Origin of the sequence: Janthinobacterium sp. TND4EL3, from assembly GCF_900156175.1 — a bacterium.
Taxonomy (GTDB): domain Bacteria; phylum Pseudomonadota; class Gammaproteobacteria; order Burkholderiales; family Burkholderiaceae_D; genus Janthinobacterium.
In genome coordinates this window covers 739,694-797,364 of record NZ_FTMV01000001.1, presented here as the reverse complement: position 1 = coordinate 797,364, position 57,671 = coordinate 739,694, and the positions used below count along the sequence as shown (strand labels likewise).

The following is a 57,671-nucleotide window of genomic DNA, read 5'->3' as shown; positions in this document are numbered from 1 at the left end:
AGCTTCGAACTGATGGCCATCTTCGGCCACGCAGAAGTATTCGCCATGCATCGAGCCTTGCGGCGTGCCCAGCATGGTGCCGCTCGTGTATTCGAACTGTTCGCCCGGCTGCAGCAGCGGCTGGTGGCCGACGGCGCCCAGGCCGCGCACCTCTTCCACCTTGTTGTTCGCATCCGTGATGACCCAGTGGCGCGAAATCAGTTGCGCGCCAGCCGTGCCGGTGTTGACGACGCGGATCGTGTAGCTGAACACGTGCCGCCCCTGGTCCGGTGCCGATTGTTCCGGCAGATATTGCGTCTTGACCGTTACCGTAAATTCATAAGTCGCCATCATTATTCCTATTTAAACATTGCCAGTCGCATATTGCGTCGCGTGTACCGTATTGGCCACCGCGCGCCATGTATTCTGTGTTTCATTAAGGCATGGTAACGGCGCCAAGCGTAAAATAGCGCATCTTCGCATTTTCTACTTTGAGCCTTTAGCCACCATGACAACATTCCGTATCGCTCCCAGCATCCTGTCCGCCGACTTTGCCCGCCTGGGCGAGGAAGTGCGCAACGTCGTTACCGCCGGCGCCGACATCATCCACTTCGACGTGATGGATAACCATTACGTGCCGAACCTGACCATCGGCCCGCTGGTGTGCGAAGCGATCCGTCCGCACGTGCAAGTACCGATCGACGTGCATCTGATGGTCAAGCCTGTCGATCGCATTATCCCGGATTTCGCCAAGGCTGGCGCGAACATCATCACCTTTCACCCGGAAGCGTCGGATCACGTCGACCGTTCCTTGCAGCTGATCCGCGACAATGGCTGCAAATCGGGTCTGGTCTTCAACCCGGGCACGCCGCTGCACTACCTGGAGCACGTGATGGACAAGATCGACATCATCCTGATCATGTCCGTCAACCCGGGCTTCGGCGGCCAGTCCTTCATCCCGCAAGCGCTGAAGAAAATCGCCGAAGCGCGCCGCATGATCGATGAATCGGGCCGTGACATCATGCTGGAAGTCGATGGCGGCATCAAGATCGACAACATCGCCGCCGCCGCCGCCGCCGGCGCCGACACCTTCGTCGCCGGCTCGGCCATCTTCGGCAAGCCCGACTACAAGGCCGTCATCGACGCCATGCGCGCCGAGCTGGCAACAGTAAAAGGCGCCTGATGCAAGCGGGCACGGTGAAAGACCACATACTGGCCGGCGTGCGCGCCGCCATCATCGACCTCGATGGCACGATGCTCGACACCGTGCCCGATTTTCATGTCGCCATCAACGGCATGCGCGGCGAACTGGACCTGGCGCCCATCAGCGCCGAGGCCATCAAGCTGATGGTGGGCAAGGGCTCGGAAAACCTGATCCGCACAGTGCTGGCGCTCGACTTCGATGCGGCCGGCGTGGAACAGCGTTTCGAGCAGGCGATGGAGAGTTACCAGCGCCACTACCTGGCCATCAATGGCCAGTTCAGCACCCTGTATCCGGACGTGGAAGCGGGGCTGGCGGCAATGCAGGCGGCGGGCTTGCGCCTGGCCTGCGTCACCAACAAGCCGATCGCCTTCGCCCTGCCCCTGCTGAAGCAGAAAAAACTCGACGGATATTTCGAGGTCGTCTACGGCGGCGATTCGCTGCCGAAGAAAAAACCGCACCCCATGCCGCTGCTGCAAGTGTGTGCGGACTTCGACCTGGCGCCGGCCAAAGTGGTGGCCATTGGCGACTCCTCGAATGACGCGCAAGCGGCACGGGCTGCGGCTTGCCCCGTGTTGACGGTACCGTATGGCTACAACCACGGACACTCTATACACGAGACCGATTCCGATGGTATAGTAAATACGCTGCTCGAAGCGGCGCATTTTATTAGCATGCACAACAGACCAGCATACTGACCAACCCCAACACCATATCGTGAACACGTTTCTCATCAAAAAACACAATGTCACCCAAACCGGCTCGATTGAGGCCTGGCTTTGGCGACGCTGGCAATCCTGGCAGGCCTGAGGGCCGAGCCGTGTAAGATTGCTGTCGGCTGCACGCGCACCGGCAGGTTTTTTGATAACCCACCGCAGGGTTTGTGCATCGCGCACACTTGTACCCTGACGGCATGGAGAGACACATGACCGAACTCGAATTCAAATCGCTGGCCCAGCAAGGCTACAACCGCATCCCCCTGATCGCGGAAGCCTTCGCCGACCTGGAAACGCCGCTCACCCTGTATTTGAAACTGGCGCAGACCCAGCAAGGCGGCAAGAACACCTTTTTGCTCGAATCCGTCGTCGGCGGCGAGCGCTTCGGCCGCTACTCGTTCATCGGCTTGCCCGCCACGACCGTCTTGCGCAGCCACGGCAGCCGCACGGAAATCGTCAGGAACGGCGCCGTGATCGAAGAGCACGAAGGCAATCCGCTCGACTTCATCGAACAGTACCAATCGCGCTTCAAGGTGGCCCTGCGCCCCGGCATGCCGCGCTTCTGCGGCGGCCTGGCCGGCTACTTCGGCTACGACACCGTGCGCCACATCGAGAAAAAGCTGGCCGGCGGCGCGCCGAAAGACGACCTGAACCTGCCCGACATCCAGTTGATGGTGACGGAGGAACTGGCCGTCATCGACAACCTGTCCGGCAAGCTGTACCTGATCGTCTACGCCGACACCACGCAGCCCGAGTCATTCAGCAAGGCGCGCCAGCGCCTGAAAGACTTGCGCATGATGCTGCGCCGCGGCGTCGACGCGCCCGTGACCAGCGCCTCGGTACGCACGGAAACCATCCGCGACTTTTCCAAGGAAGACTACCTGAAGGCGGTCGCCAAGGCGCACGAGTACGTGATGGCCGGCGACCTGATGCAGGTGCAGATCGGCCAGCGCATCCGCAAGCCTTATGTCGATTCGCCGCTGACCCTGTACCGGGCCTTGCGTTCACTCAATCCGTCACCGTATATGTACTTCTATAATTTCGGTGACATGCAGATCATCGGTGCTTCGCCCGAGATTTTGGTGCGCAACGAAACGACGGCGGACGGCGGCAAGAAGGTCACGCTGCGCCCCATCGCCGGCACCCGTCCGCGCGGCGCCACGCCAGAGCGCGACGCCGAACTGTCGGCCGAACTGCTGGCTGACCCGAAAGAGATCGCCGAGCACGTGATGCTGATCGACCTGGCGCGCAACGACATCGGCCGCATTGCGGAGACGGGCAGCGTCAACGTCACCGACCGCATGGTCATCGAGAAATACTCGCACGTGCAGCACATCGTCTCGAACGTGGAAGGCACCTTGAAGGATGGCCTGTCGAACCTGGACGTGCTGCGCGCCACCTTCCCCGCCGGCACCCTGACGGGCGCGCCGAAAGTGCGCGCCATGGAAGTGATCGACGAACTGGAAATCACCAAGCGCGGCATCTATGGCGGCGCCTGCGGCTATCTGTCGTTTGGCGGCGAAATGGACGTGGCGATCGCCATCCGCACGGGCGTGATCAAGGACGGCATGCTGTACGTGCAGGCCGCGGCCGGCATCGTCGCCGACTCGGTCCCCGAAATGGAATGGCAGGAAACCGAAAACAAGGCGCGCGCCGTGCTGCGCGCCGCCGAACAAGTGCAAGATGGCCTGGATGGGGAGTTTTAAGATGCTGCTAATGATCGACAACTATGACTCCTTCACCTACAACATCGTGCAGTATTTCGGCGAGTTGGGCGAAGACGTACGGGTCTACCGCAACGACGAAATCACGATCGAACAAATCGAGGCGCTGAATCCGGACCGCATCTGCATCTCGCCCGGCCCGAAAGCGCCGGCACAGGCGGGCATTTCGGTGGAAGTGCTCAAGCACTTCGCCGGCAAGAAGCCGATACTGGGCGTGTGCCTGGGCCACCAGGCCATCGGCGAGGCGTTTGGCGGAAAAGTCATCCGCGCCAAGCAGGTCATGCATGGCAAGACTTCCCTCATCGCGCATACGGGCGTGGGCGTCTTCAAGGACATCCCCAGCCCCTTCACAGTGATCCGCTACCACTCTTTGGCGATCGAACGCGCCTCGCTGCCTTCCTGCCTGGAAGTGACGGCGTGGACGGACGACGGCGAAATCATGGGCGTGCGCCACCGGGAATACGATATCGAGGGCGTGCAATTCCACCCCGAATCGATCCTCTCGGAGCACGGCCACGCCCTGCTGAAGAATTTCCTCGAGCGCTGATCCCATGCGCACGCCCCGGCGTGCCATCAGTGTCCTCCTGCGCCATCATTGAAGAAGGAAGCATCATGCCGATCACCCCACAAGAAGCCCTGCTGCGCTGCATCGAACACCGCGAGATCTTTCACGACGAAATGCTGTACCTGTTCCGCCAGATCATGTCCGGGGAAATGTCGCCCACCATGATCGCGGCGCTGACCATGGGCTTGCGCGTGAAAAAGGAAACCATCGGCGAAATCGCCGCCGCCGCGCAAGTGATGCGCGAGTTTTCCACCAAGGTGCCCATGGCCGACACCACCAACCTGCTCGACATCGTCGGCACGGGCGGCGACGGCGCGCACACCTTCAATATTTCCACCGCCTCGATGTTCGTGGCGGCGGCAGCGGGCGCCCGCGTGGCCAAGCATGGCGGGCGCAGCGTGTCGTCCTCGTCCGGCAGCGCCGACGTGCTCGATTCCCTCGGCGTCAACATCAATCTGCAGCCCGAGCAGATCGCCCAGTCCATCGCGCAAACGGGCATCGGCTTCATGTACGCACCGAACCACCATGCAGCCATGAAGCATGCCGCGCCTGTGCGCAAGGAACTCGGTGTGCGCACGATTTTCAATATCCTCGGTCCGCTGACCAATCCCGCCGGTGCGCCGAACATCCTGATGGGCGTATTCCACGCCGACCTGGTCGGCATCCAGGTGCGCGTGCTGCAGCGCCTGGGCGCACAGCATGCGATCGTCGTGTATGGCCGCGACAATATGGATGAAGTGTCGCTGGGTGCCGCCACCATGGTGGGTGAACTGATCAACGGCGAAATCCGCGAATATGAAATCCATCCCGAAGATTTCGGCATGTCGATGATCGCCAGCCGCAACCTGAAGGTGGCCGACTCCGTCGAATCGAAGGCGAAGATGATGGAAGCACTGCGCGGCGAACCCGGCGCAGCCAGCGACATCGTGGCCCTGAACGCAGGCACGGCGCTGTACGCGGCCGGCGTGGCCAGCTCGATCGAAGACGGCCTGGCGCGCGCGCGCAGCGCCGTCAGTTCGGGCGCCGCGCTGGCGAAACTCGACCAGTTCGTGCGCGTGACGCAGCAACTGGGCGCCCCGGCGCAAGCGTAAGCCATCCGCCCTCCCTTATAGAATAGCGACCATCATGTCCGACATACTCGATAAAATCCTGGCCGTGAAGGCCGATGAAGTGGCCAAGGCCAAAGCCCATCGCAGCCTGGCCAGCCTGCGCGGCGACGTGGAAAGCGACGGCGCCCTGCGCGCCGGCCTGCGCGGCTTTGAAGCCAGCCTGCGCCAGCACATCGCCGCCGGCAAGCCCGGCATCATCGCCGAAGTGAAAAAAGCGTCGCCGTCGAAAGGCGTGATCCGCGCCGACTTCCGCCCGGCGGACATCGCCGCCAGCTATGCGGCGCATGGCGCGGCCTGCCTGTCCGTGCTGACGGACGAGCAGTTCTTCCAGGGATCCGTGGATTATCTGCAGCAAGCGCGCGCCGCCTGCGCCATTCCCGTGCTGCGCAAGGATTTCATGGTCGACATGTACCAGATCTATGAAGCGCGCGCCATGGGCGCCGACTGCATCCTGCTGATCGTCGCTGCGCTCGACCATGGCCTGATGGCGGAGATGGAAGCCTGTGCCCACGAACTGGGCATGGGCGTGCTGATCGAAAGCCACGACGGCAAGGAACTGACGGCGGCCCTCAAGCTCAAGAGCGCGTTGATCGGCATCAACAACCGCAACCTGCGCACCTTCGATACCTCGCTCGACACCACCATCGGCCTGCTGCCGCGCATACCGCAAGACAGATTGATCATCACGGAATCGGGCATCCTCAATACGGCGCACGTGAAACGCATGCGCGACGCCAACGTGCACGCCTTCCTGGTAGGTGAGGCGTTCATGCGCGCGCCAGACCCGGGCGTGGAGCTGGAACACCTGTTCAGCTAAACCATGGTAGGCTGGCAGCCATGAGACACGCAATTTTCATCGTTGCCGCCGCCAGCCTGCTGACAGCCTGCCAGATTGCGCCACCGCCAGTGGGCCGCACGCCCTCGCCAGTGGAGCGCACGCCCCCTGGCACGCCGGCAGCGATACAGCTCGCCGCCAGCATCGATGACTACAAATCCCTGGTAGCGCAGCAGATCATGGCCGCCAACGCAGAATACACGTTCACTGGGCGCCTGCCGCCCATGCTGCCGGCCATCGTGGTGATTGACCTGAGCGTGGGTCCCGACGGCGAGCTGAAAAGCGTGCGCGTGCACCGTTCGCGCGACAGCGAAGCATCTGCCGCGGCGCTGGCCGCCGTGCGGCGCGTGCAGGTCCTCTTTCCGCCGGCGGCACACCTGATGCGCAGCCACGCCAAAACTTTTGATTTTTCCGAAACCTTCCTGTTCAACGAGCAGTACCGGTTCCAGCTGCGGACCTTGTCCGGTCCTCAGTAAAGCCGGTGGTATCGAATTCAATACGGTCGCGTCCCCGCTCCTTGGCCAGGTACAGGGCCGCATCCGCGCGCGACAGCAGCTGCTCCAATCCTTCCAGCACCGATGCCTGGCAAGCGACGCCGATGCTGACCGTACACGATGGCAGTCCCGCGTGGTTAGGCTCACGCAGCAAGGCGCGAATGCGTTCAGCAACACCCAAAGCGTTATGCGGATGCATGTCCGGCATCAGCACGACGAATTCCTCGCCACCGAAGCGCGCCACACAATCCGATTCGCGCAGGGCGCCGCCAATGATGGTGGCCACATGCGCCAGCACCTGGTCGCCCACCGCGTGACCGTAACGGTCATTGATCGATTTGAAGTAATCGAGGTCGATGCTAAGTAAGGTCAACGGCTGACGGCGCCGGTGCAGATTGCCTATCTCGCGCGCGTAGGCGTCGCCGAAGCCGCGCCGGTTCAGCACCTGCGTCAGCGGATCGTGGGTCGAGCGGCGCTCCAGTATCTGCTGCAGGCGCCGCGTCGCCACCGTCATGAAGCCCACCGTCAGCAGCAGCGCCATGAAATTGGCGACTGCCAGATAGATGCCGGCTGGCGTGCCGGTTACCGTCAGGTTCACGCTGGCGCCGCCATGCAGCACAGCCGACACGCCGCGCGCCAGCACCACGATGGCTTGCAGCAGCATCAGCGCACCAAAGAAAAAACTCGAAAAATGGCGCTCGCCATGGTGCCACACCAGCTGCACCTGGCGCGCATAAAACAGGAAAACCAGCAGCGAGAAGACGGCCACGCGGGCCGAGAAATCGGGGTGCACCAGCAGCCACCAACTACTGCCGGCGATGGACAGGACAAGTATCAGAAAATAGGCGCGGCGGCTGGGCGCCAGGCCATAGAATTTCTCAGTGCCCAGCATCGACAGACCGATGCCGGCCACCAGCACGGCATTGGCCGCGATCAGGGACAAGGCGGGCGGCAGCACTTCGCGGGTGCCGAACAGCAGGGACGAACACACCAGCAACAGCAAGCCGGCCGCCCAATGTCCCAGGCCATGCACCTCGCGCCGAAAACTGCGATATACCGAAAACATGACGACGCTCATCGCCCCGCACATCAGGGTCGTCATCAACATAATCGTTCGAGGATCGAGGGTTTGCACGTTGGGCGCGATCTAAAATAAGCAGTTCGGCAATTTTAGTTTAGTTAGAGAACAATTAGTTCATTTGCGGTAAATATGATGGTACTGCGCCAATATCAGCGGTTGAGTTGCATTTGAGAAATTGCACATTGAAATGAAAAACCGGCCATCAAGGCCGGCTTTCTGTCTTACTGCATGACAAACAGCATCATGCCGCGCTAGGACGCTTCGGTCCCGTGGCTTTCTTTGGTGCCGGCAGCAGGGTCAAGCTGACGCCCGGCACGCGGTCGCCCTGCAGCACGGCCGTAAACGTCATCAACTCGTCGCGGCGGAAGGCGTGGATGGCTACCCTGGCGCCGACGGCGTAGCGGCCCAGCAAGGTATCCAGATTGGCCGGGTTGCCCGTCACGCGCAAGCCATCAATGGCCACCAGCACGTCGCCCGCCGACAGGCCGGCCACGTGGGCGCCGCCGCCCTGGTGCACCTGCGCCAGTTTGGCGTCGTTGCCGTCGCGGCCCAGATTGACGTCCAGGCTGGCTTTTTCCGCCTTGCGCGCGTCGCTGTACTTCACGCCGAACGGTGCCAGCAAGCGCGCCAGCGGTACGTCGTCCGTGCCGCGGATGTAGCGCTCGAAGAACGGTTTCATGCGGGTGCCGGAGACCTCATCGAACAGGGCTTCGACTTCGGCCGGCGTCACGCCGCGCGCCTTGCCCTTGTAGAAATCGCGGCCATAGCGCTGCCACAGCGCCTGCATCACGTCGTCCAGCGATTGCTCGCCATGCGTCTTGCTGCGGATCGTCAGGTCGAAAGCCAGCGCGATCAGCGAACCCTTGGTGTAGTAGCTGACGATGGCGTTCGGCGCATTTTCATCCTGGCGGTAGTACTTGCCCCAGGCGTCGAAACTGGAATCGGCCACGCTCTGCTTGGTGCGGCCGCTGCCGCGCAGGACGCTGTTGACGGTTTTCCCGAGCAGCTTGAAATAGGCCGCTTCGTCGATCAGGCCCGCGCGCACGAGCATCAGGTCGTCGTAGTAGCTGGTGAAGCCTTCGAAGAGCCACAGCAGCGGCGAATAGCTTTCCGCCTGCAGGTTGTACGGCGCAAAAGCGGCAGGCTTGATGCGCTTGACGTTCCAAGTGTGGAAGTACTCGTGGCTGCACAGGCCCAGGAATTTCAGGTAGCCGTCGCCGATTTCCGTACTGGTCGACGCCGTCGTCGGCAGGTCGGCGCGCGCGCAGATCAGCGCCGTCGAGGCACGGTGTTCGAGGCCGCCGTAACCGTCGCCGACGGCCATGGTCATGAACACATAGCGGTGCATCGGCGCTTTTTTTGTCTTCGGCTCGAAGAAGGCGATCTGCGTTTCGCAGATGGCTTTCAGGTCGCGGCACAGACGATCCAGGTCCAGGTTCGGCACCTTGCCCGTGACGACGATATCGTGCGGCACGCCATGCGCCTTGAAGGTAGCCAGCGCGAAGTCGCCCATTTCCACGGGGTGGTCGATCAGCTCATCGTAGTTGGCCGCCTGGTAGCTGCCGAAGCCATAACGTTTCGCTTTCAATTCCGGCAGGGTGGTGGCCACGCGCCAGGTCTTGCAGGCCGCATCCTTGGGCTGCACGATATGCACTTCATGGGCGTCGGATTCCTGGCCCAGCACGCGCAGGAATACGCTGGTGCCGTTGAAGAAGCCGTGATTCTGGTCCAGGTGGGCGGCGCGCACCGACAGGTCCCAGGCGTAGACGTCGTATTCGACCGTCAACGGCCCCTTGCATGGGGCGGCTTGCCATGAATGCTTGTCCAGCTTGGCCAGCGCCACGGCCTTGCCCTCGGACTCGGCGCGGATGCTGACGATGTTGCGCGAAAATTCACGGATCATGTAACTGCCCGGTATCCAGGCCGGCAAGGCCAATACCTGGCCGATGGCGGCCGGCGACTTGACCGTCAAGGTCACCTTGAACATGTGGCCGGCCAGATCAGCGGCGGCGATGCTGTAGATGATGCCGGCGGCGGGAGCTGTCTTCGGTGCTGCGGCTTTGCTTGTGGCCTTGCCGGCGGCTTTTGCGGTGATTTTTTTAATCGGTGCTTTCTTCATGTTTTCCTCGTGTTGGGCATGTCTTCCCGGGAGCGCCACTGCCCCGCCTTACAAATCGTCAGGTGTATCAATATCGCGCAAGATGCCGCCGTCGTCCACTGTCACTTCGCACACGGCATGGCTGTTGACGATGCTGCGCGCGCCCTGGTCGCCAGCGAGCGCCAGCAGCAGCGGCAAGTGAAAGGCGCTGAACGCGACAGGATTGCCGCGCCGTCCCTGGAACACGGGCACGGCGATGTGCGCGCCATCGCCGACGGCTTGCGACAAGGCGGCGATTGTAGCCGCTTCCACGAAAGGCATGTCGCCCAGGGCGATCAGCCAGCCCGGCGCGCCACGCACATAATCGATGGCGCAGGTGAGCGAGGCGGCCATGCCCGTGTCGGCGTCATGGCAGACGCGCACCTCGCAGCCCAGCGCGCCGAGCACGCGCGCCACCTGCGTGTCGTCGGCGCGCACCACGGCCAGCACGCGCGGCAAGGCCGCCAGCATGGCTTTTGCTGCCGCCGTTACCACCGCCAAGCCCGCATGCGGGCCTTCGGCCAGCGGCTGCAATAATTTATTCTGTACGCCGGAAGGGTCGAACCTGCGCCCTCTTCCGGCTGCCAGCAAGATGCCGACCGTACTCAAAAAGCCGCTGCCGTCATGCCGCCGCCAAATCAAACGGCAGCTTGCGCAGACGCTTGCCCGTCAGGGCGAACAGCGCGTTGGCGAAAGCGGGCGCCAGCGGCGGCACGCCCGGTTCACCCATGCCCGTCGGCGCGTCGCCCGACGGCACCAGGTGCACCTCGATCACCGGCATGTCGGGCATGCGCGGCACCGTGTAGTCGCCGAAGTTCTGCTGCTCCACCACGCCATCCTTGAGCGTGATGGCCGCGCCAGGGATGGTCATGCCCAGCGCCATCAGCGCGGCACCCTGCACTTGCGCCTCGATCGTCAATGGATTGACGGCCAGGTTGCAATGCACGCCCGCCCATACCTGGTGCAGCTTGGGCGCGCCGTCCACCACCGAGGCCGTCACCACGTAGGCGACCACGGAATTGAACGATTCATGCATGGCCACGCCCCAGGCCTGCCCTTTCGGCAGCTTCTTCCTGCCGTAGCCCGACTTGGCCACGGCCAGGTCCAGCGCGGCGATGTGGCGCGTGTGCTTGGCGTCGATCAGCTGCTTGCGGTAGGCGACGGGGTCCATCTTCGCCACGTGCGCCGCTTCGTCGATCAGGGTTTCCATGACGAAGGCCGTATGCGTCGAGCCGACGGAGCGCCACCACAGCACGGGCACGTTCGCCTTGGCCGTGTGCACGGACAGCTTCATCGGCAGGGTGTACGGCTCGCCCATGCCTTCGACCATGGTGCCGTCGACGCCATTTTTCACCATGAAGGCCTCAAAGGGCGTGCCGGCCATGATGGACTGGCCCACGATGGTGTGGTCCCAGGCGAGTATCTTGCCCTTGGCGTCGAGGCCGATCTGCGCGCGGTGCACGTGCGACGGCCGGTAATAGCCGCCCTTGATGTCATCCTCGCGGCTCCACATGAGCTTTAACGGACCGCTCTTGCCCGCCGCGCGGTATGCCTTGGCGACATTGACTGCTTCGACCACGTAGTCGGACGAGGGCACGGCGCGCCGGCCGAAGCCGCCGCCGGCCATCATCGTGTGCAGGGTCACCTGCTCCGCTTTCAGGCCGGAAGTAGCGGCAATCGCCGCCTGGTCGCCCGTCTGGAACTGCGAACCCACCCACATCGTGCATTTGTCGGCTTGCAGGTCGACCACGCAGTTGAGCGGCTCCATCGGCGCGTGCGCCAGGTAGGGGAACTCGTAGACGGCTTCGATTTTCTTCGGCGCCTTGGCCAGTGCGGCGACGTCGAATGCGCGCGCCACCGTGCCCGGCGTTTTCGCCAGCGCCTTGAAAGCCGCCAGCTGCTTGTCGCTGCTGACCTTTTCGACGGCGCTGCTGTCCCATTCGATCACCAAAGCGTCGCGCCCCTGCTTGGCCGGCCAGTAGCCGTCGGCGATGACGGCCACGCCGCTGCCGCCACGGTCGGTTTTGACTTCCAGTACTTCCAGCACGCCCTTGATGGCTTTCGCCTTGCTGGCGTCGAATTTCGCCACCTTGGCGCCAAACACGGGCGGGCGCGCCACCATCGCCACTTTCGCGCCGGGCGGCTTGAAGTCGATGCCGAACTGCTGTTTTCCCGTGGACTTGGCGGCCGCGTCCAGGCGTTTCACGGGCTTGCCGATGATGGAAAAATCGCGCGGGTCTTTCAGCTTGACGGTGGCGGGCACCGGTTGGCGCATGGCGGCGTCGGCAAACTCGCCATACGTCGCCTTTTGCCCGCCGGGACCATACAGCACGCCTTTCGCGGCGCGCACCTGGTCGGGATTGACTTTCCACTGCGCGGCGGCGGCGGCCACCAGCATGGCGCGCGCCTTGGCGCCGATTTCACGGTACTGCGTAAACGAATGGGCGATGCTGCCCGAGCCGCCCGTCATCTGCATGCCATAGGCCGCATCCTTGTACTGCTCGCCGGCTGGCGCCAGCGCGCCGTGCACCAGGCTCCAGTCGGCGTCGAGTTCCTCGGCGATCAGCATGGGCAAGCTCGTTTGCACGCCCTGGCCGAATTCCAGCCGGTTCACCTGCACCGTCACCGTGTTATCGGGGGCGATGTGCAAAAAGGCGTTCGGCGCATACACGGGCTTGGCGGGAGCGGCATCGGCCGCCTGCGCCAGCTTGCCCGCGCCGGGCAGGAAAAAGCCCAGCATCAGGCCGCCGCCCGCCGCCGCGCCGGCCTTCATGAAGCCGCGCCGCGACACGCCGCCCGCATCCGGCTCCGCCGACGATGCCAGCGCCGCGCCCAGGGTCACGCCGCCATGCTGCAATGCTTGCTGATTCAACCATTCGATACGCATGTCGTTCTCCTCAGGCCAGGGTCTTGGCCGCGTCCTTGATGGCCGCGCGGATACGTTGATAGGTGCCGCAGCGGCAGATATTGCCACTCATGGCGCCGTCGATGTCGGCATCGCTGGGCGCCTTGTTCGTGCGCAGCAGCGCCGTGGCGCTCATCACCTGGCCGCTTTGACAGTAGCCGCATTGCGGCACATCATGGCGCACCCATGCCGCCTGCACGGCCTTGCCCACCTGGTCGTTTTCCATCGCTTCGATGGTGCTGATCTTTTGCGCTCCGACCGAGGAAATCGGCGTGATGCACGAGCGGATGGGCTGGCCGTCGAGGTGCACCGTGCAGGCGCCGCACAGGGCCGCGCCGCAACCGAACTTGGTGCCGGTCATGTTCAGGTTGTCGCGCAGCGCCCACAGGATGGGCGTGGATGGATCGGCGTCGACCTGCGTGTCGTGCCCGTTGATATTCAATGTAATCATCTGCTGCTCCCCCTTTGAATTGTTATTGAGTCTACAAACAACACCTGATCATACGACAGCGGAAAAAAAAGCAAAAAAAAGCGCGCCTTGCGAGGGCGCGCCGTCCAGCCTTCCTGGCGACAGCCCGGATTATTTGATGGTCGAGAGTTTCTGTTCCAGGGTCTTCGTATCGATGGCGCCCGGAATGCGGCTGCCGTCGGCAAAGAAGATGGCGGGCGTGCCCGAAACGCGCAACTGCTGTCCCAGCGCGAGGATTTTTTCGTGCGGGTTGGCGCAATTGGCAGCGACCGTGGCGGGCACTTTACCGTTCAGCATCCAGTCATCCCAGGCCTTGTTGCGGTCTGGGGCGCACCAGACATTGCGCGACTTGACGATGGAATCGGGCGACAGGATGTTGTACATGAAGGTGTAAACGGTGACGTTGTCGATTTCCTTCAGCGCATTCTGGCGGAAGCGCTTGCAATAGCCGCAGTTCGGATCTTCGAACACGGCGATCACGCGCTTGCCGTTGCCCTTGACGGTTTTCATGGCCGAATCGAGCGGCAGGTCGGAGAACTTGATGCGGTTGACTTCGTCCAGGCGCACCTTGGTCAGGTCTTGCGAGGTCTTGGCGTCGAAGACGTGGCCGACGAACAGATATTGCGCATTCTTGTCCGTGTACAGGATGTCGCCGCCCGTGCGCACTTCATACAGGCCGCCATACGGCGTTTCCTTGACCGAGTCCACCTTGGCGCCTTCGCCCAGGCGCGGCTCGATCAGCTTTTTGATGCTCGCTTCCGTCGGCGTTTCCGCACCGGCGCACGACATCATCAGGCCCGAGGCCATCAGCAAGGCGATTTTGCTCATGCTTCTGTTCATTGTTATCACTATCACTTCTCCACTTGAAACGCCTGGCGAACTGGCACCTGGCCCGACGTCGTTATCTCTTTGACAAAACGATCGCCGCAGACCAGCTGCGGCGACCTTGAATTTCCACACCTGCCATTATCCGGCGCTATCTTAAGATTTACTGATGTCCCAATGCGTGCGCAATCATTTTCCGCTTCAGGGCAGGTAATTTGTCCAGCAAGTTTAATCCCAAATTGCGAACCACGCGCAACGGTTCCAGATCGGCGCCGAACAGCCGCGCCAGGCCATCGGTGGCCAGCTGCATCAGCAGCACGTCTTCCTTGCGCGCGCGCGCATAGCGGGCCAGCACGCGCTCGTCGCCGATGCCGCGGTGCGCTTCGCGTTCGCCGATCGTCTTGACCAGCTGCGCCACGTCGGCAAAGCCCAGGTTCATGCCGTGGCCCGCCATCGGGTGCACCACGTGTGCGGCGTCGCCGACCAAAGCCACGCGCGGCGCCACCATGGCGTGCGGACGCATCAGGGTCAGCGGGAACGCGCGCACCAGCTCCGGCTGCAGCGGCGTGAGCTTGCCCAGTTTATCGTGGCAATACGCTGCCAGGCGCGCGGCCAGGGCGTCGGCCGATTCGCTCATCAAGGTATCGGCCAGCGCATCGGGCGCCGACCAGACCAGCGAAACACGCTCGCCCGGCAGCGGCAGCAGCGCGACGATGCCTTCGCTGCCCGTAAACCACTGGTGGGCGGCGCCATGGTGCGGCTTTTCGCAGGCGAAGTTGCTGACCACGCCGCGCTGGCCGTACGAGCGGTAATCGAGGCCGATGTCGCATTGGCCCCGCACCCACGATTGGGCGCCGTCCGCGCCGACCACCAGCGCGCAGGTAATGGTGTCGCCGCCGTCGAGGTGCACGATGGCCGAGTCATTCGTCCATTCCATGCGGCTGGCGCGGCCCTGCACCACGCTGACGTTCTGCGCGAACTTCAGGGCCGCGTCCAGCGCCTGGCCCAGGTTGCGGTCTTCGATGATCCACGCCAAAGTACCCACATGGGCGCCGTAGGCGTCAAAACCAAGTCCGCCCGCCTGCGCGCCGTCGCCGTTGACAAGCATGGCGTCAACGGGCGCCACCCTGTCGCCCTCCAGCGCGCCCCATACCTTCAGCGACGACAGCAGCTGGTGCGCCGTGTGATTGAGCGCATACACGCGCACATCCCAGCTCGCTTCGACCGGCCTGGCGGCAGGTGCCGGAGGACTCGCCGGGGATAACAGGGTGACGCTTTGCCCTGCCTGGGCAAGCGCCAGCGCCGTGGTTTTCGCGATGGCGCCGTTGCCGACGATGCAAACGTCGCTGTGGCTATGCATGAAGCGCCGCATGGTGGGGGAAGTGGGACTATTCATGCGGTCATTATAGCGTTTGCCCCATGCTTTTCAGATAGTCCGGAAGTACAGTACGCATGCCCAAGATCAAGCACCGCCATCGCGCTCATGCAGCAGTCCTCTCGAGTCAGTAACGATGTCCAGACTATGCGCCCATGCGTTATTGAAATAAATAGTATTTATATCAAATAATTTTTGACTCACAGGCAAATAAAACGATGCTGATGCAGGAAATACGGGAAAAGATGCTGCCGGCTCTTGCATTCCCGTTTTGGTCTGCTATAATTCGCCACCTTGGCCTGGTAGCTCAGTCGGTAGAGCAGAGGATTGAAAATCCTTGTGTCGGTGGTTCGATTCCGCCCCGGGCCACCAAGAATTCGCAGTACTTTCAAAAACGCCACCTTCGGGTGGCGTTTTTGCGTTGGCGGCAAGCTTTGGCCTGCCGCCACATTGCTATTTTGCGCTCGCCATCAGCGCGCGGATCGCCGCTTCCGAAATGGGGCCATCGGGATTCTTGGCGGCAATAATGGTGGCCGCCGTTTCCAGCAGCGCCAGCGCCTGCACCCGCTGCCCCGAGTAGAGCGCCAGGCGGCCGCGCTGGTAAGCCAGCCGGCCGTCCCAGTCCAACAGCACTTGCGCATGTCCCAGCGTGTCTGCCTGCAAGCCTTGCAGCAAGGCCGCCACGCCATCGGTACGGCGCTGCTGCAGGCGGCAGTGGGCAAGCTGGTAGCGATTCCATTGCACCGACGCGCTGTCTTCCGCATTGTCAACGCGCACGTCGCGCAAGGTATCGATGAACAACTGCTCCGCCTCTCCATAGCGGCCCATGCCGACATACGCGAGCGCGGCGGAAGAACGCGCACCGATGGAATGGAACGACTGCGGTCCCTTGAGCCGGCCATAAACGGGGCTGGCCGTCATATAGGCATCGACTGACTCCTGGTAGCGCTGCGCCTTGTAATACGCGGCGCCCAAAATGTCGTACGCCAGCGCCGTGCGCGTATTCTCCATGCCCAGCGCCGCCTTCAGGCAGTGCGCGCTGGCGTTCAACATGGCAATGGCTTCGTCCACCCGGTTCAGATAGCTGTACGTCGACGCCAGGCCAAGGCGCGTAAAACAGGTGCGCGCCCCTTGCGCCCCATAGCGCGTTTCCTGCAGGGCAATCAATTTACGGAAATATTTTTCCGCTTCCCCGTAGTCTTTCGCCATGCGACTGGCATCGGCATACACCGTCATCGCGTGCTCCTCGATGGCATGCGGCGGCTGCGGCATGGTGGCCAGTATCTGCAAGGCGCGGCGCGTTTGCTCGACACCGAGCTTTTCGTCGAATGCGTTCGTGGCCAGCCCGGCACGAGCCAGCCAATAACCGGCCTCGATGACCGGATGCCGGCCCTGGCGGCTGGCCAGCCAGCGCTCGACAATATCAAGCTCCGCCTGCGCCTCACGGGTCTGCGTCACTTCCATCATGTCGCTGGCCAGGTTGACGCGGATCTGCGCCAGTTGCTCGCTATCGGCAGGCAGCGCCTGGCCTGCACGCAGGGCAAGACGGCCTTCGGCTATGGCGGCCTGATGCTCGGTCAAGCCCGAAAAGGTCTTTTGCATCGCCTCGTGCAGCGCCACCTGCACTTCCGGCGCGCTGTCCTTGAAGCGGCCATCGATGGCCAGCGCGGCCTTCCTGGCCGCCTCCAGCATGGTCACGCCGGCACGGCCGCTGATGGAGGGATTGGCCTGGGCAATCAAGTCTTCGCTGAGGAAGCGGTTCATCGCCTGCCCCACCGCCACTTGCCGCAGCAGGGCTTGCTGATCGCGCCGCGCCTGCTGATAGAACACCAGGCTGGCCGCCAGACCAACAGCGAGCACGGCCAGCGATACCAGCATCCATGGCCGCTGTGCCTTGAAACGGCGCACGCGCGCACGCTCCAGTTGCGCCGCTTCCTGCGCCGCGTGCTCGGCCTGCGCCTGCGCCCGGCGCGCGTCCAGGCTGCGCAGCCGCTCGGCCAGCAAAGCCACGCTGGCCAGTCGGCGCAAGGGATCGCCATCGGTGGCCTGGGCGATATCGTCGGCCAGCAGGCTGTCGGCAATGTCGCGCTGCCAGCCCGGCATCAATGGCCGCTGCATGTCACCCACCAGCAGCTGGTACAGAATGACGCCCAGCGCAAATACGTCGCTGCGCTGCGTCGTTGCGCCGCCGGCGAACAATTCCGGTGCAATATACATGGGCGTGCCCTGCGACACGTCGCTGCCGACGCCGTGCGTGCCCGTCATGCCAAGTTGCGTGATGGCAAGCTGCTCCAGCCGGCCCGGTTCGAGCAGGCGCGCGCTGCCAAAGTCGGTCAGCCGCGCTTGCCAGCCTGCCGCCACTGGCGCGATCAGGATATTTTGCGGCTTCAAGTCCTTGTGCAGCACGCTCACGCCATGCGCGGCGGCCACGGCATCGGCAATTTGCAGGAACAGCGACAGACGCGCCGCGTCATCGAGCTGCGCCAGGCGTCCATCCTGCCGGCTCCACTCCAGCAGATTGTCGCCGCCAAACTCGCTTTCCATGAAAAACGGCGGCTGCTCGAAATTCCAGTCCAGCACCATGGCGATGTCGGGCCGCGGACCCAGTTCATCACGCAGGAAGCGCGAAATCGTCGTTTCCCGCTTCAGCGAGGCCAGATACTGCGCATCGGTGGCAAACTTGAACACGCGGCGCTCGCCACTGGCCGCTTCGCGGGCCAGCCAGACTTCGCCCGAAGTGGACTGGCCGAGAATGCGTTCCAGGCGAAAATGCTCACGCCCCGGCACGGCTTGTCCGGGCGCCAGGGCGATCTGGCTTTCAAAGGTCTTGCCGACGACTACCCGGTCGCCGTCGCCCGTAATGCGGTAACCCTGGCGCGGCACGGTTTCGATGAGACTCGCATGCGACTCCCCGAGAGCATTGCGCAAGCGGTTGACGGCCGTCGCCAGGGCTTCCTTGCTGGCCGAACCGCCCTTCCAGACGATGGCCTCGAGCTCGCTGCGCGAGACAATCTCATGGCGTCGCGCCAACAAGGCCGACAACAAGGCGCGCCCCTGGGGATGAATTTCCACCCGCAAGCCATTCACCGACAGCTCGCCGCTGGCCTCGTCAAACTCGACCGGCCCAAAACGGTAGCGATACAAATTGCCCATTGCTTTCCTTGTTGTTATCGATGCACCAACATGCGTGGCGTCGTGCCGCACCACAAGTTAAACGAAATGATAACAAATTAAACAAGTTTCCTAGCGGAAAATATTCATGGCAAGCCCGCCGACGCCACCTCTGGCATGCCGCACGCATACCCCCACCTGCTTGCGCACATACAAATCCTCTTTTAAATCAATAACATACATGACTGTCATGATTCGGTTATGTCAAAACTGTGGCGCGGCGGGCGGCAGCGCTGGCATGCTGGAAGCACGTTATCGCAAGGAGGAAGCGCATGAGTATCAAGATCTACGAGGGTGTCATCGAGTCCCTGGGGGACAAATGGAGCAAAGGCTGCTACTACCAGTACAACAAGCTGATGATGGTCGATGGCACCCGGGTGAGAAGGCGTTTCATCGTCACGGAGGAAATGGACGATGTCCTGCAGGAGGTGCTGCAGTCGGGTGAGAAGGTCAAGCTGCACATGACCATCATGACGCAGGAAACGCAGAGTGGCGCCTTGCTGGCGCTGGAACGCGCCAATGGCGTTGTCTATGCATTGAATCCACCAATCATTCCACGAGCGTTCAAGTTCTGGGGGCCGGTCATATTGGTTTTCTCGTTGGTGACACTACCGTTTGGCGTGGGCTTTATTACCCTGTGGGCATGGTGGACGATTAAAAAGCAAATGTCTTCCACCAATGCACTACGTGACCACCTGAATTCGCTCAAGGGGGCTATCCGGGTCGACCAAGACCTGAAATAGCCGCGCCCCCCCAAAAAGGGGGCGCCGCCACTACCACATCAGATCATCGGGAATCTGGAACGCCGCGTACGGATCATCCTCGTCCACTTCCGTGCTGGCCTGTTTCACGCGCACGACGATGGCGGGGTCGCGTTCGGCGATCTTGTCGGCGATGATGCGCGGCACCAGTTCCACGGCGCCACCGAGGCAGATGATCACCAGGCGGCCCGCCACCAGGTGGGCCTGCACGGCGGCCGTCACGTAGATGCGCTCGATCTTGTTATTAAAAGTAAAATTGTACGGCACGTCGCCATTGTTGCCCTTGCTCTGGCGGTTCTTTTGCACCATTTGCGCGATCTGCGCCACGATGGCTTTCTGGTTGGCGGCCGCGTCGCGCTGGGCGTTCAGTTCGCGCGCGCGCTCCGCGTTCTTGCGCTGGGTCTCGAGCGCGGCCAGGCGCACTTCGTCAACGCTTTGCGTGCCGTTCTTGCGCTCGTCCTTCTTTTGCTTGCTCTTGTCCTGGTTGGCCAGTTTGACCTTCTTCTTGTCGACCAGGCCGGCCTTTAAAAACTGCTCTTGCAACGAGACCATAACTACTCCGTATTGAGGGTGCGCCGGCCAAGGCAGCGGCATCGGCCGGTGGAAAGACGCTAGCATAGCAAAAAACGGGGCCGCTGCCGCCGCAACATGGCTGCCTTGGCCAACGCGCGCGCGCCTGGCGCCTGGCAGTAACAAAAAGACACACTCGAGTGGAAATTTTGTTGATAAATGTCATATAGTTAGTTACGTTTTGCATATCGGCAGTTGCCTGCCGGTTGCACGTCCCCTTCCACTGACTGCGTCTACAAGGATTTGCCATGAAACAATTAATCGCCCTCTGCATCGCCGCCGCGTTTGCCAGCACCGCCTTTGCCGCCGCACCGGAAGCGGCGCCCGCCGCCAAGACGGCGCAACAATCGAAAATGACCACCTGCAATGCCGATGCCGCCGGCAAGAAAGGCGATGAACGCAAGGCCTTCATGAAGGAATGCCTGAGCGCCAAGCCGGCGCCGGCCATGACGCAGCAAAACAAGATGAAGGCATGTAACGCCAATGCCAAGGACATGAAGGGCGACGCCCGCAAGGCTTTCATGAAAGAATGCCTGAGCGCACCAAAGAAATAAGCGCCGCTTCGAAGCGCCAGCGTGCGCTGCACTGCGCCAGCCGGAAGGCTGGCTTTTTTTTGCTCCCGCCAAACGGCCCGGCGCCCTGGGCAGGGTGTCCTTGCCCCGCCAAAGGATCGATGAATGCGGCAGCAACGCTAAAGCGTGACAATCATGATTAATGATCAACATGACAAGGGGATTGATAGCGCGTAATATTTACTCAACAGTAATGCACGGCGCGGCAGCAGCTTACCCCAGGGGAAGGATGGCAGCGTGGCGATATCGAGCGATCTCGCGCACTGGCGCGGCCTGGTCTTTACCCGCCTGTTGCAGGTGGTGCTGTTGCTTGGACTGGCCACGGCCATTCCCAGCGCGCTGCTGGCCGCGAGTGAAGCGATCTGGTCCATCGTCGCCCTCGACTTGCTGGCCATCGGCTGGATCGGCGTCATCTGGCATAGTCGCGCCATGCCCTACCGCTGGCGCGTGTGGCAATTCCTCATCGTCGCCTACCTGGTGGGCGTGGGCCTGCTGCTGAAAATCGGCCCCGTCAGCCAGATCTACATGATGCTCATGCCCGTGCTGGCGGCATTGCTGCTGGGCATGCGGCCAGCCCTGTCGACGCTGGCTCTGACTTCGCTGACCATCTTTTTTCTCGGCCTGCATCCCGACATCGCCCTGCACCTGCCTGGCACACCCGACTCCCCCGTGCTGCGCGCGCTGATCGTGGCCCTGAACTTCCTGTTCATCGCCGCCGTGCTGACCCTGTCCTGCGCCTTCCTGCTGCGCCACCTGGAAGACAGCAGCCAGGCCCTGTCGCAGCTCAACGCCGAATTGCGCCTGACAGCCACGGCGCTGGCGCGCCTGAACGACATGGTGATGATCGCCGAAGTGGCCGACGCCCCCGGCGCCGGCGCCGGGATGGTATCGGCCACGCGCATCATTTTCGTCAACGACGCATTCGAGCGCAGCAGCGGCTATGCGCGCGCCGAGGTGCTGGGCCGCAGCCTGCTGTTCCAGCAGGGTCCCGCCACCGATGCGGACGAACTGGCGCGCATCGCCGCCGCCATGACCCGCGCCCAGCCGGCCAGGGCGGAGTTGCTGAACTACAACAAGGCCGGCAAGGCCTATTGGGTGGAAGCGGAACTGGTGCCGTTTACGGATGCGGACGGCAGGCAGACGCACTGGGTGGCCGTGGAGCGGGAAATCGACGAGCGCAAGAAATCGGAAGCGGACATCCACCGCCTGGCCTTCTACGATGTACTGACGGGCTTGCCCAACCGGCGCCTGCTGATGGACCGTCTCGAGCACCTGCTGGCCGCCGCGCCGCGCGACCCGACCATCAGCGCGCTGCTGTTCATCGACCTCGACCACTTCAAGCACATCAACGACGCGCGCGGCCACGCCACCGGCGACGCGCTGCTGCGCATGGCCGGCGAACGCCTGGCGCAGCTGATGCGCAAGGCCGACACCGTGGCGCGCATCGGCGGCGATGAATTCGTCGTGCTGCTGGCGCACCTGGCCGATGACCTGGACAGCGCCGCCCGCCCGGCGGCCCAGGTCGCCGAGAAAATCCGCGCCGCCATCGCGCGCGACTTCGACATCGCCGGCCAGTCCTACCACTGCTCGGCCAGCATCGGCGTGACCCTGCTGCCGAAAGCGCAGCTGCAGGCGCACGACCTGCTGCGCGAAGCGGACATCGCCATGTACCGCGCCAAGGCGGAAGGGCGCAACGGCATCGCCTTCTTTGAAGCGGCCATGCAGGCGGGCGTGGAGCGCCGCCTGACCCTGGAACGGGCGCTGGCGCGCGCCCTCGACCTGGGCCAATTGTGCATGCACGTGCAGCCGCAGGTCGACCGTCACGGCCGGGTGACGGGCGCCGAATTGCTGATGCGCTGGCCGCAGGCGGACGGCAGCCATATCGCGCCGGACGTCTTCATCCCCATCGCCGAGGAATCGGGGCTGATCGTCAGGCTGGGCAACTGGGCCCTGCGCGAAGCGTGCCGCGCCGCCGCGGTGCTGGCGCAGGCCGGCCAGCCCGTCGCCCTGTCCGTGAACGTCAGTCCGGCCCAGTTCCGCCAAGCCGATTTCGCCGCCCGCGTGCAGGCGGCGCTGGCCGAACACGGCACGCCGGCCGGCGCCCTGATCCTGGAGCTGACGGAAGGCTTGCTGATCGACCAGCGCGACGCCTCGCTGGCGCGCATGCGCGACCTGGCCGCCCTGGGCATCCGTTTTTCCATCGACGATTTCGGCACCGGCTATTCCAGCCTCGCCTACCTGACCTCGATGCCGCTGTACGAACTGAAGATCGACAAGCGCTTCATCGACGACACGCCGCACGACGCGCACGACACGGCCATCGTGCAGGCGATCCTGGCCATGGCACGCCACCTGGGCTTGCGCGTCGTGGCCGAAGGCGTGGAAACGCAGGAGCAGGCCGACTTCCTCGTCGCCCACGATTGCGACGGCTTGCAGGGCTACCTGTATGCGCAGCCGATGCCCCTCGATGACTTTCTCGCCTGGCTGGCCCGGCCCCGGACATAGCTTTCCGATATTTCCTGCGTGAAACTCCTCCGTTAGAATACCGGCCGCATAGCCTGTACCTTCACCATCCCCTTTTTTAAAGCGATCTCCGATGCGTCTGGTTCTTCCCCTGTTGCCGCTCCTGCTGCTATCTCTGCCGCCCGCCGCCCATGCGGCCCCATCCACCGCTGCCCCCACGCCCATCACGCTGGACCAGGCCATGGCCGATCCCGACTGGATCGGCACGCCCGTCGAAGCGGCCTGGTGGGGCTGGAATGGCCAGCTCTACTACAAGCAGAAGCGCCTCGGCTCGCCGCTGCGCGACACTTTTCAAGTATCCGGCGCGAATGCCAAGTTAAACAGCGGCAAGAAAGTTGACGATGCGCAATTGGCGAACCTCGATGGCCAGCAGATGGTCGTCAACCGGGCCGGCACGCGCGCCATCCTGCTGCGCAACGGCGACTTGTTCGAGCGCGACCTGAAAAACGGCGCCTTGATCCAGATCACGCGGGGCGTCTCGGCCATCAGCGACCCGCAGTATTCCGCCGACGGCGGCGCCGTGCAATACCGCAGCGGCAGCGACTGGTTCAGCTGGAGCCGCGCCGAGCGCCTGAGCGCCCCCGTCGCCCTGCTGCGCGCGGCCAAGGACCCGGACGCCAGGCCGGAAGCGGACGCCCTGCGCGAGCTGCAGCTGCGCCTGATCGTCAACCTGGCGCGCCAGAAGGACGACCGCGACGCGAGCCGCGAACGCCGCCACGAAGAGCGCCGCCTGGACGCCACGCGCGCGCCGGAACCGATCTACCTGGGCGACAAGGTCACCATTTCCGGTAGCGCCCTGTCGCCGGACGGCCGCTGGCTGCTGTTCGTCACGCAGGACAAGGCCGCCGAAAAGGGCAAGCTGGGCAAACTGGCCCGCTACGTCACGGAAACGGGTTACCCGGAAGCGGACGACGAGCGCACGCGCGTGGGCCGCAACATGCCAATCGCGCAAAGCCTGAAACTGGCCGACCTGCGCACGGGGCAAGTGCGCGAGATCGCTTTCGACAGCCTGCCCGGCATCGCCACCGACCCGCTGGCCAGCCTGCGCGCCGAACAGAAACTGCCGCCGCTGAAAGGCAACCGCCCCGTGCGCATCGACGCCCGGCGCGACGGCATCGCCTGGACCGGCGACGGTTCCAAAGCGGCCGTGCGCGTGCGCACCATCGACAACAAGGACGGCTGGCTCGCCACCGTCGACCTGGCCAATGGCGCCCTCGTGCCGGCGCACCGCAGCAGCGACACGGCCTGGGTCAACCGCCGCGCCGAGGAATTCGGCTGGCTGCCCGACAACGGCACCTTGTGGTATCTGTCCGAAGAAAGCGGCTACGCCCACCTGTACGCGAAAACGGGCGCGGCACCCGCGCGCGCGCTGACCAGCGGCCAATGGGAAGTGAGCGCCGTCGAATGGAGCCGCGACGGCAAGAATGCCTATTTTATGTGCAACCGCCAGGCGCCAGGCACGTATGAAGTGTGCGCCAGCACGGCCAAGGATGGCGGCGCGCGCGAAGTGACGAATCTGAAAGGCGTGGAAAACTTCGGCCTGTCGCCCGATAACGGCAAGCTGCTGCTGCGCTATTCGACCAGCTATATGCCGGCCCAGCTGGCCACCATTCCCGTGACGGGCGGCCAGGCGACCATCCTGACCGATACGCGCAGCGAGGCCTTCAAGGCGCGCAACTGGGTCATGCCGGAACTGGTGCAAGTGCCGTCCACGCATGGCGCGGCGCCCATCTGGGCCAAGCTGTACCGCCCCGCGCAGCTGGAAGCGGGCAAACGGTATCCCATCGTCATGTTCGCGCACGGCGCCGGCTACCTGCAGAACGTGACCGAGCGCTACCCCGTGTATTTCCGCGAACAGATGTTCCACAACCTGCTGGTGGAGCAAGGCTACATCGTGCTCGACGTCGATTACCGCGCTTCGCTCGGCTACGGCAGCGCCTGGCGCACGGCCATCTACCGCCAGATGGGCCACCCTGAACTGGAAGACTTCATCGACGGCGCCAACTGGCTGGCGCAGCAGCACCAGGGTGACATCAAGAATGTGGGCATCTATGGCGGCAGCTATGGCGGCTTCATGAGCCTGATGGCCCTGATGCGCGCGCCGGCAATCTTCAAGTCCGGTGCCGCCCTGCGTCCCGTGACGGACTGGACCACGTACAACCACGAGTACACGGCCAATATCCTGAACACGCCGGACGTCGATCCGCAAGCGTATAAAATTTCGTCGCCCATCGAATACGCCGACAAGCTGACGGGCAACCTCCTGATCGCCCATGGCATGATCGACGATAACGTGTTTTACCAGGATTCCGTGCGCCTGTCGCAGCGCTTGATCGAGCTCAAAAAGGACAACTGGGAAATGGCCAGCTACCCGATGGAGCGCCACGGCTTCGTGCAGCCGGAAGCGTGGTATGACGAGTACCGCCGGATTTATCAGTTATTCCAGCGCACGCTGAAATAAATGGCGATGCCCGCTTTCATGCGGGCATTTTTTATGGGCCGCCCGGCCATTGGCCAGCACGCGAATCGCGCTTGCCATTTACGCAAGCATGGCACATGATGAAGGCATGCCTACCTCTACCTACTCCGCCCTGCGCGCCGCGTGCGCCGCCATCCTGCTGCTGGCCACCAGCGCCTGCGGCAGCGCCCCCGTACAAGATGCGCCGCCCGCACCGGGCAATGCCGGCTTGCTGGCACAGATCCAGGCGGAAGTAGGCAGCGCTGCCTGCGATTCCACCCAGCAATGCCAAACCATCGCCATCGGCGCCAAGGCTTGCGGCGGACCTGAGCGCTACCTGGCCTGGTCCAGCAAGCAAAATGACGGCAAGAAACTCAAGGCCCTGGCCCAGGCGCATGCGGAAGCGAGCCGCAAGCAGCAGCAGGCCGATGGCATGATGTCGACCTGTTCCATCATCACGGACCCGGGCGCCACCTGCGAAGCGGGACGTTGCGTGCTGCTAAAGAGCGGCCTGGGCGGCAACTCGGCGATGTAAAAAAAGCCGCTGGATCAGCGGCTTGGGAAGTTTTTGCAACGTTTCAGGACTGCAGCTGCAAGGTCTTGATGATTTTGCTTTCCACCTTCTCGCCCGCACCCGAGGTAGCATTCCTGCTCTCCTTGCGCAGCAACAATAAATGGTCGCCGCTGACGCCATACTGGCGCGTCTCGTCCGTTTTTTGCGTAAAGCTGACGACGACAAAGGCGCGCCCGCTCACATCGATATGAAAATGGCTGGCCAGCGGCGTGCCGTCGGCGGCGATCCACACGTCGATGCCGCCGTCGAACTTCTTCACATACTTGCGGTCTTTCTCAGGCACCTTGTCGAGCGACAAGGTGAAACTCAGCAGGCGCGCCGGCTTGCCCTTGTAGCTATCGACCTTTTCGCCGCTGAACACGGCTTCGTCGATCTCGCGCGACAGGGCGCCCGCCGCCGACACCATGGAGCGCAACTCCGTCGCCTTCATTTCCCCCAGCGCAAAGCCGGTCGGCGTCTTCGTCTTCGGGTCCCTCACCTTGGCGCGCTGCTCGGCTTCCACCTTCGCCAGCAACTCCTTGCTGTACAGCACTTGCAAGCCCGCCGGCCCGCCCTCGACAGCCACCGTGGCCTGGCCGCTGTCCTCTTCCGCCTCCTTGCCTTCGCCTTCGCGCCGCCAGGTCTTCGATTCCACCTGCGCCTTCACGGGCGTCTGCCCCTGCAGCCGCGCCAGCGCCCCATTCAGGTCGGCCAGGCCATCGGCCCGTGCCGTACCGCAAAACAGGCTGCACACCGCCGCCACCGCCAGCCACCGCACTCCTTCACGTCCTTGCATCGCCGTATCCCCATGTCACATATGGATGCCAAAACACCATGTTTTGGCCATCTGTTGCATTTGAACACAGCTTCCTCTGGTCAGGTGGAAAGTCTTTCTGCTATAATTCGCCGCCTTGGCCTGGTAGCTCAGTCGGTAGAGCAGAGGATTGAAAATCCTTGTGTCGGTGGTTCGATTCCGCCCCGGGCCACCAAGAATTCAGCAGCACATAGCAAAAAGCCAACCTTCGGGTTGGCTTTTTTGTTTACAAGCTCAAAAAATCTGTGCCCCGGCCCATCCATGATGCCTGGTCGGCCACCGTACGTCGGGCGGCTCCGCTTATTGCTCAGCGTTAATATACTCCACCATGCCGAGCACGACCGCCTGAGATCAGGGCCTAGGCCTATTCAGTTCTTGGCACCCATGCCTTAACCTTTGCAAACATTTTTTCATGCGCCGCGGCTGTCTCATTGCTGTCAAAGGAAGCAAGTATCCTGGATAGGGTTGCGGCTTTATGGCCTCTGAAGCTAGATAACAGGCACCAGAAATAAGCTTGCTGAATATCCTGCGGGACGCCTCTGCCGTAAAGGTACATCAAGCTCAAATTGTACTGCGCACCAGCATCGCCTTGATCCGCCGCTCGGCGATACCATTTAACCGCTTGCTTCTCATCCTTGATAGGCCCGCGACTACTGGCATACAGCACACCCAGATTGTATTGGGCGTCGACGTAGCCTTGCTCCGCAGCCTTCCGATACCAGGTCGAAGCTTCCTCTTCGTCACGCGGGACGCCTGTACCGTTGACATAAGCCAATGCCAAACTGAACTGTCCACGCGCACTCCCCTGCGCCGCCGCTTTTCGATACCAGCTCACCGCTTGCTGCTCGTCTTTCGGGACACCATCCCCATTGGCGAACGCCAAGCCCAATTCAAGCTGTGCGTTGGCATGCCCTTGTTCAGCAGCCTTGCGATACCAGGTCACCGCCTGCTGTCCGTCCTCAGGCATGCCCCACCCGTCTGCCGCTGCCGTTCCCATACGATATTGCGCACGAGCAAACCCATCATCGGCGGCTCTGCGATACCAACTGATAGCCTGCACTGGATCCTTGGAAACCCCACGTCCGAATTCGTACATCCCTCCCATGAAAAACTGTGCGAGAGCGTAGCCCTGCTCCGCCGCCTTGCGATGCCAAGCCAGAGCCTGTTGCCAATCCTGAGGGACTCCCTTGCCTTTGCCGTACATTACGGCCAGGTTCTGCTGCGCATCGGCCAAGCCCTGCTCCGCAGCTTTTCGATACCATGAAACCGCCCGTTGCTCATCTTTTGAAGTACCCACGCCGTTGGCGTACATCTCACCCAACTTGTTCTGCGCCACTGCATTACCATCCGCAGCGAGTTTCGCGTAGCCCGTTAAGGACGCAGGGTAATCTTTCGCCTCATATGCTGTGTTGACTTCGTCTAATGTGGGGGACGACATAGCCGCTTCGGCAGCAAGTGCGAGTGTCAACAGACATGTCAAAAAATAGAATTTCATGGTTGAATGACCTTTATCAGAAAAAATTTCTTCCAAACCATTTAGACGGAAAGTCGCTGCATTGGAATGCGGGCCGAACCGTTCGGCCGACGATAGCGATATCCACGGTAGAGTTCCCGATGCCAGAGGTCGTTCGTGCCATCGATATCAGGGGCAAACGCCGTCGAAGTTGACGTTCGTTTCGAAGAGGCACTCGGACTGGTCAGTAGAGAGTGTCTACCTTTTATGCGGCAGCCGATGACCAGAATGAGAGATCGTTGCCCTTGATCAACTATGGTTTGCTGCGCGCACACGGCACTCCGGGATGCCAGATTGATTGCACCATGTTGATTTTCAGGAATTGCCTCGAAGATAAATACAAGTATGGTTTATTTGATATCGACCAGTATCGGAATTGACAATCCTTGTATCGGTGGTTCGATACCACCGGGGCACCAAAAATTCAGCAGCACATAGCAAAAACCTTCCATCCGCCGCTATGTACGCAAACGAACGGACTGCAGCCGTCCAAGGGCCCATGCTGCAGGCAGACCATCACTTCCCCTCCCGCCGCCAGCGCTCTGCGCGACACGGCTGATGGGTCGGCTGGTCAGCTCTCCCGCCACACCGCCATGCGAAACTCGCGCCCGACGCCGTCGAGCCGTTCCGTACATTACGGCTCACTGCCAAAGGATGCATCATGAAACCTACCCTGATATTGCTCGCGCTCGCCTCTACCCTCGCCCTGACCGCTTGCCAGCGCGAAGCGCCACCCGCGCCGACCGTCGTGCAAGTCGTTCCCGGCCCGGCCGGCGCGCCGGGTCCTGCCGGCGCCACCGGCGCCAAGGGCGCTGAAGCGCCTGCCGGCGCGACCGGTGCCACGGGCGCCACGGGCCAGACGGGCGACAGCGGTGCCGCCGGCTACGACGGCGCCAAGGGTGCTACCGGCGCCCAAGGCAACGATGGCGCCAAGGGCGACGACGGCGCCAAGGGCGACGACGGCGCCAAGGGCAAGACGGGCGACACGGTGATTGTCGTTCCGCAACGTTAATTCTGTTAGCGCCGGCCATCATCGGCAAGCTTGTTCCCACGCAAAGCCAACCGATCCGGTTGGCTTTGCGCGTATGCGCAGTACCGCACAGTAACATCGGCCGCATCGGCCTACCCTGTCGTCATGACACAGGGAGATATCGCATGCTGACGCTCATACTGCTGGTGGCCCTGCTGGGCCTGGTTTTACTGTTCGCGCCCGGCCCTGTGCGCCGCGCACTGATTACCCCGCACCTGCTGGCCCTGTTCAAGCGCATCTTGCCGACGATGTCCGATACGGAGCGCGACGCGCTTGAGGCGGGCACGACGTGGTGGGATGCCGACCTGTTTTCCGGCCGGCCCGACTGGTCCAAATTGCTGGCCTATGCGCCGCCCGCCCTCAGCGCCGAAGAGCGCCACTTTCTTGACCACGACGTCGAACATCTGTGCGAGCTGGTCAACGACTGGGAAACCCAGCAGCAACTCGACTTGCCACCGCAAGCCTGGGCCTACATGCAAAGCCAGGGTTTCCTCGGCATGATCATCCCCAAGCAATACGGCGGCAAGCAATTCTCCGCCTACATGCATTCGCAAGTGGTGATGAAACTGTCGAGCCGCTGCTCGGCGCTGGCCGTGACCGTGATGGTGCCCAATTCGCTGGGACCGGCCGAGTTGTTGTTGCACTACGGCACCGAAGAACAGAAAAACCATTATCTGCCGCGATTGGCCGCCGGCACGGAGATTCCCTGCTTTGCCCTGACCAGCCCGTATGCGGGTTCCGATGCGGCCGCCATTCCCGACCTGGGCGTCGTCTGCATGGGCGTGCACGAGGGGAGAGCTACCCTGGGTTTGCGCCTCAGCTGGAACAAGCGCTACATCACCCTGGCGCCCGTGGCGACCTTGCTGGGTCTGGCATTCCAGACCAGCGATCCCGACCACTTGCTGTCCGACAACGACGCACCGGGCATCACCTGCGCGCTGATCCCCGCCAGCCACGACGGCGTGGTGATCGGCCGGCGCCACCACCCCCTGAACGCCGCCTTCCAGAACGGCCCGACTTCCGGCCACGATGTCTTCATTCCCATCGGCTGGGTCATCGGCGGCCAGGCCCAAGTGGGCAAGGGATGGCGCATGCTGATGGAATGCCTGGCGGCCGGACGCGCCATCTCGCTGCCCTCGTCCAGCGTGGGCATGGGCAAGATGGCCGTGCGCGGCACCGGCGCGTATGCGGCCGTGCGGCGCCAGTTCAACATGCCCATCGGTAAGTTCGAAGGGGTGCAGGAAGCGCTGGCGCGCATGGGTGCCAACCTGTACCTGATGGACGCGGCCCGCACGCTGTCGGCGCTGGGGGTGGACCTGGGCGAAAAGCCGGCCGTCATTTCCGCCATCGTCAAATACCACGTCACGGAACGGGGCCGCGCGCTCGTCAATGACGGCATGGATATTCTCGGCGGCAAGGGCATCTGCAGCGGCCCCAACAACTTCCTTGCCAGCGCCTACCAGCAGATTCCCATCGCCATCACCGTCGAAGGCGCCAACATCCTCACGCGCAGCCTGATCATCTTCGGCCAGGGCGCCATCCGCGCGCACCCTTATGTACTGAGGGAAATGGCCGCCGTCAGTGCAAGCGACGGCCGCCAGGCCCTGCGCGATTTCGATGCGGCCTTCTTCGGCCACGTGGGCTTTGTGCTGGGCAACCTGGCAAGGGGGCTGTGGTACGGCCTCGGCGGCGCGCGCCTGGCGGCCGTGCCCGATGCGGGCGCGCCCGCGCTGGCGCCCTACTACCGCGCCCTGACACGGCTGTCGACGGCGTTTGCCGTCATGACGGATATGTCGATGTTCGTGCTCGGTGGCGAACTCAAGCGCCGCGAGCGGCTGTCCGCCCGGCTGGGCGACGTGGTCTCGCAGCTGTACCTGGCGTCGTCCGTGCTGAAGCGCTACGAAGACGATGGCCGGCCCGAGGCCGACCTGCCCTATGTGCACTGGTCGCTGCAGGATGCGCTGGTCAAGGCACAGCAAGGCTTGACGGGCGTGCTCGACAATTTCCCCGCGCGCGTGCTGGCCGTGCTGCTGCGCACCTTGCTGTTCCCGTTCGGCCTGCCCCACCGTCCGCCGTCCGACGAGCTGGGCAGCGAGGTGGCGCTGGCCCTGCAAACACCGGGCGCCGACCGCGAACGCCTGCTGGCCGACGGCTTCGTGGCGCAGGATGCGGCCGATCCCGTGGCCGGCGCCGAGCGGGCGCTGGCCCTGCTGCCGGAAGTACTGTCCATCGAAAAGCGCCTGAAAGACACGCCCGAAGGCGCGGCCCTGCGGCACCTGCCGCAAAGCCTGTCCGCCATGCAGCCGTGGCTGGCTGCGGCCAAGGCGGCAGGCACCATCAGCTGCCAGGAGCACAATACCTTGCTGGAATATGCGCGCCTGGTCGACGGTTTGATACAGGTCAACGATTTTGCGCCCGATGCGGCGCACCAGGCAGGCGACGGCGCCGCACGCCTTCCAGATGATGCTGGCGAAAGCCGCGCGGCCTAGGCCCGGCCGGTTTGCGGCCTATACTGAGGTTGAACGGGTGCTGTGCCCGTTTCTTGCAGAAAGGAGTCGATCATGACGCGCAAATTCATCGATTGCCGGGAATTCCCCAGCGACACGCATTGCTCGGTGGCCATCTCGGCCGACAGCGAGGAAGAATTATTGGGTATTGCCGTGCAGCACGCGGTCTCGGTGCACCATCACGACGACACGCCGGAGCTGCGCCAGCAGCTGCGTCAGCTGTTCAAGGACGGCATGCCGCCCGAACACCTGCCCATGAGCGGCCAGGCCGGCAGCAGCGGCAGCGCTGCGCACACCCACTAGGTGCGCGCCGGTCTTGCCGGTTGGATAGTTCAGGACGCCAGCTCGCGGGCTGGCGTTGTCACGTCCAGGGCCAGCACGAGCGGCACCAGCGCCGCATACACGACGATCACCGACAGCCAGACGGCGCCGGGCCAGTGCGCCCTCACGCCAAAATAGATGCTGGAAAACACCAGTGGACACAGCACGGACGCCAGGCTCACGGCCGAGGCCAGCACGCCCTGGAACTGGCCTTGCCGGTCGTCGGCCACTTGCCGCGTGGCCAGCGACTGCAGGGCCGGCGCGCCGATGCCGCCCAGGGCGAACACGGGCATGATGGCGAAAATCATCCAGCTGCAGGTGGCGAAGGCCATGACGACCAGGGCCACGCAGGCGCTGGCCACGCCCGCCAGGATGGCGGCGCGCTCGCCCAGCAGCTTAACGGCCGGACCGGGCAGAAAAGCCTGGGCCAGCGCCTGGCACACGCCGAAGGCGCCCAGCGACAGGCCGATCCACAGCCCGTTCCACTCGAACGCATCGTGGCCCCACAGCGCCCAGCAGACGCCATACACTTCGCCGGCCGCGCTGAAGGCAAAGAAGATGGCGGTGATCGGCAGCAAGCTTTTCTGAGACAAAACCCAGCGCAGCGGGCGCAGGGGATTCAATGCCGCCAGGTCGATAGCTTCACGCGTGGGCATGCGTGATTCGGGGAGCGCAAGCAATGCCAGCAGCAAGTTGCCGGCATTCAAGATCGCCGCCGCCATGAACGGCAAACGCAGCCCGTAATCGCCGAGCGCACCGCCGAGCACGGGGCCGATGATGAAGCCGGCGCCGAACATGGCGTTGAGCAAGCCGAAGCGGCGCGCCCGCGTTTCTTCGGGGGAAATATCGGTGATGTAGGCCGTGGCCACGGACACATTGGCGCTCGTCAATCCTGCGATGGCGCGCCCCAGCAGCAGCATCCACAGGCTGGGAGCGAAGGCCAGGAACAGGTAATTGACGGCCGCGCCCGCCAAGGAGAGCAGCAGCACGGGACGCCGCCCCAGGCGGTCGCTCAGCGCGCCCAGCACGGGCGCAAAAACGAACTGCATCAGCGCATACAGGGCCGTCATGATGCCAATGTACGGCGCCACGCTATCGGCACCGGTGACGTCGCGCAGCAGCGCCGGCAGGATGGGGAAGATCAGGCCGATGCCGACGGCGTCGAGCGCGACGGTGGCGAAGATGACGGGCAGCGCTGCCACGGAAATGGATACTTTCATATACTCAATCTAATTATGTACTCAGTACACAAATAGTATGCCCAGCCTGGCTGCACCACCAAGCCTTATCTGTACTCAGTACACTTCGTGTATGATCGGGGCAACATGACGATACCTGCCGACCTCCGCTCCCGTAAACGCCTTGCCACTCGGCAAGCCATCTCGAATGCCGCCACGCGCTTGTTCTTCGTGCACGGCTTCGAGCAGGTGACGGTGGACGAGATCGCGGCGGCCGCCAATGTCGGGCGCATGACCGTGTTCAACCACTTCCCCCGCAAGGAAGACATGTTCTTCGACCGCGAAGAAGAGGGACGCGAGCTGCTGCGCGCCGCCTTGCGCCAGCGCGACCCCGCCGTTTCCCCCATCGAAACCCTGCGCCTGCTGGCGCACCGCCTGGTGGCCGAGGACAGTCCCTACGTCACGTTTTCCGCCGCCGGCCAGGGTTTCATTGCCACCATCGAGGCCAGCGACACCCTGAAGGCGCGGGCGCGGGCGATCCGCGACGAGCTGGCGCAAGCGGTCGCGCAAGCGCTGACGGACGGCACGGGACGGGAAAGCGGCGATCCCCTCGCCCGGCTGGCGGCCAGCCTGCTGCTGGCCACCTGGAGCACGGCCCTCATCGAGGCGCACCGCGCCTTCCGCCGGCATGGCGACGCGCAACTGGCCAAGGCCGCTTTTCTCGCCCTCGTGGACCAGGGGCACGCAGGCTTGAACGCCGCCATGGCGGGCACGCCTTACGCCTGAAACTTGGCGCAGGACAATCCCTCCGCTTCCTTTCCCCATTGACCGGTGCCGCTGCTTGCGCACCGCCTGGCCGCTTCCTATCATGAAACCACGCGCTAGCTGGCGCTGCATGCGCGCTGGCGCGCCGGAACAGTCCCCTGTTTTCCGTCACTCTTACCGCAAGCACCTGCAACTGTAGGGAGGTACATGATGAATACCTTGACGAATGGCCATTTCAATGCGCTGCAAGCCACATTGAGAGGGCAGCTTTTACAAGCGAACGACGCCGGCTACGACAGCGCGCGCGCCGTCTGGAATGCGATGATCGACCGGCATCCGGCCCTCATCGTGCGCTGCGCGGGCACGGCGGACGTGCGCGCTTCACTGTCCTGGGCGCGCGACCACGGCCTGCCCCTTGCCGTGCGGGGCGGCGGCCACAATATCGCCGGCAGCGCCCTGTGCAACGACGGGCTGGTGATCGACCTGTCGAACATGCGCTCGGTGCATATCGATCCGCAACAGCGGCGCGCCCATGTCGAAGGCGGCGCCACCTTGCACGACTTCGACCACGAGGCGCAGGCGTTCGGCCTGGCTACGCCGCTGGGCATCAATTCCACCACGGGCGTGGCGGGGCTGGCCCTGGGCGGCGGTTTTGGCTGGCTCAGCCGCACACTGGGCCTGGCGGCGGACAACCTGCTGGCGGCCGACGTCGTCACGGCCGACGGACAATTCCTGCATGCCAGCGCAACCGGGCATCCCGACCTGTTCTGGGCCTTGCGCGGCGGCGGCGGCAACTTCGGCGTGGTCACGCGCTTCGAATTCCAGCTGCATCCGGTGGGGCCGGAAATCACGGCGGGCCTCATCGTCTTCCCCTACGCGCAAGCGAAGGAGGTGCTGACGAAATACCGCGATTTCGTCGATGGCATGCCCGATGAACTGACCGTCTGGGCCGTCTTGCGCAAGGCACCGCCGCTGCCCTTCCTGGCACCGGACGTGCATGGCCAGGACGTGCTCGTGCTGCCCGTCTTTTCGCCCGTGCAGTCGACCGCCATGCAGGAGGCCATCGAGCGCATCGGCAGCTTCGGCCAGCCGCTGGGCATGCACCTGGGGAAGATGCCGTACACGGCCTGGCAGCAGGCATTCGATGCGCTGCTCACGCCGGGCGCGCTCAACTACTGGAAATCGCATAACTTCACGCAGCTCAGCGACGCGGCCATCGATACCGTCATCCGCCACGCGGGCAAGCTGCCGACGCCGCAATGCGAAATCTTCCTCGGCCTGCTGGGCGCGCAGGCGAGCCGGCCGGCGCCGCAGGATACGGCCTATCCGCACCGCGACGCCCTGTACGTGATGAACGTGCACACGCGCTGGGACGAACCGGCCGATGACGCGCGCTGCATCGCCTGGGCACGCGACTTCTTCAACGAAGCCGCACCGTATGCGACGGGCAGCGTGTACGTCAATTTCCTGACCGAGGATGAAGGCGGGCGCACGGCCGACGCGTATGGCGTGAACTATCCGCGCCTGGCGCGCATCAAGAAGCAATACGATCCCGCCAACCTGTTCCGCGCCAACCAGAACATCTGTCCGGCCGCCTAGCGTGCCACGCTGCGGCGCCTTGCAATCCCTTGATCCAGGGCAATGCAATGCGCCGGCCGCCCGCTTACAATCGCCGGCTTTGCCCCTCCTCCATGCGCCACGCTCCCGAACTCCTCCTGCCTGCCGGCTCCCTGGCCAAGATGCATGCCGCCTTCGACTATGGCGCCGACGCCGTCTACGCGGGCCAGCCACGCTACAGTTTGCGCGTGCGCAATAACGACTTTTCGACCTTGCAAGCCTTGCAGGAGGGCATTGACGGTGCGCATGCGCGCGGCAAGCAATTCTTTGTCGCCAGCAATATCTTTGCCCACAACGCCAAGCTGAAAACGTATTTGCGCGACATGGAACCGGTGATCGCCATGCGCCCCGACGCCCTGATCATGGCCGATCCGGGCTTGATCATGATGGTGCGCGACAAGTGGCCGGAGATTCCCATCCACCTGTCCGTGCAGGCGAACGCCGTCAACTGGGCCGACGTCAAGTTCTGGCACCGCATGGGCCTGACGCGCGTGATCCTGTCGCGCGAACTGTCGCTCGACGAGATCGAGGAAATCCGCCAGCGCTGCCCGGAAATGGAACTGGAAGTGTTCGTCCACGGCGCCCTGTGCATCGCCTATTCGGGCCGCTGCCTGCTGTCCGGCTATTTCAACCACCGCGACCCGAACCAGGGCACGTGCACGAATTCCTGCCGCTGGGATTACAAGGTCAAGAATGCGGCCGAAGACGCCAGCGGCGACCTGGGCGCCATGCAGGTGGTGCCGCTGGAATTTCACCAGGCGCTGGCCGAAGCCGACAACAATGCGTTTTCCGCCCTGCACCAGCAGCCGCGCCACCCGCTGGCCGACCAGCCGTATTTCATCGAGGAAGCCCAGCGCCCGGGCCAGCTGCTGCCCATCCTCGAAGACGAGCACGGCACCTACATCATGAATTCGAAGGACTTGCGCGCCGTCGAGCATATCGAGCGCCTGGTCAAGATCGGCGTCGATTCGCTGAAGGTCGAGGGGCGCACCAAGTCGCTGTACTACGCGGCGCGCACGGCACAGGTCTACCGCCAGGCCATCGACGACGCCGTGGCGGGCCGCCCTTTCGATATCAGCCTGCTGGGCCAGCTGCAAGGCCTGGCCAACCGCGGCTACACGGACGGTTTTTATCAGCGCCACCACACGCAGACGCACCAGAACTACATGCGCGGCGCGTCCGAGGCCGACCGCAGCCAGTACGTGGGCGACGTGCTGAGCGTGGCCGATGGCTGGGCCAGGGTGGAAGTCAAAAACCGCTTCGCCGTGGGTGACCGCATCGAAGCCCTGCACCCGGGCGGCAACCGCGACTTCACGATAGCGCGCATGCTGGCCGATGACGGCAGCGAGATCCAGGTGGCGCCAGGCAGCGGCCACTTCGTGCGCATCGAACTCGACGGAGCGCTGAATAAAGCCTTGCTGGCCCGCTATTTGTAACCGCCAGTCTGCTGCACACGGTGGCGAGCAGTCCACAAGTGTTTGATTTGACAAGAAAAAATCTGCAGACCACCGCTTAAACAATTTGTTTAAGCCTCAACATTGCTATACGATACGGCCACCCTGCGCCCGGGGCCGTTATCGGATCCCGGTGCGTTCCTGACACGTTCACCGGAATCCCCGATGCCACCTGCCACACCTGCCCTCATCACCAATGACGCCGTCGTCCTCGGCCTGCTCGCCATGACCCTGGGAGGCGTCTTCTGGACCGCCTCCCGCACCAATGGCTTCTGGAAAAAGTTTTACACATATATCCCTTCCCTGTTGATGTGCTACCTGATCCCGGCGCTGCTCAACACGTTTGGCATCATCGACGGCAATGCTTCCGGCCTGTACGCCGTGGCACGCGACTATCTGCTGCCCAGCGCGCTGGTGCTGCTGTGCGTGGCCATCGATTTCGGCGGCATCATCCGCCTCGGCCCCAAGGCCATCATCATGTTTCTTACAGGAACACTCGGCGTCATGCTGGGCGCCCTCGTCTCGTTCGAGGCCCTGCGTTTGATCCACCCGGAAACGGTGGCGGGCGACACCTGGCGCGGCATGACGACCGTCGCCGGCTCGTGGATAGGCGGCGGCGCCAACCAGGCCGCCATGAAGGAAGTGTTTGAAGTGGACGCCACGCTGTTCGGCCAGTTCGTCGCCGTCGACGTGCTGGTGGCCAACGTCTGGACTGCCGTGCTGCTGTTCCTGGCAGGCCGCGCGGGTGCCTTCGACCGCTGGACCGGTGCCGATTTGTCCGCCATCAATGCGCTCAAGGACAGCATCGAAAGCTACCGTGCCCAGCACGCGCGCGTGGCCAATCTGACCGACATCATGATCATCCTCGGCGTGGGCCTGGGCGTGACGGGCCTGTCGCACTTCCTGGCCGGCCCCATCATCAGCTGGATCAACACGCTGCCGGCAGAATGGCGCTTGCAGGATTACAGCCTGACGTCGAACTTCTTCTGGATCGTCGTGCTGGCCACCACCTTCGGCCTGCTGCTGAGCTTTACCCGGGCGCGCAGCCTGGAAGGCGCGGGCGCCTCGACCATCGGCTCGGCCATGCTGTACGTGCTGGTGGCGACCATCGGCATGCACATGGACTTGAAAGCCCTGCTCGACAAGCCCTTCCTGTTCCTGCTGGGCATGATCTGGATCGCCGTGCACGGCGGCCTGATGCTGCTCGTCGCCAAGCTGATCCGCGCACCGCTGTTCTTCATGGCCGTGGGATCGCAAGCGAACATCGGCGGCGCCGCCTCGGCCCCCGTCATCGCCAGCGCCTTCCACCCGGCCCTGGCCCCCGTCGGCGTGCTGCTGGCCGTGCTTGGCTACGCGCTGGGCACCTATGGCGCCTACATCACGGGCTTGATCTTGCGCGGCATGGCGAGCTGACGCCTGTCCTGGCCTGACCGGCCAATCTTGCAATCATGATAATAACGCCAGCCTTCGGGCTGGCGTTGTCGTTTCTCCCCGCAGCTTTCGCAGAGTCCTGAAAACTCCCCACAATGTAGCAGAAACCCCTCAAAACCAAATTTTCGCACCATTTTTGTGCGAAATCTGCGATGATAGTTGCCCAAATAACCGTTCACCTCCATGGAATTCTGATGAAATACGCATCTGCTCACGAGTATGTCCAGCATGTCGCCGCACGCAATCCAGGTCAGCCCGAGTTTCTGCAAGCCGTCACCGAAGTCATGGAGAGCTTGTGGCCATTCCTGGAGCAGCACCCGAAATACGCGGAACAAGGCTTGCTGGAACGCTTGATCGAGCCGGAGCGCGTGGTGATGTTCCGCGTGTCGTGGGTCGATGACCACGGGCAAGTGCAAGTGAACCGCGGCTACCGCATCCAGCACAGCATGGCCATCGGGCCGTACAAGGGCGGCATCCGCTTCCACCCGTCCGTCACCCTGTCCGTACTGAAATTCCTTGCCTTCGAGCAAACCTTCAAGAATGCCCTGACCACGTTGCCGATGGGCGGCGGCAAGGGCGGCGCCGATTTCGATCCGAAGGGCAAGAGCCCCGGAGAAGTGATGCGCTTCTGCCAGGCCTTCGTGAGCGAACTGTTCCGCCACGTGGGTGCGGACACGGACGTGCCGGCCGGCGACATCGGCGTGGGCGGGCGCGAAGTGGGCTATATGGCCGGCATGATGAAAAAGCTCAGCAACCGCGCCGACTGCGTGTTTACGGGCAAGGGCGCCAGCTTCGGCGGCTCGCTGATGCGTCCGGAAGCGACGGGCTACGGCACCGTGTATTTCGCCGAAGAAATGCTAAAGACGCGGGGCCGCTCCTTCGAAGGCATGCGCGTGTCCGTCTCCGGTTCGGGCAACGTGGCGCAGTACGCGGTGGAAAAGGCCATGGCCATGGGCGCGAAAGTCATCACCGTTTCCGACTCCAGCGGCACCGTCATCGACGAAGCCGGTTTTACGCCGGAAAAGCTGGCCATCCTGATGGAGGTCAAGAACCATCTGTATGGCCGGGTCAGCGACTACGCCGCACGCACGGGCGTGCGCTTCGAGGCGGGCGTGTCGCCATGGCATGTGCCGGTCGATATCGCCCTGCCCTGCGCCACGCAAAACGAACTGAACATCGACGATGCGCGCCTGCTCATCGCCAATGGCGTGCAATGCGTGGCCGAAGGCGCCAACATGCCCACCACCATCGAAGCGGCGAAAGCGTTCGAGGCGGCCGGCGTGCTGTACGCGCCGGGCAAGGCCAGCAATGCGGGCGGCGTGGCCACGTCGGGCCTGGAAATGAGCCAGAACGCGGCCCGCATTTCGTGGCCGCGCGAGGAAGTCGACGCGCGTTTGCTGCAGATCATGCAAGGCATCCATGCCGCGTGCAAACAGTACGGCACGCGCGCCGACGGCACCGTCAGCTATGTGGATGGCGCCAATATTGCCGGCTTTGTCAAAGTCGCCGATGCCATGCTGGCGCAAGGTGTCATTTAAGCGTAGGTCGGACTAGGCGCAAGGCGCCGTAATCCGACAACATGGTTGGCGCGGCCGGTAGTGTTGTCGGATTACGCGCGGCATAGCCGCGCTAGTCCGACCTACGACTAGCTAATCTGGGGCTTCATCAGGCTCTTGCGGCTGATCGTGCGGCCCGACACCATGAACTCGCCATTGCCCCGGTAATGCAGGGTCTCGGGCAGCTTGGGCGAAGTGGCCACGTGGGCCTTCACGCACTCGAAGATGAAGAAGCCGCCCTTCGGGTTGCCCGCCACCTGGGCCAGCTTGCATTCGAAGTTGGCGTAGCACTCGGCGATCAGCGGCGCGCCCACCTGTTCGGCCGGCTGCGGCGTCAGGCCGAAGGCGGCGAACTTGTCCGTGTCCTCGCCGCTGCAATTGCCGATGGCCACCACCTGGTCGACCATGTCGGCCGTGGGCAGGTTGATCACGCATTCCATGCTGCGCTTGATCATTTCATAGCTGTGGTTGGCGTCGGAAATGAAGCAGCCCAGCAGCGACGGTGACAATTCCATCAGCATGTGCCAGGCCATGGTCATGACGTCGCTCTCGCCCTTCCAGGTGGAGCTGACGAGTACCACCGGCCCCGGTTCAAGGAAGCGGCGGATATCAGCGACGGGATAATCTTCTTTGTGGTAATTTTTCATCTGGTCTCCAGGACGCGGGTACCCCATAGCATAGCCGAACAGCGCCTGGCCGGGCGCGCGGCTGGCCGGCGGCGGCGTGTCGTCCGCACCGCGATTTGTGCCGTTCATCGCAAATATCTCCACCTTGGAGATTTTGCAACATAGAATACGCTGATCAACTACTCAAGGAAACCGCCATGCGCCATCTGCTCCAGTTGTCCGCCCTGTCCCTTGCCTGCCTCGCCTCCTTCGCGCATGCCGACGAGCAAAGCCGCATGGTCGCCGCCTTCAACGCCATCGACATCCGCGGCCCCATCAGCATCGAAGTGGAATCGGGCAAGGAGCAAAGCCTGCTGCTGCGCGGCGACCAGAAATTTCTCAGCGGCGTGATCACGGAAGTGGTCGATGGCGAGCTGAAAATTTCCATGAAGGATAAAGATATCAAGAAGACCGAGGGCGACCCGCGCGTCATCATCACCATGCCCACCTTGCGCAAGCTGATAGCGGAAGGCGCGGGCGAGAAGATCTTGACCAAGCTCAATGGTCCACGGGTCGACATCAGCTACAAGGGCGCGGGCCGCCTGGCCGCCGATGGCCAGGTCGACTGGCTGCGCCTGAAGGCGCAAGGCGTGGGCGAAGTCGACACGAAAGCCTTGCTGGCGAAAAACGTCGACGTCAATTTCGACGGCATCGGCTCCGTCAAGGTGTATTCCTCGGGCGAACTGAACGCCGTCGTGCGCGGCATGGGCGAACTGATTTATTACGGCAAGCCGAAGATCGTGCACAAGTCGATCGCCGGCATCGGCAGCGTGAATGCCGCCAAGTAAGCTTTTCCATAAAAACAGGCCATCAGGCCACTGGAGACCGCATGACCGCTTTACAAGATACCGGGGCGCCGCTGGTGCTGCGCGAAGAGCACGATGGCCTCGTCACCCTGCGTTTGAACCGCCCCCTGCAATTCAACGCCCTGTCGGAAGCCATGCTGGCGGCGCTGCAGGCCGAACTCGACCTCATCGCGCAGCAGCCCGACGTGCGCTGCGTGGTGCTGGCCGCCGAAGGCAAGGCGTTTTGCGCGGGCCACGACCTGCGCCAGATGCAGGCCACGCGCCGGCTTGATTACTATCAAACCCTGTTCGCGCAATGCTCGCGCGTGATGCAAGCCATTCAAACCTTGCCCGTGCCCGTGATTGCCCGCGTGCATGGCATCGCCACGGCGGCCGGCTGCCAATTGGTCGCCAGCTGCGACCTGGCCGTGGCGGGCGCCTCGGCCCGATTTGCCGTGTCCGGCATCAACGTGGGCCTGTTCTGCGCCACGCCGTCCGTGGCCCTGTCGCGCAATGTCTCGACCAAGCGGGCCTTCGACATGCTGGTGACGGGCCGCTTCATCGACGCCGACACGGCCGCCGACTGGGGCCTGGTCAACGAAACGGTGGCCGACGCGGCGCTCGACGAGGCCGTGGCGCGCCTGGCGCAGCAAATCATGGCGAAAAGCCCGACGGCCGTCCGCTACGGCAAGCAGATGTTCTACCGCCAGCGCCAGCTGCCGCTGGACGAGGCCTACGCGTACGCGGGCGACGTGATGGCGCGCAACATGATGGAAGAGGATGCGGAGGAAGGCGTCGCCGCCTTTCTGGAGAAACGGCCGCCCGGCTGGGCGCGGCCTTGAGTACCTGACCGAACCTACTGCGCGTCGGTATAGGCAGCCTGCGACGCTCACCGTACTTCAGTACGGTTGCGCTTCTCGGCTACCTCTCCCTTCCGCTCGCTACGGTTCTGTCAGGTACTCTTGGACTTCCTGGTCTTAACGACTGTCCTTCATCTGCTGCTGCACGGAAAGACTCAGCTTGCCCAGGTCTTCCTTGCCCAGCAGCGGCAATTGCGCCAGCAGCTGCATCAGGGTCGAACTACCCATCACGTCCAGTTCGGACGACTGCACCAGCACCGTGCCGGCGCCCGTGAAGTCGATCTGCTTTTCCTCGCCCGACAGGCTGAAACCCGTGAGCGCGCCGGCGGCCGAGGCCCAGCCCTGCACGTGGGCATAATCGTAGTGATACGAGGGGCTGGGGCAGTCGGCCCAGCCCAGCACGGCCTGCTCGTCCACGCGGCACGGCAATGCCAGGAAGTGCACGGGGCCGTTCGACGAGGCAATCACCTTGCCCGTGCCTATCATGGTCAAAAAGCCGGGCAAGGTCGATTCCTGGCAGATCACGTCCTTGGTAAAACCCAGCAGGTTTTTCGCGCGGATGGTCATGTTGGCGTCGTCCAGGTCGTAGCACGCCAGGTCGTTGCCGTTGTCGCCCAGGATCAACTGGCCCTGGCCTTGCGCCACGACAAAGTGGTGCACGTATTTCGGTGCATTGAAGGCATTGCGCACGATCAAGTCGAGCACGCTGCTGCCCATGGCTTCGAAGCGCAGCTCGCCATAGAAGGCGATCATCTTGCCCTTGCGAATGAAGATCTGTTCCTTGACGTCGATGACATACGCAAAACGGTTCAGCTTATCGTTCTTCGGCAAGGTATCGGGGTTGTATATCGTCATGGCTTACCTTTCGCTCGCTTGGATGTAGACCGTGCCCTGGCCCGTAAACTTCACCTGGTACGATTCGCCGGACGCCTGGCCGACGAAGGTTTTCCAGTTCAGGTCCGTGACGATGGTCGAACTCAGCTGGCCCGTGTGGCCGATATACGCTTGCGGGTCGACGAAGACGGGGACGTCCGGCGTGACGGGCAAGCCGATGGCATTGCCGTCGGACAAAATCGCCACCTCGCCCGTGCCTTGCAGGGTGGTGGTAAACAAGCCCTGGCCCGTGGCCATGCCGCGCACCACGCCCTGCACGCCGCCCTGGTTGCCGAGAAACATGGTGCCGGCCGTCAGGCGCGCATCGAAGGCCAGCAGGGAGTCGCTTTCCACATAGAACGTTTCGCCGCGCACGGGGACGATGGTGACGAACAGGCCGCCCTGCGCGTAAAACACGCTGCCCGTGCCGCGCGCCGACATCAGGGCGTAGCCCTCGTTCGTGACGGCGCGCATGGCCAGGCTTTGCACGCCCTGGCCGGCCAGGAAGGAGCGGCTGAACGCCACGTCGCCCTGGTAAGACACCATGGCGCCCTTGCGGGCGTACACTTCTTCATTGCCGAGTTTGACCTCAAGCATCTTTTCATTGATCTGCTGATAGACAGGCATCGCGGGTCCTCGCTGACTTAACGTTCGGCGGGCTGGATGAACACCACGCCCTGGCCTGTGAATTTGTGCTGGTACGATTCGCCCGAGCTCTGGCCGATCATGGTGCGCCAGTTGACATCAAAAACAAATTCCTGGCGGATATCGCCCTTGAAGCCGACGAAGGCGTCCGGGTCCACGCGCAGCGGGTGGGAAGGCGTCACTTCCAGCATGATCAGGTTGCCGCGCGAAATGACGGCCAGGTTGCCGTGGCCTTCGACGGTGGTGGAAAACAGGCCCTGGCCCGAGCTGGCGCCGCGCAGGCCCGCAAAGCTGGTGCCCGTCTTCAGGCCCGTGTCGTAGGCCAGCAGGCTGCTGCTTTCGATGGTCAGCTTTTCGCCGGCCAGCGCCATGACGGTAATCTCGGCCGCATTCTGCGCGAAAAACACGGTGCCGCTGCCTGAAGCCTGCATCAGCTGCATGCCTTCGTTCGTCACCTTGCGCTTGAGCGCGCCGAAGATGCCCTCGCCGCCCAGCAGGGATTTTTCAAATTTGATGCTGCCCGTATAGGCGACCATCGCGCCGGCAATGGCCAGCACTTTTTCGTCCTGCAGGCGCACTTCCAGCAGGCGGTCGGTATTGGTGCGGAAACTGGTCACGCGCGACTCCCCAAGAATGCCAGGGCACAAAGCCATGGCTGTTCGACAAGATACCGGGGGGCTTACCGCCATGCAAGCGCTATTCCTCCCTGACGGGGGGCATGCATAAAAAAAGGCGTGCCAGGAGGCACGCCTTGCGTTCACGCAAAGAAAGGCTTATTCAGCCAGCACCGGCCTGGCGCCGCGCGCGTTCTGGAACAGGGGCACGGGATCATTGGTATTGACCTCGACCACCGTCACGCCCTGCACCACGCCGCCCACCTGGTAGCCGACGGCGCCCAGGTGGCGCTTGCCTTCGGCCAGGTTGGACCAGCTCAGCGCGACGGACGCCGTGCCGCCCATGTAGGCCGTGCCCGGCATCAGCGCCTTGAAGCTGCCGTTGTTCAAGCCCGGCGCCAGCACCCATGACGACAGGGTGTAGTCGGCCTGGCCGTTTTGCGGCGCGTAGCCGATCACGCACACCTTGTAGGTGCCGGCGGCGGGCAGGCGCAGTTCCACTTGCTCGTTGGAACTTTCATTGCCGCTGCTGCCGACCAGCACATTGGCGGCGTTGTAGACCTCCATGTCCATGTCGGTATTCGCGCCGCCCGTCGTTTCCGCGTCGTAGGTGGCAAAGCGCGCCGCCAGGGTGCCGGGCGGGACCACCACGTTGTGCACGTTCACGCCCGTGGCGCCGCCCGCCTTGCAGGCGGCCGATGCGGCAGCGCCCGTCGTCGCCTGGCCGATCGTGCGCGCTTCGCGCACGGCTTCGACGAGACCCGACTTGACGCCGACGAGCGCGCCCGTGAAGCCCGTGCCCAGGGTCAGCACCTTGCTGCCCGTGGCCGCTTCGCTGCTGACCAGCGGTATGGCGGCCAGCGAGGTGCCGCGCGCCGTCAGCGGGCTGCGCACCGTGTGCGTGCCATCCGTCCAGCTCAGGGCGCCGTAGGTCCAGGTATTGGCCGGCGCCGTCGTGCGCGTCAGCTTGACCTGGTACTGCGCCTTGGCACCAGGCGCCAGGTTCAGGCTCGTGGGCGTCACCGCCACCGTGTAGCCGGGCAGGCTGGCCGAGACATTGTAGACGGCGCTGCTGGCGCCCACGTTCGTCACCGTGCGCGTCAAGGTTTGCGTGCCCAGTACGTTGGCCGCCGTCAGCGACGCCAGGTTCAGGTTATAGGCAGGAATGGTGCCGATGGCCTGGCAGGTGGCGGCCGTGTAGACCTTCAGGTTCAGGCCGCACAGGAAGCGCGCATAGTCGATTTCCGACATGTCGTACACGAGGCCGGGATCGGCCGCGCTGTTTGGCGCGATGTGGCCGGCGCCCTGCCCCCACGGCAGCTGGCCCGAGTTCTTCGCCGTGGCATCCCACGACACGGAACCGTTCAAGCCATCGGAATACGTGCTGAAGGCCGTCGTCATCAGCGCCGACTTGATGGCCGCAGGCGACCAGTCCGGATGCTGCTGCTTGAGCAGCGCCGCCACGCCAGCCACGTGCGGGCTGGCCATCGAGGTGCCGGAATAGAAATCCCACTCGGCCACGGGCGCCGCGCCGCCGGCCGCCACGGCGTCACGCTGCGCCTGCGTCAGGTCGGCCGTCACGCCGGCCAGCACGTTGGTGCCGGGCGCCGACAGGTCCGGTTTCAGGATATTCGCATTGGCCACGTTCGGCCCGCGCGAGGAGCGGTCGCTGACGATAGGCGCCTGCACCGTGGTGTCGGGGATCGTATGGACTTCGCCCAGGGCCGCCGTGCCGTCGGGCGTCGCCGCCATGAAGGCTTTCAGCGCGTCGCCCTGCGCCTGCGCCAGGTGCACGGTCGACAGCACGTGCGCCTGGTTGACGATGGTGTTGGCGCCGCCAGCCACGTTGGCGATGACCACGCCCGCCGCGCCCGCCGTCCGGGTATTTGCGCTCTTGTTGACCAGTACGTTGCCGCCACGGTCGCACACGAGCACCTTGCCCGCCACTTTCGCCGGGTCCAGGTAGGCGGACGTGGCGTCGGCCGCGCCGTAGCAGCGCAGCAGGTTGATGTCCGTCGGCGACACGCCCGCCAGGCCCGCGTCGCGCGAGCGGATCAGCGGCAGCGCCGGCGTCTTCGCATTGCTCGACGCGCCTTCCAGCTTGCTGCCGTTGCTGAGGATGACGTTCGCCGCATACAGGCGGTTATGCGTGGAATTGGCGACCGTTGCCAGCCAGGGGCTGATGTGCGACACGGGCGCCGGCACGTCGGGCGCGGGCGTGGATGGACCGGAATTGCCGCCGGACGTGGCGACGAACACGCCGGCCGCCGCCGCGCCAAGGAAGGCCACTTCCGTCGGCTCGTCGAAGGCGCCGCCGCCCGCGTTCGGGCCGATGGAGAAGTTGATGACGTTGACGCCATCCTTCACGGCCTGGTCGATGGCGGCCACGCTGTCGGCCGTGGCGCAGCCGTTGCGGCCCGTCGAGGCGGCCGTCCAGCAGACTTTATAGGCGGCGATGCGGGCGCGCGGTGCCATGCCCGAGGCCTTGCCCAGCGACACGCCATTCGACGTGGCCAGCGCGCCATTGTTGCCGCCGGCCGTGGAGGCCGTGTGCGTGCCATGGCCGCCGTGGCCCGTCGGGCCGGCGACGGAATCGCGCGGCGAACGGAATTCCGTCCAGTGCAGGGCGGCGCCCGAGGCGCGGTAGTAGCGGGCGCCGATCAGCTTGTTGTTGCAGTTCTCGGCGCCGAAGCCTTCGCCCGTCTGGCAAGTGCCCTGCCAGCCGGCTGGCGGCGGGCCGTACACGACGTTGCTGCCACTGTGGCTGGGCACGCCGCTCTCGTCGAGGCGGTCGGCAAAGGCCGTGTTCTCGGGCCAGATGCCGCTGTCGACGATGCCGATGATGATGTCCTCGCCCGCGTGCGCCTTGCCGCCCAGCTGCTCCCAGAGGCCGCCCGGCTTGTCCAGGCCCAGGAAGCTGGGCGTGTAGCTGGTGTCGAGCTGCAGGATGGAGTCGGCGCTGATGCTGGCCACGCCGCTGTTCTTCTTCAGGGCCCGCACTTCATCGTCTGTCAGCAGGGCGGAAAAGCCGTTGAAGACGACGCTGTACTGGTGCGTGATTTCGGCAGCGCTGACGGTTTCGGCCACGGCGGCCTGCCTGGTGTCGAGGTAGTTCAGGTAAGCCTGCACGTCGGCGGCGCCCACATTGATGCGCGCGCCCGGGGCTGGCTTGGTGGCGGCCAGGCCCGCGACCTGGCCCGTGTAGGTAGCGGCCGGCTTGTCGACCAGTTGCACGATGTAGGAACGGCGTTCCTGCGCCTGCGCCGTTTGCGCCAGGCTGGCGGCCAGCAGGAGGATGGCGAGCGAGACGGGACGTAGTTTCATGTCACGCTCCTTGCACGGCGAACGCTGCGGACTTGCCGGCGCGGCGGCGCGCAACCATGCTGATGGCGCCCAGGCCGGCCAGCAGCAGCATGTAGGTCGACGGTTCCGGCACGGCGCTGATGTTGATGTTGTCGAGCGCGAACTGGCCCTGGTTGAAGGCGGGGAAATCGAGGGAATTGCTGCACGCGCCAGTGTCATTGAAAATGCAGGCGCTGAAGGTCAGGCCCGTGAAGGCGTAGTTGCCGAAGCCGCCCAGCAGGGAAGCGCTCTGGAAATGGTAATTGCCATCGCTGCCCTGGCCGGGAAACGCCAGCGAGGTGCTGATCACCTGGCCATTGCTCAGGGTGCCGAACAGCTGCAGCTCGCCCCACTGCATGTCGGGCAAGCCCGACACGGGCGCGATGAAGGAATAGTCGAAGCCGGCCAGGCTGAACGCCTGGCGGTCGGCACGCGAAAAATTCACACCGCCATCGTTGAGGATGGCCAGGTAGTTGCCGCTGGCGCCCTGCGGGCAGGCGGCGATATCGCACGACGAGCCCACGCGGCCGTCGAGGATGGCGCCCACGCCGCTGACCCCGCCGCCGGCCGCCGTAGTCGGGTCGGCCAGGAAATGCAGGTTGTAGCTCGACGTATTGAGCGTCTGCCCGCTTGCATACACGTCGGGACGCAAGCTGTCGAAGGTCAGGATGCCGGCCATGGCCGGCGTCGAGGACAGCAGCGCCAGCGCGGCCAGGGCGGATAGCAGGGTCTTGCGGCCGCGGGTAGCGGATGGATGGACGGTGGCGGGCGATACCCGCGCTGCATTTGATGAACGATTCATTCTGGTCCCTTGGTTGTTATGGATAGAAAGGTCGGCAGGTCTGGCGCCCGCTTGCAGCTTTTTCACAAAAGTGCCAGCAAATATAGCAAATTGCACAAAATAAATATCATATTTTTAATATCATTTATTTATTTTTTATCTAACATTCCGGAACTTTGTTTTGTCTCGTCTATGAACATTTGACGGATCTCAACGTTACATTTGAACAACGGCGGCCGCGTCGTCAAACGTGCGCGCCTGCATCTGCCTGCAACTTCGGATAAGCTGGAAAACCGCGCCTGGACGCGCCGCTACGGCACACCGTCACATCGCGGTACACCTGTTCCATCCTGGAACACTCCGCCTGCTCCGCACGCCCATGCGGCCCGCCCCTGCCCACCCTGCGGCGATGGCATGAAGATTGCACAACATTCATATCGACCGATCCCAGGGAGCGTGCAGCATGGAACACTATCAATTGAGCGCCCAGGCCAGCACGCGCGGCCGGCCCGGACGCGCCGTCCTGCTGGCCGGTGTGCTGGCGCTGGCCTTTTTCCTGCTTGCCGCCAGGCTGGACCTGTCGGAACGGCTGGCGCACGCGCTGCTGGGGCAGGAACACTGGCAGCTCGACGAGCTGGCCCTGAGCCTGCTGCTGCTGGCGCTGGCGCTGGCCGGCTTTGCCGTGCGGCGGGGGCGCCAGGTGGCCGCCCTGCTGGCGCAGAACCGCGCGCTGACGCAGCGCCTGATGCGCGCGCAGGAAGACGAACGCTGCGCGCTGGCGCGCGAGCTGCACGACGAGGTGGGACAGGATTGCACGGCCATCCGCGCCGCCGCCAGCTACATCCTGCGCGCGCGCGACGGCGACCAGGCGAACGTGCAGGCCTGCGCGGCCAGCATCGCCCGCTCGTCGGAAGCGCTGCACGCGATGGTGCGCACCATGCTGCGCCGGCTGCGCCCGCCCGCGCTCGACAGCCTGGGACTCGATGCGGCCCTGCAGGCCCTGTGCGACGGCTGGGCGCAGCAGCACGGCATCGCCTGCCGCTACGCGTCGCACGCCATCCCCGCCGGCCTCGACGACAGCACGGCCATCGCCATCTACCGCCTGGTGCAGGAAGGCTTGACGAACGTGGCGCGCCACGCGGGCGCCGACCATGCCACGGTGGAATTGCGCGCCGATGCGCACGGCGTGCTGCACCTGGCCATCGAAGACAATGGCCGGGGTTTGCGCCAGGACAACACGGAACACAGCGGATTCGGCATGCTGGGCATGCGCGAGCGCGTGGCGGGCCTGCGCGGCCATATCCGCTGGATCAGCGCGCTGGGCAATGGCTTGCGCATCGAAGTGGCCATGCCCCTGACGGCTGGCGCGGCATGAACGCGGCGCTGGGCCCGATCCGCGTGATGCTGGTGGACGACCATCCGGTGGTGCGCTCCGGTTACCGCCGCCTGCTGGAGCAAGGGGGCGACATCGCCGTCGTGGCCGAAGCGGGCAATGGCGAAACGGCGTATGTCTTGCACCAGGAGCACGCGCCCGACGTGTGCGTGACGGATTTGTCCATGCCAGGCATCGGCGGCCTGGAACTGCTGCGCAAGCTGCTCGCGCGCGACGCCCATGCCCGCGTGCTCGTATTTACCATGCACGACACGCCGCAGCTGATCGCGCGCGCATTGGACGGCGGCGCCTGCGGCTTCGTCAGCAAGCAGGCCGACCCGGAACACCTGGTCGACGCCGTGCGCGCCGCCCACGCGGGCCGGCGCTACCTGGACCCGCACAGCGCGCCCGCCGTGCTGCACGACGCGGCAGGCACGGAAGCGCAGCGCTTGAGCAGCCTGAGCCAGCGCGAATTCGAAATCTTCCGCCTGCTGGCCGCCGGCCACAGCGCCGCCGATTGCGCCCGCCTGCTGCACGTGAGCAGCAAGACGGTGGCCAACCACCAGACCTGCATCAAGGAAAAGCTCGACGTGCCCGGCCCCGCCGCCCTCGTGCACCTGGCGCTGCGCAATGGCGTCATCGAAAGTATTCATCCTTAAAACGCGTAGCGCAGGCCCGCATTCACGCTGCGCGGCGCGCCGGCCGCATAGAAGGTCGCGTTGACCATCGGATATTCTCCGTTCACGGCGGGCAGCGGCCGGGCGGCGAAATTGCCGCTGGCGTCGAAGCCCGTCGCGCCCAGCTGGGCCGCAGTCGCGTACTTGCGGTCGAACAGGTTGCTCACCTGGGCAAACACGCTCAGCTGTCGCGTCAGCTGGACCTTGCCGTTCAGCTCGACCACGGCGTAGCCGCCGCTCTTGCCGGAACCCAGGTAAGACGGGCCGCCCGCCTGGTGCGCGTTGTTTTCATTGCCGCGCGCATAGGAACTCGACACGGCCGTCATGGCCAGTCCCACCGTCCAGTCGCGCCCGCCCTGCACATCCACATGCGCCTTGAAGATATGGCTGGGCGTCAGCGGTATCCGGTTGCCGGGCGTGATGACGATATTGCCTTCCAGGCCGGGCGCCTGCGCGTCGCTGCTGCTGTTGGCGCTGCCGTTGACGAGCTCGCGGCTCTGATACGTCGCCTGCAGCCACGTGTAGTTGACGCCGAAGTCCAGCGCGCCCGCCTTGCCGTCGAGCGCCAGCTCCACGCCCTGGTGGCGCGTCTTGCCGAAATTCTTGAAGTAGCCGAAACCGGCCTGGTTATCGGCCACGAACAGGATATCGTCGTGGTTTTCCGCGCGGAACAGGCCCGCGCTCCAGCGGGCCACGTCGGCGAACTTGCCGCGCAGGCCCGCTTCCCACGTCTTCGTCACCACCTGTTTCAAGGGCGGGTCCCCGGCCATGGCATTGGGCAGGCGGCAGGGGTTTTCCGGGTCGGCGCAACCGAGTTCGATGGCCGTCGGCGTGCGGCTGCCTTCGTTGTAGCCGAGATAGGCGCCGGTGCCGCCGGCCGGCGCATAGGCCAGGCCGATGGCGGGATTGAAGCGGCTGAAACGGTGGTCGCCGTCGAGCGAGCCGCTGCCGCCGCCGGGCGTGATGGCGTCGCGGTTGCGCACCGTGCTGCGGTTGTAGCGGCCGGAGATGGTCAGGGTCAACGCTTGATTCAACGCCATGCTGTCGCTCGCATACACGCTCCACGTGCGCATGCGCCCGCTCAAGTCGACGCGGTTATCCACGGGCGTGCCGTCGTCGTCGATTTCCGTGCCATCGGCAAAGAAGTTGACGGGCGTGATGCTGCGGTCCGGGTTCAGATAGCCGAACTGGCTCGTCTGGCGAAAGGTGGCATGGCTGGCATCGAAGGCGGCGCCGGCCGTGACGCTGTGGCGCTGCCCGGCCACGTCGGCCAGCACGGTGAGCTGGCCCGTAAAACCATAGTTTTCCTGCTCGGTATGGCTGCGGTTGAGCATGCCGTTGCATTTTTCGGCCGGCTCGTCGTGCAGCAGCACGTTGGCGATGCAGCGCCATTTCGGGAATGGCGTATTGCTTGCATTCGCCCCGCTGGCGGGAAAGCCCGTGTAGCCGGCCGCCGCCAGCGCCGCCCGCTCGGCCGCGCCGGGCTGGTAGACGGACTGGTCGAGCGACTCGTCGTTCAGGTCACCGTTAAACGTGTGCGTGTCGATCTTGCGGTAGTACACATTGCCGGACAATAAGACGGCATCGCCGGCCTGGTGCTTGCCCGTCAGGTTCAACAGCGTGGACTTGTTCTGCGTCACATCGGGCTTGGTGTAGACGCTGCGGTAGTCGCGCGCCAGCAGGCGCTGTTCCTGCAAGCCGTTGCCCGTCAGCGCATTGTCCGCATGGGCCACCGTGACGGCGATATCCGTGCGCGCATCGCTCCAGCCCAGCTTGCCGAAGACCTGGCGCACGTCCGACGGCGAATCGTCGCGCCAGCCGTCTTCCTTGAAACGATTGCCCGTCGCATACCAGTGCCAGCCCTGCGCATTGCTGCCGCCATGCTCGACCTCGACGGCGCGCCGCTGGTGCGAACCCAGGCGCGCCTCGACGGCCGTGCCGGGATTGCTAAGACCATCCTTGGTCTGCAGGGCCAGCGCGCCGCCCAGGGTGTTCAGGCCGAACAGCGGATTCGAGCCGGGCATCAGGGTCAGCGAGGCAATCGCCATGCGCGGAATCAAGTCCCAGCTGACGACGTCGCCAAACGGCTGGTTCAGCCGCATGCCATCGAGATACACGGACAAGCCTTGCGGCGTGCCCAGCAGCGGCGAGGCCGTATAGCCTCGGTAGCTGACGTCGGGCTGGAAGGGGTTGTTCTGCACGTCGTTCACATAGACGCTGCCCAGGTTGCGGCGCAGGAAAGCGGAAATGTCGAGCGCGCCACTGGCGGCGATCTGCTGCGCGCTGGCCGTCTGCACGGGCGCGGCCAGGGCGTCGCGCGGCTGCTCCACGGTGGGCAGCGGCATGCTGCCCGTGATGATGACGGTGGGCAAGTCGCCGGCGATGATCGGGCTGGCGTCGGCGGCAAGGTTGGCCGCTTGCGCCTGGCACAGCGCCATGGCGGCGGCCGCGAATAAAGTCAGTTTCATGCGTATCCCCGTTTTTATAGTGGTTTTATTACTGTCCAGTATCGAACAGCCACCGGGGATGGGCTAGGGAAAAACTCCCGCCGTGCTGGGAACTAGCGCTGCAAGGGCAGGTAACTCTGTTTGAGCTGGCGCAACACAAAGCTCGATTTGCTGTGGCGGATGCCGGGAATTTTATACAGGCGCTCGCGCAGCAGGCGTTCGTAGTCGCGCGTGTCGCTCACCGCGATGCGCAGGTAGTAATCGTAGTCGCCGGACACAAGAAACGCTTCCAGCACTTCCGGGATCATGGCCAGCGCGTGGCCGAACTCGAACAGGGCCTGGTCGGAATGGTCGTCCAGCGTCACTTGCACGATGACGGTATCGGCCAGCCCCACCTTGGCCGCATTGACGTTCACCGTATAACCCGCGATGACGCCATCGTCTTCCATGCGCTTGATGCGCGCCCAGCACGGCGACGAAGTCAGGCCCACCTTGGCGCTCAGGTCGTGCAGGCTGATGCGGGCGTCCTGCTGCAGGGCCGCCAGGATGGCGAGGTCGAATTTATCCAGCCTCATTCTGCATAATCCTTATTTGACAGCAAAATTTGCTGAATACTGCATTCTATACGAGAAAACCAGCAGCCTTTTCTGCCGCATCAGGCAGAAAATAAGGCCATGAAACCCGATCCCGCTCCCCTCCTCGCTCACGCATCCCACAACGGCGCCAGCATCCTGGTCGACACCCTGCTGGCGATGGGCGTCGATACCGTCTTTGGCTACCCGGGCGGCGCCGTGCTGCCCCTGTACGACGCGCTGCACGCCCAGCCCCGCTTGCGCCACGTGCTGGTGCGCCATGAACAGGCAGCCGTGCACGCAGCCGAAGGCTATGCGCGCAGCACAGGCCGGCCCGGCGTCGTCTTCGTCACGTCCGGTCCCGGCATGAGCAACACCACCACGGGCTTGCTCGACGCCCTGTGCGATTCGATCCCCGTGATCTGCATCAGCGGCCAGGTGGCCACCACCAGCATCGGCACGGCCGCCTTCCAGGAATGCGACGCGCTGGGCATTTCGCGCCCCGTCACCAAGTGGAACCGGCAAATCCGCGCGGCCGATGAAACGGCGGCCGTCGTGCGCGAAGCATACGCGCAGGCAACGCAGGGCCGGCCCGGCCCCGTGCTGGTCGACTTTCCCAAGGATTTGCAGCTGGCGCCGGTGCAGGCAACGACGGCGCCTGCCCCCGCCACGCGGTCAGCGCTGCCGCTGCCGGCAGCGGCCGACCTCGAACGGGCCGCCAGCCTGATCGCCGCCGCGCGCCGGCCCGTGTTCTATGGCGGCGGAGGCCTCGTCAATTCCGGCCCCGCCGCCTGCGCTGCCTTTCAGCAATTGGTGAAACTGGCGGCCGCGCCGTGCACCCTGACCTTATTGGGCCTGGGCGCCTTTCCCGCCTCGCACCCGGCCTTCCTCGGCATGCTGGGCATGCACGGCACGCTGGAAGCGAACCTGGCCATGCACCATGCCGACCTGATCGTCTGCGTGGGCGCCCGCTTCGACGACCGGGTGACGGGCCGCCTGGACGCCTTCTGTCCCGGCGCAAAGGTCATCCACATCGATATCGACCCGGCGTCGATCGGCAAGGTGGTGCGCGCCGACGTGGCCCTGCGCGGCGACTGCGCGCCCGTGCTGGCCGCCCTGCTGGAACAGCTGCGCGGGCGATTGCTGGCGGACCGCCAGCCGTGGTGGCGGCGCATCGACGGCTGGCGCGCCCAGGACTCGCTGGCGTTCGACGACACGCCGGACGTGATCGCGCCGCAGGCGCTGATGCGGCGGCTGCAGGCGGCGCTCGACAGCATGGACAGCGGCGACGCCATCGTTTCCACCGACGTGGGCCAGCACCAGATGTGGGCCGCGCAGCATCTGCGCTTCGAGCAGCCGCGCCGCTGGCTGACCTCGGGCGGCGCCGGCACCATGGGTTATGGCTTGCCGGCCGCCATCGGCGCGCAGATCGCCCACCCGGACAAGTGCGTCGTGTGCGTCAGCGGCGACGCGTCGATCCTGATGAATATCCAGGAACTGGCCACGGCCGTGCAGCACCGCCTGCCCGTGAAAGTGGTGCTGTCGAACAATGGCTACATGGGCATGGTGCGCCAGTGGCAGGAACTGATACACGGCGGGCGCTACAGCCACAGCTACACGGAAGCGCTGCCCGACTTCGTCGCCCTGGCGCGCGCCTTCGGCTGGCAGGCCCACACGGTCTCCCGGCGCGAGGAGCTCGACGCGGCATTGACTACCTGCCTGGCGTCCGATGGCCCCTACTTCCTCGACGTGCGCGTGCACGGCGCGGAAAACTGCTTCCCCATGATGGCCCCCGGCGCGGGCCACCATGAAGTCACTTTGGCAAAAGGCATGGTATTCCAGGAACCCGCTACGTAATACCTATCCCCCGCGGCGTCCAGATGCCTGACAAAACCGTAGCGAGCGGAAGGGAGAGGTGGCTAAGAAGCGCAACCGTACTCCAGTACGGCGAGCATCGCAGGCCGCCTATACCGACGCGCAGTAGGTTTGGTCAGGCATCAAGCCCAAATCCGATAGACCCAGTAACTCTCGTCGTCGCGGATGGCGCGCGCCAGCTCGGTGGGACTCAAGCCCGTGATTTCGCGCGTCTCGCGGCAGAAATGCGCCTGGTCGGCGTAACCGCCGCTGGCGGCGACGTCGGACCAGGACGCCGTGCCCTGCAGGATGGCGCCGCGCTCGTCGAGGAACAGCTGCTCCGCGCGGCGCATGCGGCGCAAGGTGCGCATGGGCTGGCCGGCCCAAGCCTTGATGCGGCGCTCGATATGGCGCGCGCTGCTGGCCAGGCCCGTCGATGCGGCCTGCACGCCCAGGCGGCGCACCCAGTCCTGCACGGCGCCGGCCGGATGGTCGCCGTTCTTGCGCGCCAGCTGCCAGCGCGGCGCAAGAAAGTCTTCCACCAGGCTGACGCGGACGGCGTCGTCGGGCGCGGCCAGCACGGCGTCGGACAGGGCCAGCCAGTCGGCGCCAAACACGGCGTCGAGCGGGCGGAACTGGTCCAGCAAGGCCGCCATCGCTATGCCCGTCAAGGCATGCAGGGAGTCCGGGTAAAACATCACGACGAACGAGTGCACGGGACCGGGGTTATAGCTGACCAGCGGATACGAACGGGGGCCGCCGAACAGCGCGGGCGGCATGCGCACGTCCGGCAGCGACAGGCCCGGCCCGGCCGCCTCCACGTCGCCGGTGACGGTCCAGATGATGCTGCACATGGGCACGGCGGGAAAGCGGTTCAGGCGCTGGGCCGGCGGCAGGGGCGCGCAGGCCGTGGTGTCGCGCACGAGGATGGCGCGCACGCAGGAAGCGAGCGCCGTGCGCGGCGCGATCAGACGGGTCAGGGGCGTAGGGGCGGCAGGCATGGCGACGATTGTACCGGCAATTGCGCGCGCCGCGCGATGTCGTATTCGTTCAAGACGCGGGTGCGCAAGCGCGCTACAGTGATGTCATTGTCGCCATCCACCAGGAGTCCGTCATGCCCCCGCTCGACCACGCCGCCGCCACCACGGCCCTGCGCCAGATCCGCCAGTTGCCGGGGCCGTTCGCGCTGCCCATCATCGGCAACGCGCTGCAAGTACGACTGCCGCGTATCCACCGCGACGTGGAAGGCTGGGTGCGGCGCTACGGCCCCTACCTGCGCGCCTGGTTCGGCCGCACCCTGGTGCTGGTGGTGGCCGACAGCGAAGCCGTGGCGGCGGTGCTGCGCGACCGCCCGGACGGCTTCCGGCGTCCGCTGTCGAGCTACACGATTTCCGTGGAAATGGGCGGCATCCCCGGCCTGTTCCTGGCCGAGGGCACGGCGTGGCGCAACCAGCGCCGCATGGTGATGGCCGGCATGGCGCCGGGTGCCATCAAGGCGTATTTCCCCGCGCTGGTGGCGGTGGCGCAGCGCCTGCAGCGGCGCTGGCATCTTGCCGCCACGCAAGGCAAAGCGATCGGCCTCGACGGCGACCTGAAACGCTACACGGTCGACATCATTGCCGGCCTGGCCTTCGGCACGGAAGTCAACACGCTCGAATCGGGCGAGGACGTGATCCAGCGCCACCTCGACGCGATCCTGCCGGCCGTGGCGCGGCGCAGCCTGTCGATGGTGCCGTACTGGCGCTACGTCAAGCTGCCCGTCGACAGGCGCCTGGACCGCGACGTGGCGGCGCTGGACGTGGCCGTGGCCGACCTGGTGCGGCAGGCGCGCACCCGCCTGGAGCGCGATCCCGCCCGGCGCGTGCGGCCGCCCAACCTGCTCGAAGCCATGATTGTCGCCGCCGACGAAGCCGGCAGCGGCGTGGACGACCGCGCCGTGGCTGGCAATGTGCTGACCATGCTGCTGGCGGGCGAA

The 57,671-nt window shown here is 64.3% G+C and carries 48 protein-coding genes and 2 tRNA genes (2 of these 50 running past the window's edge); 28 read left to right on the top strand and 22 right to left on the bottom strand.

What is annotated here, in order from left to right:
• On the bottom strand, positions 1-330 hold the 5' portion of the coding sequence (apaG, locus tag BXA07_RS03575; protein WP_035828598.1) for a Co2+/Mg2+ efflux protein ApaG. 45 nt of this gene lie to the left of the window's left edge; only the first 330 of its 375 coding nucleotides appear in the window; its start codon is at positions 328-330; its stop codon lies beyond the left edge, outside the window.
• A 157-nt stretch (positions 331-487) separates the two neighbouring features.
• Here apaG and rpe point away from each other — a divergent pair, with 157 nt between their 5' ends.
• From rpe to BXA07_RS03540, 7 genes are all read left to right on the top strand, one after another.
• Complete coding sequence (gene rpe, locus BXA07_RS03570; RefSeq protein ID WP_070254125.1) at positions 488-1,162, top strand: ribulose-phosphate 3-epimerase; 675 nt, start codon at positions 488-490, stop codon at positions 1,160-1,162.
• The gene (locus BXA07_RS03565) at positions 1,162-1,878 is read left to right on the top strand and encodes a phosphoglycolate phosphatase (protein ID WP_076565569.1); all 717 of its coding nucleotides are present in this window, start codon (positions 1,162-1,164) and stop codon (positions 1,876-1,878) included. The genes rpe and BXA07_RS03565 overlap by 1 nt, the downstream gene beginning before the upstream one ends.
• Before the next feature lie 227 nt (positions 1,879-2,105).
• Complete coding sequence (gene trpE / locus BXA07_RS03560) at positions 2,106-3,602, top strand: anthranilate synthase component I (RefSeq protein WP_076565567.1); 1,497 nt, start codon at positions 2,106-2,108, stop codon at positions 3,600-3,602.
• Between the two features lies 1 nt (position 3,603).
• The gene (locus BXA07_RS03555) at positions 3,604-4,167 is read left to right on the top strand and encodes an aminodeoxychorismate/anthranilate synthase component II (RefSeq protein WP_035824429.1); all 564 of its coding nucleotides are present in this window, start codon (positions 3,604-3,606) and stop codon (positions 4,165-4,167) included.
• Between the two features lie 65 nt (positions 4,168-4,232).
• A complete protein-coding gene (gene trpD / locus BXA07_RS03550; RefSeq protein WP_076565565.1) occupies positions 4,233-5,276 on the top strand; it encodes an anthranilate phosphoribosyltransferase in 1,044 nt (347 codons plus the stop codon).
• Positions 5,277-5,310: 34 nt separating this feature from the next.
• Entirely contained in the window at positions 5,311-6,111 is an 801-nt protein-coding gene (trpC, locus tag BXA07_RS03545) for an indole-3-glycerol phosphate synthase TrpC (protein ID WP_076565563.1), read from the top strand.
• 20 nt (positions 6,112-6,131) lie between these two features.
• Positions 6,132-6,605: a hypothetical protein gene (locus tag BXA07_RS03540; protein WP_076565561.1), complete on the top strand. Its 474-nt coding sequence runs from the start codon at positions 6,132-6,134 to the stop codon at positions 6,603-6,605.
• Here BXA07_RS03540 and BXA07_RS03535 read toward each other — a convergent pair.
• The 7 genes from BXA07_RS03535 to BXA07_RS03505 form a co-directional block, all read right to left on the bottom strand.
• Positions 6,556-7,725: a GGDEF domain-containing protein gene (locus BXA07_RS03535; RefSeq protein ID WP_244556158.1), complete on the bottom strand. Its 1,170-nt coding sequence runs from the start codon at positions 7,723-7,725 to the stop codon at positions 6,556-6,558. The genes BXA07_RS03540 and BXA07_RS03535 overlap by 50 nt on opposite strands.
• A 220-nt stretch (positions 7,726-7,945) precedes the next feature.
• A complete protein-coding gene (locus tag BXA07_RS03530; RefSeq protein WP_280175042.1) occupies positions 7,946-9,823 on the bottom strand; it encodes a M61 family metallopeptidase in 1,878 nt (625 codons plus the stop codon).
• Positions 9,824-9,871: 48 nt separating this feature from the next.
• Positions 9,872-10,450, bottom strand: a complete 579-nt coding sequence (locus BXA07_RS03525) for a nucleotidyltransferase family protein (RefSeq protein WP_076565712.1) — start codon at positions 10,448-10,450, stop codon at positions 9,872-9,874.
• Positions 10,451-10,463: 13 nt separating this feature from the next.
• Complete coding sequence (locus BXA07_RS03520; RefSeq protein WP_076565557.1) at positions 10,464-12,728, bottom strand: xanthine dehydrogenase family protein molybdopterin-binding subunit; 2,265 nt, start codon at positions 12,726-12,728, stop codon at positions 10,464-10,466.
• Positions 12,729-12,738: 10 nt separating this feature from the next.
• Complete coding sequence (locus BXA07_RS03515; RefSeq protein ID WP_076565555.1) at positions 12,739-13,197, bottom strand: (2Fe-2S)-binding protein; 459 nt, start codon at positions 13,195-13,197, stop codon at positions 12,739-12,741.
• A 129-nt stretch (positions 13,198-13,326) separates the two neighbouring features.
• Positions 13,327-14,043, bottom strand: coding sequence for a DsbC family protein (locus tag BXA07_RS03510; protein ID WP_244556157.1), 717 nt, complete (start codon positions 14,041-14,043; stop codon positions 13,327-13,329).
• A gap of 160 nt (positions 14,044-14,203) precedes the next feature.
• Positions 14,204-15,436, bottom strand: a complete 1,233-nt coding sequence (locus tag BXA07_RS03505) for an FAD-dependent monooxygenase (RefSeq protein WP_076565552.1) — start codon at positions 15,434-15,436, stop codon at positions 14,204-14,206.
• A 275-nt stretch (positions 15,437-15,711) separates the two neighbouring features.
• Here BXA07_RS03505 and BXA07_RS03500 point away from each other — a divergent pair.
• Positions 15,712-15,787, top strand: a tRNA-Phe gene (locus tag BXA07_RS03500).
• 81 nt (positions 15,788-15,868) lie between these two features.
• Here the strand turns inward: BXA07_RS03500 and BXA07_RS03495 are convergent.
• Entirely contained in the window at positions 15,869-18,568 is a 2,700-nt protein-coding gene (locus tag BXA07_RS03495; RefSeq protein ID WP_076565551.1) for a protein kinase domain-containing protein, read from the bottom strand.
• Between the two features lie 290 nt (positions 18,569-18,858).
• Here BXA07_RS03495 and BXA07_RS03490 point away from each other — a divergent pair, with 290 nt between their 5' ends.
• On the top strand, positions 18,859-19,329 hold the full coding sequence (locus tag BXA07_RS03490; protein ID WP_076565549.1) for a hypothetical protein: 471 nt from the start codon (positions 18,859-18,861) through the stop codon (positions 19,327-19,329).
• A 30-nt stretch (positions 19,330-19,359) separates the two neighbouring features.
• Here BXA07_RS03490 and BXA07_RS03485 read toward each other — a convergent pair whose 3' ends face one another.
• Positions 19,360-19,899 carry a DUF2058 domain-containing protein gene (locus tag BXA07_RS03485; RefSeq protein ID WP_076565548.1) on the bottom strand — a complete coding sequence of 180 codons (540 nt, stop codon included), beginning with the start codon at positions 19,897-19,899 and terminating at the stop codon, positions 19,360-19,362.
• A 266-nt stretch (positions 19,900-20,165) separates the two neighbouring features.
• On the opposite strand from BXA07_RS03485, the gene BXA07_RS03480 reads away from it, so the two are divergent.
• The 4 genes from BXA07_RS03480 (at position 20,166) to BXA07_RS03465 (ending at position 26,005) form a co-directional block, all read left to right on the top strand.
• Positions 20,166-20,471, top strand: a complete 306-nt coding sequence (locus tag BXA07_RS03480) for a PsiF family protein (RefSeq protein ID WP_076565546.1) — start codon at positions 20,166-20,168, stop codon at positions 20,469-20,471.
• 255 nt (positions 20,472-20,726) lie between these two features.
• Positions 20,727-22,994 (top strand): putative bifunctional diguanylate cyclase/phosphodiesterase, encoded by a 2,268-nt coding sequence (locus tag BXA07_RS31570; protein WP_076565545.1) that lies wholly within the window; start codon positions 20,727-20,729, stop codon positions 22,992-22,994.
• Positions 22,995-23,085: 91 nt separating this feature from the next.
• On the top strand, positions 23,086-25,473 hold the full coding sequence (locus BXA07_RS03470; protein ID WP_212592261.1) for a S9 family peptidase: 2,388 nt from the start codon (positions 23,086-23,088) through the stop codon (positions 25,471-25,473).
• Positions 25,474-25,579: 106 nt separating this feature from the next.
• A complete protein-coding gene (locus tag BXA07_RS03465; RefSeq protein ID WP_076565709.1) occupies positions 25,580-26,005 on the top strand; it encodes a hypothetical protein in 426 nt (141 codons plus the stop codon).
• A gap of 43 nt (positions 26,006-26,048) precedes the next feature.
• On the opposite strand, the gene BXA07_RS03460 is transcribed toward BXA07_RS03465, so the two are convergent.
• Positions 26,049-26,819, bottom strand: a complete 771-nt coding sequence (locus BXA07_RS03460) for a hypothetical protein (RefSeq protein WP_244556156.1) — start codon at positions 26,817-26,819, stop codon at positions 26,049-26,051.
• 117 nt (positions 26,820-26,936) lie between these two features.
• On the opposite strand from BXA07_RS03460, the gene BXA07_RS03455 reads away from it, so the two are divergent.
• Positions 26,937-27,012, top strand: a tRNA-Phe gene (locus BXA07_RS03455).
• A gap of 189 nt (positions 27,013-27,201) precedes the next feature.
• Here BXA07_RS03455 and BXA07_RS03450 read toward each other — a convergent pair.
• Positions 27,202-28,332, bottom strand: coding sequence for an SEL1-like repeat protein (locus BXA07_RS03450; protein WP_083708008.1), 1,131 nt, complete (start codon positions 28,330-28,332; stop codon positions 27,202-27,204).
• A gap of 679 nt (positions 28,333-29,011) precedes the next feature.
• Between BXA07_RS03450 and BXA07_RS03445 the strand changes: the two genes are divergently transcribed.
• The 3 genes from BXA07_RS03445 to BXA07_RS03435 all read left to right on the top strand — a co-directional run bounded on the left by BXA07_RS03445 (position 29,012) and on the right by BXA07_RS03435 (position 32,190).
• The gene (locus BXA07_RS03445) at positions 29,012-29,362 is read left to right on the top strand and encodes a hypothetical protein (RefSeq protein WP_076565540.1); all 351 of its coding nucleotides are present in this window, start codon (positions 29,012-29,014) and stop codon (positions 29,360-29,362) included.
• Positions 29,363-29,505: 143 nt separating this feature from the next.
• On the top strand, positions 29,506-31,869 hold the full coding sequence (locus BXA07_RS03440) for an acyl-CoA dehydrogenase (RefSeq protein ID WP_076565539.1): 2,364 nt from the start codon (positions 29,506-29,508) through the stop codon (positions 31,867-31,869).
• A gap of 72 nt (positions 31,870-31,941) precedes the next feature.
• A complete protein-coding gene (locus BXA07_RS03435; RefSeq protein WP_076565537.1) occupies positions 31,942-32,190 on the top strand; it encodes a DUF1059 domain-containing protein in 249 nt (82 codons plus the stop codon).
• A gap of 29 nt (positions 32,191-32,219) precedes the next feature.
• Here BXA07_RS03435 and BXA07_RS03430 read toward each other — a convergent pair whose 3' ends face one another.
• Positions 32,220-33,428, bottom strand: coding sequence for a TCR/Tet family MFS transporter (locus BXA07_RS03430; RefSeq protein ID WP_076565536.1), 1,209 nt, complete (start codon positions 33,426-33,428; stop codon positions 32,220-32,222).
• A gap of 105 nt (positions 33,429-33,533) precedes the next feature.
• Here BXA07_RS03430 and BXA07_RS03425 point away from each other — a divergent pair, with 105 nt between their 5' ends.
• The 5 genes from BXA07_RS03425 (at position 33,534) to gdhA (ending at position 40,191) form a co-directional block, all read left to right on the top strand.
• Positions 33,534-34,172 carry a TetR/AcrR family transcriptional regulator gene (locus BXA07_RS03425; protein WP_076565534.1) on the top strand — a complete coding sequence of 213 codons (639 nt, stop codon included), beginning with the start codon at positions 33,534-33,536 and terminating at the stop codon, positions 34,170-34,172.
• Positions 34,173-34,361: 189 nt separating this feature from the next.
• The gene (locus tag BXA07_RS03420; protein WP_076565707.1) at positions 34,362-35,750 is read left to right on the top strand and encodes an FAD-binding oxidoreductase; all 1,389 of its coding nucleotides are present in this window, start codon (positions 34,362-34,364) and stop codon (positions 35,748-35,750) included.
• Between the two features lie 92 nt (positions 35,751-35,842).
• The gene (gene yegQ / locus BXA07_RS03415) at positions 35,843-37,204 is read left to right on the top strand and encodes a prephenate-dependent tRNA uridine(34) hydroxylase TrhP (protein ID WP_076565533.1); all 1,362 of its coding nucleotides are present in this window, start codon (positions 35,843-35,845) and stop codon (positions 37,202-37,204) included.
• 183 nt (positions 37,205-37,387) lie between these two features.
• On the top strand, positions 37,388-38,635 hold the full coding sequence (locus BXA07_RS03410) for a DUF819 family protein (protein WP_076565531.1): 1,248 nt from the start codon (positions 37,388-37,390) through the stop codon (positions 38,633-38,635).
• Positions 38,636-38,847: 212 nt separating this feature from the next.
• Positions 38,848-40,191, top strand: coding sequence for an NADP-specific glutamate dehydrogenase (gene gdhA / locus BXA07_RS03405; protein ID WP_076565530.1), 1,344 nt, complete (start codon positions 38,848-38,850; stop codon positions 40,189-40,191).
• 107 nt (positions 40,192-40,298) lie between these two features.
• Here the strand turns inward: gdhA and BXA07_RS03400 are convergent, their stop codons facing one another.
• Positions 40,299-40,964 carry a flavin reductase family protein gene (locus BXA07_RS03400; RefSeq protein WP_348532949.1) on the bottom strand — a complete coding sequence of 222 codons (666 nt, stop codon included), beginning with the start codon at positions 40,962-40,964 and terminating at the stop codon, positions 40,299-40,301.
• Positions 40,965-41,032: 68 nt separating this feature from the next.
• Here BXA07_RS03400 and BXA07_RS03395 point away from each other — a divergent pair, with 68 nt between their 5' ends.
• Positions 41,033-41,662: a head GIN domain-containing protein gene (locus BXA07_RS03395; protein ID WP_076565528.1), complete on the top strand. Its 630-nt coding sequence runs from the start codon at positions 41,033-41,035 to the stop codon at positions 41,660-41,662.
• A 41-nt stretch (positions 41,663-41,703) separates the two neighbouring features.
• Positions 41,704-42,501, top strand: a complete 798-nt coding sequence (locus tag BXA07_RS03390) for an enoyl-CoA hydratase (protein ID WP_076565526.1) — start codon at positions 41,704-41,706, stop codon at positions 42,499-42,501.
• Between the two features lie 135 nt (positions 42,502-42,636).
• Here the strand turns inward: BXA07_RS03390 and BXA07_RS03385 are convergent, their stop codons facing one another.
• The 5 genes from BXA07_RS03385 to BXA07_RS03365 all read right to left on the bottom strand — a co-directional run bounded on the left by BXA07_RS03385 (position 42,637) and on the right by BXA07_RS03365 (position 48,795).
• Entirely contained in the window at positions 42,637-43,374 is a 738-nt protein-coding gene (locus BXA07_RS03385) for an AIM24 family protein (RefSeq protein ID WP_076565525.1), read from the bottom strand.
• 3 nt (positions 43,375-43,377) lie between these two features.
• A complete protein-coding gene (locus BXA07_RS03380; RefSeq protein WP_076565523.1) occupies positions 43,378-44,019 on the bottom strand; it encodes an AIM24 family protein in 642 nt (213 codons plus the stop codon).
• A 17-nt stretch (positions 44,020-44,036) separates the two neighbouring features.
• Positions 44,037-44,654, bottom strand: coding sequence for an AIM24 family protein (locus BXA07_RS03375; protein ID WP_212592260.1), 618 nt, complete (start codon positions 44,652-44,654; stop codon positions 44,037-44,039).
• Positions 44,655-44,810: 156 nt separating this feature from the next.
• A complete protein-coding gene (locus BXA07_RS31565) occupies positions 44,811-47,975 on the bottom strand; it encodes a S8 family serine peptidase (RefSeq protein ID WP_076565520.1) in 3,165 nt (1,054 codons plus the stop codon).
• A gap of 1 nt (position 47,976) precedes the next feature.
• A complete protein-coding gene (locus BXA07_RS03365; RefSeq protein ID WP_076565518.1) occupies positions 47,977-48,795 on the bottom strand; it encodes an NF038120 family PEP-CTERM protein in 819 nt (272 codons plus the stop codon).
• A 442-nt stretch (positions 48,796-49,237) separates the two neighbouring features.
• Between BXA07_RS03365 and BXA07_RS03360 the strand changes: the two genes are divergently transcribed.
• Positions 49,238-50,149: a histidine kinase gene (locus BXA07_RS03360; RefSeq protein ID WP_083708007.1), complete on the top strand. Its 912-nt coding sequence runs from the start codon at positions 49,238-49,240 to the stop codon at positions 50,147-50,149.
• Entirely contained in the window at positions 50,146-50,805 is a 660-nt protein-coding gene (locus tag BXA07_RS03355) for a response regulator (protein WP_076565515.1), read from the top strand. Before BXA07_RS03360 ends, BXA07_RS03355 begins: the two co-directional genes overlap by 4 nt.
• Here the strand turns inward: BXA07_RS03355 and BXA07_RS03350 are convergent.
• Entirely contained in the window at positions 50,802-53,291 is a 2,490-nt protein-coding gene (locus BXA07_RS03350; RefSeq protein WP_076565513.1) for a TonB-dependent receptor, read from the bottom strand. The genes BXA07_RS03355 and BXA07_RS03350 overlap by 4 nt on opposite strands.
• Positions 53,292-53,383: 92 nt before the next feature.
• Positions 53,384-53,845, bottom strand: coding sequence for an Lrp/AsnC family transcriptional regulator (locus BXA07_RS03345; protein ID WP_076565511.1), 462 nt, complete (start codon positions 53,843-53,845; stop codon positions 53,384-53,386).
• A gap of 99 nt (positions 53,846-53,944) precedes the next feature.
• Between BXA07_RS03345 and ilvB the strand changes: the two genes are divergently transcribed.
• Complete coding sequence (ilvB, locus tag BXA07_RS03340) at positions 53,945-55,699, top strand: biosynthetic-type acetolactate synthase large subunit (RefSeq protein ID WP_076565510.1); 1,755 nt, start codon at positions 53,945-53,947, stop codon at positions 55,697-55,699.
• Between the two features lie 140 nt (positions 55,700-55,839).
• Here ilvB and BXA07_RS03335 read toward each other — a convergent pair whose 3' ends face one another.
• Positions 55,840-56,697, bottom strand: a complete 858-nt coding sequence (locus BXA07_RS03335) for a helix-turn-helix domain-containing protein (RefSeq protein WP_076565508.1) — start codon at positions 56,695-56,697, stop codon at positions 55,840-55,842.
• A gap of 113 nt (positions 56,698-56,810) precedes the next feature.
• On the opposite strand from BXA07_RS03335, the gene BXA07_RS03330 reads away from it, so the two are divergent.
• On the top strand, positions 56,811-57,671 hold the 5' portion of the coding sequence (locus BXA07_RS03330) for a cytochrome P450 (RefSeq protein ID WP_076565704.1). The gene runs 573 nt beyond the window's last position; the window shows 861 of its 1,434 coding nt (coding positions 1-861); its start codon is at positions 56,811-56,813; its stop codon lies beyond the right edge, outside the window.

Coding starts and splice junctions, on each gene's coding strand:
- rpe (WP_070254125.1), top strand. CDS start 488: ATGACAACATTCCGTATCGCTCCCAGCATCCTGTCCGCCGACTTTGCC.
- BXA07_RS03565 (WP_076565569.1), top strand. CDS start 1,162: ATGCAAGCGGGCACGGTGAAAGACCACATACTGGCCGGCGTGCGCGCC.
- trpE (WP_076565567.1), top strand. CDS start 2,106: ATGACCGAACTCGAATTCAAATCGCTGGCCCAGCAAGGCTACAACCGC.
- BXA07_RS03555 (WP_035824429.1), top strand. CDS start 3,604: ATGCTGCTAATGATCGACAACTATGACTCCTTCACCTACAACATCGTG.
- trpD (WP_076565565.1), top strand. CDS start 4,233: ATGCCGATCACCCCACAAGAAGCCCTGCTGCGCTGCATCGAACACCGC.
- trpC (WP_076565563.1), top strand. CDS start 5,311: ATGTCCGACATACTCGATAAAATCCTGGCCGTGAAGGCCGATGAAGTG.
- BXA07_RS03540 (WP_076565561.1), top strand. CDS start 6,132: ATGAGACACGCAATTTTCATCGTTGCCGCCGCCAGCCTGCTGACAGCC.
- BXA07_RS03535 (WP_244556158.1), bottom strand. CDS start 7,725: ATGACGACCCTGATGTGCGGGGCGATGAGCGTCGTCATGTTTTCGGTA.
- BXA07_RS03530 (WP_280175042.1), bottom strand. CDS start 9,823: ATGAAGAAAGCACCGATTAAAAAAATCACCGCAAAAGCCGCCGGCAAG.
- BXA07_RS03520 (WP_076565557.1), bottom strand. CDS start 12,728: ATGCGTATCGAATGGTTGAATCAGCAAGCATTGCAGCATGGCGGCGTG.
- BXA07_RS03515 (WP_076565555.1), bottom strand. CDS start 13,197: ATGATTACATTGAATATCAACGGGCACGACACGCAGGTCGACGCCGAT.
- BXA07_RS03510 (WP_244556157.1), bottom strand. CDS start 14,043: ATGAGCAAAATCGCCTTGCTGATGGCCTCGGGCCTGATGATGTCGTGC.
- BXA07_RS03505 (WP_076565552.1), bottom strand. CDS start 15,436: ATGAATAGTCCCACTTCCCCCACCATGCGGCGCTTCATGCATAGCCAC.
- BXA07_RS03495 (WP_076565551.1), bottom strand. CDS start 18,568: ATGGGCAATTTGTATCGCTACCGTTTTGGGCCGGTCGAGTTTGACGAG.
- BXA07_RS03490 (WP_076565549.1), top strand. CDS start 18,859: ATGAGTATCAAGATCTACGAGGGTGTCATCGAGTCCCTGGGGGACAAA.
- BXA07_RS03485 (WP_076565548.1), bottom strand. CDS start 19,899: ATGGTCTCGTTGCAAGAGCAGTTTTTAAAGGCCGGCCTGGTCGACAAG.
- BXA07_RS03480 (WP_076565546.1), top strand. CDS start 20,166: ATGAAACAATTAATCGCCCTCTGCATCGCCGCCGCGTTTGCCAGCACC.
- BXA07_RS03470 (WP_212592261.1), top strand. CDS start 23,086: ATGCGTCTGGTTCTTCCCCTGTTGCCGCTCCTGCTGCTATCTCTGCCG.
- BXA07_RS03465 (WP_076565709.1), top strand. CDS start 25,580: ATGCCTACCTCTACCTACTCCGCCCTGCGCGCCGCGTGCGCCGCCATC.
- BXA07_RS03460 (WP_244556156.1), bottom strand. CDS start 26,819: ATGCAAGGACGTGAAGGAGTGCGGTGGCTGGCGGTGGCGGCGGTGTGC.
- BXA07_RS03450 (WP_083708008.1), bottom strand. CDS start 28,332: ATGAAATTCTATTTTTTGACATGTCTGTTGACACTCGCACTTGCTGCC.
- BXA07_RS03445 (WP_076565540.1), top strand. CDS start 29,012: ATGAAACCTACCCTGATATTGCTCGCGCTCGCCTCTACCCTCGCCCTG.
- BXA07_RS03440 (WP_076565539.1), top strand. CDS start 29,506: ATGCTGACGCTCATACTGCTGGTGGCCCTGCTGGGCCTGGTTTTACTG.
- BXA07_RS03435 (WP_076565537.1), top strand. CDS start 31,942: ATGACGCGCAAATTCATCGATTGCCGGGAATTCCCCAGCGACACGCAT.
- BXA07_RS03430 (WP_076565536.1), bottom strand. CDS start 33,428: ATGAAAGTATCCATTTCCGTGGCAGCGCTGCCCGTCATCTTCGCCACC.
- BXA07_RS03425 (WP_076565534.1), top strand. CDS start 33,534: ATGACGATACCTGCCGACCTCCGCTCCCGTAAACGCCTTGCCACTCGG.
- BXA07_RS03420 (WP_076565707.1), top strand. CDS start 34,362: ATGAATACCTTGACGAATGGCCATTTCAATGCGCTGCAAGCCACATTG.
- yegQ (WP_076565533.1), top strand. CDS start 35,843: ATGCGCCACGCTCCCGAACTCCTCCTGCCTGCCGGCTCCCTGGCCAAG.
- BXA07_RS03410 (WP_076565531.1), top strand. CDS start 37,388: ATGCCACCTGCCACACCTGCCCTCATCACCAATGACGCCGTCGTCCTC.
- gdhA (WP_076565530.1), top strand. CDS start 38,848: ATGAAATACGCATCTGCTCACGAGTATGTCCAGCATGTCGCCGCACGC.
- BXA07_RS03400 (WP_348532949.1), bottom strand. CDS start 40,964: ATGAACGGCACAAATCGCGGTGCGGACGACACGCCGCCGCCGGCCAGC.
- BXA07_RS03395 (WP_076565528.1), top strand. CDS start 41,033: ATGCGCCATCTGCTCCAGTTGTCCGCCCTGTCCCTTGCCTGCCTCGCC.
- BXA07_RS03390 (WP_076565526.1), top strand. CDS start 41,704: ATGACCGCTTTACAAGATACCGGGGCGCCGCTGGTGCTGCGCGAAGAG.
- BXA07_RS03385 (WP_076565525.1), bottom strand. CDS start 43,374: ATGACGATATACAACCCCGATACCTTGCCGAAGAACGATAAGCTGAAC.
- BXA07_RS03380 (WP_076565523.1), bottom strand. CDS start 44,019: ATGCCTGTCTATCAGCAGATCAATGAAAAGATGCTTGAGGTCAAACTC.
- BXA07_RS31565 (WP_076565520.1), bottom strand. CDS start 47,975: ATGAAACTACGTCCCGTCTCGCTCGCCATCCTCCTGCTGGCCGCCAGC.
- BXA07_RS03365 (WP_076565518.1), bottom strand. CDS start 48,795: ATGAATCGTTCATCAAATGCAGCGCGGGTATCGCCCGCCACCGTCCAT.
- BXA07_RS03360 (WP_083708007.1), top strand. CDS start 49,238: ATGGAACACTATCAATTGAGCGCCCAGGCCAGCACGCGCGGCCGGCCC.
- BXA07_RS03355 (WP_076565515.1), top strand. CDS start 50,146: ATGAACGCGGCGCTGGGCCCGATCCGCGTGATGCTGGTGGACGACCAT.
- BXA07_RS03350 (WP_076565513.1), bottom strand. CDS start 53,291: ATGAAACTGACTTTATTCGCGGCCGCCGCCATGGCGCTGTGCCAGGCG.
- BXA07_RS03345 (WP_076565511.1), bottom strand. CDS start 53,845: ATGAGGCTGGATAAATTCGACCTCGCCATCCTGGCGGCCCTGCAGCAG.
- ilvB (WP_076565510.1), top strand. CDS start 53,945: ATGAAACCCGATCCCGCTCCCCTCCTCGCTCACGCATCCCACAACGGC.
- BXA07_RS03335 (WP_076565508.1), bottom strand. CDS start 56,697: ATGCCTGCCGCCCCTACGCCCCTGACCCGTCTGATCGCGCCGCGCACG.